Raw genomic sequence first — 56,809 nt, 5'->3', positions numbered from 1 at the left:
GGCCGAAAATGTCGTAGCGCTTTCCGGTGTCGGGAGCGACGAAATAGCTCATGTTCTCGACGATTCCGAGCACCGGCACCTCGACCTTGCGGAACATGGTGATCCCCTTGCGCGCATCGGCGAGCGCCAGATCCTGAGGCGTCGAGACGATGACCGCGCCGGCGAGCGGCACTTGTTGGGCCATCGTCAACTGCGCATCGCCGGTGCCGGGCGGCATATCGACGACGAGCACGTCGAGTTCGCCCCAGGCCACCTCACGCAGCATCTGCAGGAGAGCGGATTGGATCATCGGTCCGCGCCAGATCATCGCGACCTCCTCGTCGACGAGGAATCCCATCGACATCACCGGCAGTCCGTAATTCTCCATCGGCCGAATGAGCCGCCCCTCGATCTGCTGCGGCCGGCCGGAAATCTTCAGCAGGCGCGGCATCGACGGACCATAGATATCGGCGTCGAGCAGCCCGACTTTGAAACCGTTCGCCTTAAGCGCCAGGGCCAGATTTACCGAGGTCGTAGACTTGCCAACGCCGCCTTTGCCGGAGGCAACCGCAATGATGGCGCCGACGCCCGGAATACCTGCCTTCGCCGGCGGGCCGCCGTGCGGCCGCGGAGCATGCGCGTGCCCGGAGGGCGGTGCCGGCCGCTGTACCGGGGCGGCCTGAGCCGCCGCCTTGCGGTCGGCAGTCAGCGCGACCATGGCTGCCTTCACGCCCGGCATCTCCCGGACGACCCGTTCTGCAGCGGCGCGCATCGGCTCGAGCTCCTTCGCTCGGTCCGCCGGCACGGTGATCGAAAAATAGGCCTTGCCGTCGGAGATGAACACATCGGAGACCAGACCCAGGTCGACGATGTTGCCCTCCATGTCCGGGCCGCGCACGCTCCGCAGCCTTTCAAGCACCATTTCCCTGGTTACGTCCGGCATCTCGCCCTCTTCTCTCTGCCGCGTCGGCCATTCCCCGCCTCTTGGACGGGACACTGCTGCCAACGCTTTGAATGCGATTTCCCTCAAATCGAGTCCGATCCGAGGATCCTGTGCAGTAGATAATCGAGCCTGGGCACTTCGCCAATGTTGGAATTGAGAAAATGAAGGCCGCCAGCCGACCGACCGTGTCCGTATATCCGGGATCACGGGCGGTTGGCGGCGGCCCTTTTCGCGACCTTCTTGGGCGCTGTTCTTTTTTAGTCCCCTCTGTGGACTGGCAATGAACAAGCAGAAAACGTGCCAATTCAAACGGCGAGGTATGATACTGATGATTTCACGGGAAAGAGGCCAAGCGGCGCGAGACGCAGGCCGAAGCTCCGCTTAATTCCTGAGCATGTGTGCATTTTGGGCACAACACGTGACTGCAATCGAGCAACTGCAACGGCAGGACGGGGCTAGCTGATATAGCCCTTCTTCATCGCCTTCACGACCGCCTGCGTGCGGTTGACGGCATCGAGCTTCTTCGTCACGTGATTGAGGTAGTGATTGACGGTGTGCTCGGAGAGGCCGAGGATCCCGGCGATTTCAGCACTGGTCTTACCGGCTGCGGTCCAGCTCAAACACTGGATTTCCCGCTCCGACAGGGTCGTGCCGCTGTTCTTCCAGACCGAACCGATCTCGGCGAGGCGGTTATAGACGTGGATCGCGATCATCTGCAGTTCCATCGCGGCCGTCATCGGCAGATCTGCCGCCGGGCCCATGAGAATGACCGCGCCGCGGCCGCCCTCGGCATCATGGACCGGGAAATAGTTGGCCTGAAAGATACCGTTCTCGCGCAGCATCCCGATGTAGTCCCCGGCAGACGCCGGCTTGCCGCCCTCGCTCTCCCAGTCTTCAAGGGTGATTTGGAACGGCGTCGTCGTCTCCCGCAACCGACGAACGCCCGTGCTGAAACGCAGCATCGACAGGCTGTCATACTTGTTGAGAAGCTCAGCCGGCATGTTGGAAATGACGGTGGCGGCGGAAAGCCGCTCCATGTCGACCGGCGGGATCGAGCAGATGAGGAACGTCTTGAAGCCGAAAATATGCGTAATCCGCCGCATGTAGCGGATGATATCGAACTGAGTCTCCAGCCTTGCGATCTCAGACGCGAAATCACCGCCCCGGGGTAGATCGACGTCAGTCATCCCGGTCGTCATCGTATCTTGCATTCGCGCGTTCCATGACATTCATCAAGTATCAAATAGCCTGAGCCGCGCATGATTGCCAACAGGTGATCGGCAATGGTCTCCCTTCGCCGCCAAAAGGCTGTGTATTACGTTTCGCGCGGCGGGACGCACAAGGGGCCCGAGCGAGGCTTGTTCTGCTAATTGATGAGGCCGGCCCGCATCGCCTTGGCGACCGTCTGCACACGATTGACCGAATCGAGCTTGCGGGTCGCGCGGTTCAGATAGTGGTTCACCGTGTATTCGGAAAGCGCCATGATTCGGGCCATCTCGACGGTCGTCTTTCCGGCCGCAGCCCAGCGCAGACATTCGATCTCGCGTCGGGAGAGGCTGCCCGGCCGGCGCCGGTCGCGCGTTCTGATCTCGGAAAGCCGGCTATAGAGCAGCCCTGCCCAGAAATTGAGTGCCTGCATTTCGTCGCTCGATACCACCTCCCGGTCTCCGCCAAAGGCAATGGCAGCGCGACCTCCCTTCGCGTCGTGGACGGGAAGATACAGACCGCGCGGCATGCCGGCCTGCTCGAAGACACTGACGGCGGCTTCGCCCTTCCCGTCCATGCGTCTGCGCGCCAGGAGATGCGCATCATAGGTGAAGGGGATGGTGCTCCGGCGCAACCGCTGGATCACCGGACTTCCCTCGATCAGGCCGGCACTGTCATAGCGTCGCAGGAATTCTGCCGGCCACGACGTCAGCAGCGCCTGGGCAGCAAGGCTGTGACAACCAGAGTCCGGAATGGCCAACACGATGAAGCCGCGGAATCCGAAAGCGTCCGAAATCTGGTCCAGAGCGCGCTTGACATCGTCTTCATTGCCGAGCGCGGCATCGATCGAGCGGCCATCCGGAAGGACCAGTGAATTAATGTCCGCGTTGAAATCCATCATTGTTCCGCTGGCCTCCCACAGCCTACACGCTCGTTGGCGAGTCCGGCCGGTTCACCGTCACAAACCGCTCTTAGCGCTTCCGCTAAGGACCACATCCCGCGCGAGACTGCAACCAGTCGTGGAGGCGAGACTAGAAAGTTGAAGCTAGCGATCTACAGTCGCCTCGTCCAGTCGAAACTTCTAATTTACCGTAAAGCAATGCTTAGCGGCCGCCTCGGCCGGGTCCCAGCCGGATTCGGGCCTCCTCCTCGACCTTCGCGGCGGCGTTGCGCACATCCGCGGCCCAGGCCGCCAATTGCGTCATGGTGACGCGATAGGAAGGGCCGGTTACCGAAATTCCGGCTACCAGTTCGTGCTCCGGAACGACGATCGGCGCCGCCACGCAACAGATTTCGGCTTCATGCTCCTCGCGGTCGAAGGCATGGCCTTCGCGGCGAATCTCTTCAATTTCCGCAAGCAACGAAGCGGCCGAGCAATGCGTGCGCTGGGTGAACGGGACAAACTGCATCCTTGCCGTGACGCGCTCCAACTCGCCGTCTGGAAGCGATGACAGGGCCGCCTTGCCGATTCCTGTGCAATAGGCCGGCGAGGCCTTGCCGATCTGCGAGCTCATGCGGACCGTCTGGCGGCTTTCGACCTTGTCGACATAGATGATCTCGGTCTCGCGCAAAATGCCGAGATGAACCGTTTCGCCAGTGAGCTCGTGCAGCCGCAACAGGTGCGGCTCGGCGATGTCGCGAAACTGATTGCCGGACCAGGAGCGATAGGCAAGCTTCAAGAGGCGCAGACCAGGCTCGTAGGAAAGATCACTTCGCTGCACTAGCAGGCCTTCATCGACAAGGTGTCCGAGCAGCCGATGCAGCGTGCCGCGCGGCTGGCGGACCGATCGCAGGATGTCAGTAAATCGCTGGGGCCGGTCGGCCGCCGCGACGGCTTCGAGAACCGCCATTGCCTTCCCCAGCGTGCCGGTCCCCGGCCTTTCGCTTCCCTGATCGGTCACGATGTTAGGTTCCATGTCCTCGGCTTTCGCCCACTTGCCACCTTGACAGGATAAGAACCCCGGCGCGATAATTCCAGAAAATAAATGCCTGTTCCGCATATTGGAACAAATTTGCTGAGAAAGAGGGAGAGAATCATCGATGACGCTGCCGAGCAGTCAGTTTCCCGACTTGCGCGATCGCGGCGTCCTGGTGACCGGCGGAGCCTCCGGCATTGGAGCGGCGCTGGTGGAGGCCTTTCTCCGGCAGGGTGCGCGAGTCGCATTCATCGATATTGTGGAGCACGCAAGCCGGACGCTTGCGGACAGGCTTGCCGCCGAAATTGGGCGGAGACCCGAATTCATCCACGCCGATCTCAGGGACGTCGAGCAGGCAAGAAGCGCCGCCGATGCAGCCATCGCGGCGCTCGGCCCGATTCGGGTGCTGATCAACAACGCCGCCCGGGACGACCGGCAGCCGCTCGAGGCGGTGACGAGGGAAAGCTGGGACGAAAGCCTCGCCGTCAATCTCAGGCACTTCTTCTTTCTCGCCCAGGCGATTGCGCCGCACATGCGGCAAGCGGGCGGCGGATCGATCATCAATTTCTCGTCGATCGCCTTCATGCTGAACATGCCCGAAATACCAGCCTACGCGACGGCGAAGGCCGGCATCATCGGGCTCACCAAGTCGCTCGCCGGGAAACTCGGGCCGGACAATATCCGCGTCAATGCCATCCTGCCTGGCATGATCGTCACCGAACGGCAGAAGCGGCTCTGGCTCACGGAGGACTCGATCTCCCGGATGCAGGAGAGGCAGTGCTTGAAACGCGTTCTGGTGGCCGAGGATCTCGTCGGTCCTTGCCTGTTTTTGGCGTCGGACTGCTCCGCGGCGATGACGGCACAGACCATGATTATCGATGGAGGCGTGTTTTGATGACGGCAGGCTACTATGCCGCGGTGGACTGGGGGACCTCGAGCTTCCGCTTGTGGATCATCGGAGAGGACGGATCGGTGCTCGCCGAACGCCGCAGTGCGGAGGGCATGACGACCGCAGCGAAAACCGGGTTCCACGCCGTCCTCGACAGCCATCTTGCCGCCGTTTCGGCATCTGCCCATCTGCCAATCATCATCTGCGGCATGGCCGGCGCCCGACAGGGCTGGAAAGAAGCGGGCTATCTTGAAACGCCGGCGACGCTTGGCGCCATCGCAGGAAATGCGATCGCCATTCCGGACGTGGATCGCGACATCCGTATCCTGCCGGGCCTGGCGCAGCGCGACGACCGGCATCCGGATGTCATGCGCGGCGAGGAGACGCAGTTGCTCGGGGCAGCCGGTATGCTCGACACCGGCCGGCACCTCGTGTGCATGCCAGGGACCCACAGCAAGTGGGTGCGGCTGTCGGGTCAGACGGTCGACGGTTTCTCCACCTACATGACCGGCGAATTGTTCGACGCCATCTCCAAGCATACGATCTTGAGTCATGCCGTGGCCGGGGTGGATGCCATCGCGGCCGACAGCGCTGCCTTTGCCGAAGCCGTCACCCAGGCACGGGAAAGGCCGGCGCTGGCGACGAACCTCCTCTTTTCCGTTCGGGCCGGACAATTGCTCCATGGCTTGAGCGCGTCCGACGCCATGGCGCGCCTGTCCGGCACGCTGATCGGCCTGGAGATCGCCGGTGCGCTCGCTACGGCGGGCCCAGTGGACGGCATTTGCCTGGTCGGCTCGGGAAAGCTCGGCGCGCTCTATCGCGCGGCGCTTGAAAGCCAAGGGCTCGCAGTCCGGCTCGTCGACGCCGATGAGGCGGTGCGGGTCGGCCTTTCAGCCGCTGCCCAGGCCATTTGGCCCCTTTGACGGAAGAAACGAAGATGAACCGCATTCCCCTGCCCCCAATGAAATATCCGCTGATTGCGATCTTGCGCGGCTTGAAGCCGGAAGAGACCGAGAGCGTCGTCGGCGCGTTGATCGAAACGGGCTTTACGGCGATCGAGATCCCTCTGAATTCGCCCGATCCGCTCCGATCCATCGAAACGGCGGTGAAGATGGCGCCGGAAGGCTGCCTCATCGGCGCCGGCACGGTGCTGACGACGGCCGATGTCGAGCAACTCGACGGCGTCGGCGGCCGCCTGATGGTCAGCCCCAATGTCGAGCCGTCGGTCATCCGGCTTGCCACGGCCAAGGGCATGGTGACGATGCCGGGCGTCTTTACCCCGACGGAGGCACTCGCGGCAGCGGCTGCGGGCGCCAGCGGCCTGAAATTCTTCCCCGCCAGCGTTCTTGGGCCTGCCGGCATCGCAGCGATCCGCGCGGTGCTTCCGCGCGACCTCGAGATCGCCGCAGTCGGGGGTGTCTCGGAGGCCAATTTTGCCGACTATGCCAAGATCGGCGTGCGTAGCTTCGGGCTCGGCTCGAGCCTTTACAAGCCGGGAATGAGCGCTGCGGATGTCAGGCAGCGGGCGGTGGCCACGCTCAAAGCCTATGACGCCGTCCATGGAGGCCAAGAATGACCGACCTCGTCGCCTTTTCCGGCCGCATCCTCTGCGACTTCGCGTCCGAGCTCGGTGAGGGCCCGACCTACGACCCCCGCACCGACACCGCCTGGTGGTTCAACATCAAGGGCCAGGAGTTGCACGAGCTCCATCTCGGAAGCGGACACAAGACTATTCATCCCCTGCCCTTTCTCGGCAGCGTGCTGGCCACCATCGATCCCTTCCGGCAATTGATCGCGTCGGACCAGGGGCTTTTTATCCGCGACACGGCGAGCTTCTCGCTCAGCCCATTCGCCGCGATAGAGGACAAGCCGGGCAACCGCTCCAATGACGGGCGCGTTCATCGCTCCGGTGCTCTGTGGATCGGCACCATGGGACGAAAGGCCGAGAAGCATGCCGGTGCGATCTACCACGTCGCCGGCAACCGGATTACGAAGCTCTACGGCAATATCACCATCCCGAACGGTATCTGCTTTTCGCCGGATGGCGCCACCGCCTATTTCACCGACACGGACGTCAATCACCTGATGCGCGTCGCCATCGATCCGGAAACGGCGATGCCCACCGACGATCCCGTCATTCTTTTCGACCAAAGCCCGGCACCGGGCGGGATCGACGGCTCCGTCTGCGATGCCGACGGGCTGATCTGGAACGCCCGCTGGGGCGCCGGCGCCGTGGAAGTGTACAATCCCGACGGACAGAAGGTCGCCCGCTACGCGGTGCCGGCGACGCAGCCGAGTTGCCCCGCTTTCATCGGTGCGCGGGCGGACAGGCTGCTGGTCACTTCCGCCTGGCAGGACCTCGACGACGCGACACGCTCCGCCGATCCCAACGCCGGCAAAACGTTCGAGCTCGGGATCGACGTCAAGGGCCGCTTCGAGCCGGCGTTCCGACTTAGCTGAAGGATGCTTCATTCGGCGCCCGATCGCGAACAAAAGCTGGCGGCGCCGAGAAAAAGTCATACAATTAATCCATGCGGTGAATCGCGCATGGAAAGGGAGTGCTCGGATGAGCGATAAGAAAAAAGAACTGAGGAGCCGGCACTGGTACGGCGGCACGCACAAGGATGGTTTCATTCACCGGTCCTGGATGAAGAACCAGGGCTTTCCGGATCATGTCTTCGACGGCCGGCCGATCATCGGCATCTGCAACACCTGGTCCGAGCTGACGCCCTGCAACAGCCACCTGCGCATCCTTGCAGAGGGCGTCAAGCGCGGCGTGTGGGAGGCCGGCGGTTTCCCGGTCGAATTTCCGGTCTCGTCGCTCGGCGAAACGCAGATGCGGCCGACGGCCATGCTGTTCCGCAATCTGCTGGCGATGGACGTGGAAGAGGCGATCCGCGCCTACGGCATCGACGGCGTGGTGCTGCTCGGCGGCTGCGACAAGACGACACCCGGCCAGTTGATGGGGGCGGCCTCCGTCGACCTGCCGACGATCGTCGTTTCCTCCGGGCCGATGCTCAACGGCAAATGGAAGGGCAAAGATATCGGTTCGGGCACCGATGTGTGGAAATTCTCCGAGGCGGTGCGTGCCGGCGAAATGAGCCTGCAGGAATTCATGGCGGCCGAAAGCGGCATGTCGCGCTCGCCGGGCGTCTGCATGACCATGGGCACGGCGACCACCATGGCTTCGGTTGTTGAGGCGATGGGCCTGTCGCTGCCGACCAACGCGGCTCTGCCGGCCGTCGACGCGCGACGAATGGCGCTGGCGCACATGACCGGCAAGCGGATCGTCGACATGGTGCACGAGGATCTCAGGCTGTCGAAGCTCCTGACGCGCAAGAACTTCGAGAACGGCATCATCGCCAATGCCGCCGTCGGCGGCTCCACCAATGCCGTCGTTCACCTGCTGGCGATCGCCGGACGCGCCGGTGTCGATCTCTGTCTGGAAGACTTCGACCGCGTCGGCGGTCAGGTGCCATGCATCGTCAACTGCATGCCGTCCGGCAAGTACCTGATCGAGGACCTTGCCTATGCGGGCGGCCTGCCGGCAGTGATGAACCGCATCCAACATCTGCTGCACGCCGATGCGCCGACGGTGTTCGGGGTGCCGATCAGCAAATATTGGGAAGGTGCCGAGGTCTACAACGACGACGTCATCCGGCCTCTCGACAATCCGCTCCGCGCTGCCGCGGGCATCCGGGTGCTGAAGGGCAACTTGGCGCCGAACGGCGCGGTGATCAAGCCGTCGGCGGCAAGCGAACACCTGCTTGCGCATGAGGGGCCGGCCTATGTCTTCGAGACGATCGAGGACCTCAAGACGAAGATCGACGATCCGGACCTGCCGGTCACCGAGGACACGATCCTCGTGCTCAAGGGTTGCGGTCCCAAAGGCTATCCCGGCATGGCCGAGGTCGGCAATATGCCGATCCCGCGCCGGCTCGTCGAAAAGGGCGTTCGCGACATGGTGCGCATCTCCGATGCCCGCATGTCCGGCACGGCCTTCGGTACCGTCGTGCTGCATGTCAGCCCTGAAGCCAATGCCGGCGGGCCGCTGGCGATCGTCAGGACCGGCGACCGCATCCGGCTTGACGCCATGAATGGCGAATTGAACCTGCTGATCAGCGAGGAGGAATTCGCAAGCCGCATGGCAGCTTGGCAGCCGCCGGAGCAGAAATGGCAGCGCGGCTACTACAAGCTCTATCACGACACCGTGCTGCAGGCCGACAAGGGTGCCGACCTCGACTTCCTCGTCGGCAACAGCGGCAGCGAGGTGCATCGCGAGAGCCACTGAATCTTCTGTGGCCACGGATACATGGGCGCCGCATGCCGACCCCGGCATGCGGCGCCTTCGCTTCTGACCGACGTTGGTTTTGGTTGCCGCGGCCCGTCCCCGTTCACATAAAAGGGGCATTATACCACTGGATGAACAGGCTCGATCATAAGACAACCAGCGGCTTTATATTTTCATTTTTTCCGGAACAGTTTTCGCCGCCGGACGTTGCTTGAGTACCACCGGCGCAGCGCAAAACACCGGAGAATCGGGGCTGCGCTTACCCGACAACGTCAACGAAAGGCAGACTGATATGATCGACAAATTTATATCTTCCGTTGCCGCCGGCGCGCTTCTCGTGGGCGTTGCCGTCGCTCCGATGAGCTTCGCGCAGGAAACCACCACACCGCCGGCCCCGGCGCCCGAGACGCAGGTGCAGCCCGCCCCGGCTGCTCCCGCCACTCCCGCACCGGCTGATCAGGCACAGACACCGGCTCCTGCGGACAAAGCGACCGACATGGCAGAGGCTGGCTCCTATCTGACCGAACAGGCCGAGGACCAGATTTCCGCCAACACTTATATCGGTCAGTCGGTCTATAACGCCAATGATGAAAGCATCGGCGAGATCAACGACCTGATCATCAAGAAGGAAGGCGGCGTCGCTGCAGCAATCGTCGGCGTTGGCGGCTTCCTCGGAATCGGTGAAAAGAACGTCGCGGTTCCGTTCGAAAGCATCGAAGTCACCGAACAGCCTGACTCGGATGCCCTGAAGCTGACGACGACCGAAACGGCGGAGTCCCTGAAGGGTGCGCCGGAATTCAAGACGAAGTCGCAGCTGATGGCTGAGCGTAACGCGGCGCAGCCGGTCGACACGTCGACCACGTCGGCGACGGGCACCACCCCGGCTCCGGCACCAGCACCGGCCGAACCGGCCCCGCAGCAGTAAGCACGCTGCCGATTAAGCAACCGATATGGAAAGCGGCGCTCACGGCGCCGCTTTTGTCTTGAGGACTTCTGCATCAATACCAGGCGTCGGACATACCGGCCTTGCGCCTCGCCACGTAATCGACCAGCGCTTCGTCGATCGCCGTATCCAAGGGTGGCGCTTCGTATTCTGTAAGTGTCTTCTTCCAGAAACGATTGGCGCGCAGCGCCATGTCGGTTTCGCCCTGCTCGACCCATTTCTCGAATGGTTCGTTGTCGGAGAGCGCGCTGTCCCAGAAGGCAGACTGGTAGTTGCGCATCGTATGCTCGCAGCCCAGGAAATGATTTCCCGGGCCCACTTCCCTAAACGCATCCATGGCAAGCGAATTGTCATCGACAGCGACACCTGCGAGGTAGGAATGCAGCGCGCCGCAGAAGTCGGTATCCATCACGAATTTCTCGTAGGACATGGCCAGCAGGCCGTCGACGAAGCCGGCCGAATGCAGGATGAAATTGGCGCCGCAATGGACAGCCGAGAGCATCGACATGACGCCTTCCTGCATCGCCTGGGCGTCCGGCCGCTTCGAATTGGAGAAATTGCCGGCGCAGCGCAGCGGCAGACCCAGCCGGCGGGCAAGTTGTCCGACCACCATGCTGCCGATCGCCGGCTCCGGCGTGCCAAAGGTCGGCGAGCCGGAGCGAAGCGACATCGACGACAGGAAGTTTCCGAAGATCACCGGCGCGCCCTTGCGTTCGAGCTGCGTCAGCGCGCAGCCGGCAAGCGTTTCGGCATAGGATTGGGCGATGGCGCCGGCATTGGTGACAGGGCCCATAGCACCACCGAGAATGAAGGGCACGATGACCGCCGCCTGATTGGCGCGGGCATAGGCACGCAGGGACCTAGTCATCGTCCCGTCCCAGACGAGCGGCGAGTTGACGTTGACGTTGCCGAGGATGACGCAGTTCCGGTCGACGAATTCGGCGCCGAAGAGAATCCGGGCCATCTCGATCGAATCCTCGGCACGCTCCTCGGCGGTAACCGAGCCCATGAAGGCGCGGTCGGAATATCTGATATGGCTGTAGACCATGTCGAGATGGCGCTTGTTGACCGGCACGTCGACCGGTTCGCAGATCGTTCCGCCGGAATGGTGCAGCCAGGGGCTCGACTGGGCGAGTTTGACGAGATTGCGGAAGTCCTCGATCGTGCCGTAGCGCCGGCCCTTGTCGAGATCCGTGACGAAGGGGGAGCCGTAAGCCGGCGAGAAGACGACGTTCCGGCCCCCTATCTCGACGCTGCGGGCGGCATTGCGGGCGTGCTGGGTGAATTGCGACGGCGCCGAGCGGACGACCTCCTTCAGCATGCCGGGTTCGAAGGTGACGCGGACGCCGTCGAGCTTCGCACCTGCGCGCCCCCAGTGCTCGAGCGCCACCGGGTCGTCGCGAAATTCGATACCGACCTCGGCGAGAATGCGATCGGCGGTCGCCTCGATCCGCTGCAGGCTTTCCTCCCCGAGGATGTCATAGGTCGGTATGTTGCGGACGATGTAGGGAACCCCAAGATCTCTGCCGCTGCCTTGCCGCCGCTGCAGCCGTCCGCTTCGTGTTCGCTTCGGTGCCTCGCCAGTCGCACTCGCCAACGCCATCGCCGTTCTCCCATGATTTGGGATGATGGTATTTGCGACAAACACCGTTGTAACGCTGGAAAAAATCTACGCATGATATAAGTAGCGCTTATGGAAAATCTGCGCCGCCTGCTGCCGTCGGCTGCCAGCCTCATCATCTTCGAGGCCGCCGGCCGCCATCAGAACTTCACCCGCGCCGCTACCGAGCTTGGCATGACGCAGGCGGCGGTCTCCTATGCCGTACGGGGCCTTGAGGACCAGCTCGGCGTTTCGCTCTTCCATCGGGTGCACAGGGCCGTCGAGCTCACCGAGGCCGGTGAAAGGTTCCATGCCGACGTGTCGGTTGGCCTGGCGCGCATCCAGAAATCGGCCGAAGACATTCGCGCCAAGGGGCGCGAGACGAATGTCACGCTGGCCGCCTCGACGGCCTTCGCCTCCATGTGGATGTTGCCGCGCCTCAATCGGCTGCGGGAGGATCTGCCGGAGATCGACCTTCGTATCCAGACGGGCGTTCGCGATCTGGACCTCGACGAGGAGCCGATACCGCTGGGCATTCGCGGCGGCGACGCAGCCCAATGGCCGCGCTATCACGCGGCGTTGCTCGCCGAAGAGGTGATCACCGCGGTGGCGACGCCGGCCTATGTCGAGGCGCATGGCATGCCCGAAACGCCGGCGGATCTCCTGCGGCACAGCCTCATCCATCTCGAAGAGCCGGTCAGGCGCGCCTGCGACTGGACCGAGTGGTTCGGGAGCGCCGGTCTTACCTATCCGGCGCAGGGCAAACGGCTGGCTATCAACGACTATGTTCTGGTGATCCAGGCCGTGCTCGCCGGCGAAGGCGTCGCGCTTGGCTGGGACCATCTGATCGCCGGACAGGTGCGCTCGGGCGCCCTCGTTCCGGTTGCAGGCCACGTGCTGCGGACCGGCCAGGCCTTCTACGTCGTCTGGCCGCGGTCGCGCGAACTCAACAGCCAGGCCGGACGCATTCGCGACTGGTTGCTGAAGGAAGGCGCAAGCGACCGTTCTGGTGACGTGGCGGGCCGCGACGACGGTCAGCGCGCCGCAGCGGCGTCTCGATGACGACCGGAGAGATAGCGCATGGTGGCGACCGCATCGGCCGGCTTGCCGTAGAAATAGCCCTGTCCCATGCCGCAGCCGAGCGCTTTCAGCTTGAGCACTTCGGAGATGTCCTCGATTCCTTCGGCGACGACCTCGAGTTCCAGGCCCTCGCACATCGAGACGATCGCCCTGACGATATGTTCCGACGCCCGATCGGCTGAAATCCGCGAGACGAAGGCGCGATCGATCTTCACCTTGTCGAAGGAGAAATCACGCAAGCGGCAGAGGCTCGACTGACCGGTGCCAAAATCGTCGAGCGACACGCGCACCCCGGCGGCCCGCAGTTCGGAGACGATCTTCTGTGCCACATCGGCATCCGCCATCACGGCTGTTTCGGTGATTTCAAGTTCCAGACGGCGCGGATCGAGACCGACCTGGTTGACGATCGCCAGAAGCCGGCCGCTCGTCGCCGGGTCCATCAATTGGGCCGATGACAGGTTGAAGGAGAGAAACAATTCCTTCGGCCACGCCAAGGCCGTCTGTGCCGCCTTGCGCAGCAGCATTTCGGCGAGCGCCTCGATGAAGCCACGCTCCTCCGCCAGCGGTACGAACACGGAAGGCGAGACATAGCCGAAATCCGGGTCGCACCATCTGGCCAGCGCTTCGAAACCAACCACGCCATCGTTGCGAAGGTCGACGATCGGCTGGAAATGGACATCGATCTCTTCGGCGATGATGGCGTTGCGCAACGCCTGCTCAAGCTGCGTCGCCCGCTTCATCTCCTGGGCGATCTCCTGCGAGTAGACCGTGATCTGGCCGCGGCCGCGCCGTTTGGATCGGTAGAGCGCCGTGTCGGCACTTTTCAACAGTTCCTCGAACACCGCACCGGCAAACGGATAGACGGCAAAGCCGAAGGAGGCAGACAGCCGCACGGTGCGGTCGCCGAGATCGAAGGGCGCCGAGAGGATTTCCTTCAGCATCTGGCCGAGCTTCTCGGCACCCTTGCGCTCGAAGACGAGCGGCAGCACGAGAGCGAACTCGTCGTCGGCGGTGCGTATCACCGTTGCCCCTTCCGGCACGCAGGCCGACAATCTTTGCGCGACCTGGCGCAGGATCCGATCGCCTGCCTCCGGCCCGAAGAGATCGTTGATCGGCTTGAAGCCGTCGAGATTGGCGAGTCCGATGGTGAACGGAGCCGGATCGCTGGCCCGTTCGGCGGCAAGTTCGCAGACCTTGTGTCGCAACTGCTCTGCATTGCCCAGCCCCGTCAGCGGGTCGACGAAGGGCAGCCTGTCGGGACGGTGGCCGTTGTTGATGGCCAGTTCGGCGATCATCATCGCGCTGCGCCCCCGACCGGAGCGCGCGTCCGTGCCACATGGGCCACGTCCCGTCGGTCGCGACGGAAGTCCGACCGGGGAAATGACTGTTTGGGCGACGTGCTCATGTCTTCAATGCTCAACTCTTGCAGCCTCGGGGCGTCAGCATCGCGCGGTGAAAGCGCGAGGATTGCTGCTATGCCAGCGACTGGGCAGTTTCTCCCGGGTGGCGGTGCCAATGAAGGGAACCCTGGAGCAAACGATGACAATCGGCGGTTAACAATCCTATATCGACTGATCGTCAAATCTGGGGTCGAGGCGCGCCGCGTGCCATCAGGCCGTCAGCCGCGCATGGACGGCACGCAGATATTTGCGCAGCAACGCTTCGATCATATCCGGACTGATCGGCTTCATGATGTGATCGTCCATCCCCGACGCTTCGCATTGCCTAAGGTCGACGCCGAGGGCTTGCGCAGTGACGGCAACGATCGGCGTGCGGCGTCCAGTCTGGCTTTCCGCATCGCGAATGGCAGCTGCGGCTTCGAAGCCGTTCATTACCGGCATGGATATGTCCATGAGGACGAGAGACGGCTGCAGCTCGTGCCAGAGATCGACCGCCTCCCTGCCATTTCCCGCAATCCGATAGGACACGCCGAGACCGTCCAGTATCTGGGAGAAGACGAACTGGTTGATCTGGTTATCCTCGGCGACCAGCACATCCACTTCGGACGCGCCTGTCCGGGCCGCCGCATCGCCATCGAAAGAGACTTCCCAATCGGCTTGCGGAAATTGCGAACGCGGCGGCGGCCGGTCGGTGCTGGCCCTGAAGATTTCACCGAGCAGGGCGGTTGCGTCCGCGTCCGGCGTGACGTCGAGCACCGGGCAGGTCTTCCATCCGGCGTAAACGGCCTCCCTTGCCGGAAAGGCCGTGTCCAGCACCAAAATATCGAGCTTCACGCCGTGATGCTCGGCGGCGGCCGCAAAGGCTTCGAGCTCTTCGTGGTTACGTACGGCGCAGGCATCGAGGCCCGAACCGCGCAAGCGTGCGACGACACGCGCCTCCATTCCGCTGTCCGCCGTCGCCAGGAGCACGCGCAGGCCGCGCGCCGGCAGCGTTTCGATCATCGAGCCGGTTTCGACGAGCTGCTGGACGTTCAAGGCCCGGAACGGATCGTAGAAATTCTGCGCGGGCGTGAAGATACTGTAGTCGCGGATCTGCAGCCCCGAATTGCTGCCGCCATCCTCCGCGCCATGATACCAGGCGGCTATGTCGGTCACGTCGTTCATGCAGGTTACGACGAAGTGGCGCCCGGGCACGCCGACGCGATACTTGCGCGTCACCACCCACAAGTCGCTGCCATCGGCGCGGACGATATGCTCCGCCTCGGAATGCGGCCTGCCGGTCGCCAGCACGTGCCGATCCGATTGGTCGAAGCGGTCCGCAAGCTCCGCGTCGACGACATCCCAGGCCGAACGTCCTAGGATCGCCTCCGGCGCCACGTCGTGAATGGCGCAGAACGCCCTGTTCGCGGCGATATAGTTCAGATTGCGGTCCTTGACGCAGATGGGATTGGGTTGGGCATCAAGGATTTGCTCTGTGAGTTCGACCCGTTCCAGGTCGGTCTGCAGCTGCTCCTCGCGCTTCTTCTGATCGGAGACATCGCTGATCGACACAATACCTATGCCGCTCGACAGGCGGCGCTTGCGCAGGCAGATCCAGCGCGTCCGGCCCGCCCGTTCGACGCTCTCGTAGCGCTCGCGCCAATGGAGACCCATCTGTTCGGCGATCCAGTCCTCCCGGTTCGCACGCCGCCGGCTGTTCTCGGGCAGCGTGCTCGGGCGCAGGCCGGTATCGTAGACCCCGCCGAGAAAATCGCGAAGCCGCGTCCCGGGCTTCAGCAGGTGAGGCTGGACAGGGAAGAACTGCAGCATCGAGGCGCTGGCATAGAGGATCGTGTCGTCCCGCCCGCAGACGAGCAAGGCCAGGCCAAGCGCATCGCAACTCGACTCCAGAACGATCCTGCTGATGTCCGCGCCGCCCGACGCCACATCGTTCATTACTCTGCCCTCGTCTCGCCGACTGCATGGGTTGCTTTGCAAAGCCATGGCAGCCATCTGAAGTGTTGCAGCACCCGCGGCTTTGCGCGGCGCCGCAGCGGCGGTTTCATTTCGGGACATGCTGGCTGGCCGTTTGCGGCACTCTTCGAGCGGGAATCGAGCGGCGTCCAGCAACGCCGCGATGCTCCAAAGAACAAAACCCGTGATCATTCAGGTTGTTGTGGAAAATCGCAGCAGAACGTTAAGGCGGAATTAAATCGGCATCCGATTTCTGCCGATCTGCCTGGGGACGAGCGCCGATTCCGGCTTTCCTCCGGTTGAAGACGCGTGAGAAGCCCTTTCCCTCTGTCGTCGAATCCTGGAAAATGGGCCATGGCCATCAAGCAACTCTCGGAAACGCTCATCAACCAGATCGCCGCCGGTGAAGTCATCGAGCGGCCGGCCAGCGCCGCCAAGGAGCTGATCGAAAATGCCCTCGACGCGGGCGCCACCAGGGTCGAGATCGCGACGGCGGGGGGCGGCAAGACGCTGCTCCGGGTGACCGACAACGGCAGCGGCATGTCGCCCGCCGATCTCGAACTGGCGATCCGCCGGCATTGCACCTCCAAGATCGCGGACACGCTCACGGATATCCGCACGCTCGGTTTTCGCGGCGAGGCGCTCCCCTCGATCGGATCCGTGGCGCGGCTGTCGATCACCACGCGAACGGCAGGCGCGAACGAGGGGGCGGCGATTTTGGTGACCGGCGGCAGGACCGAGCCGCTCCGCCCCTCGCCTGCCAATGTCGGGACCGTCGTCGAGGTGCGCGACCTCTTCTTCGCCACGCCGGCGCGGCTCAAGTTCATGAAATCGGAAAAGGCCGAAGCCGCGGCGATTTCCGAGGTCGTCCGCCGCATGGCTATCGCCTTCCCGAAAGTGCGGTTCGTGCTGTCCGGTGCGGATCGATCGACCCTTGAGTTTCCGGCGACGGGCGATGACCGGCTGGCGCGCATGGCGCAGGTGCTCGGCAAGGACTTCCGCGACAACGCCATCGAGATCGATGCGGAGCGCGAAGAGGCGAGGCTGATGGGATTTGCCGGGGTGCCGACCTTCAACCGCGGCAACTCGCTGCAGCAATATGCCTTCGTCAACGGCCGGCCGGTGCAGGATAAGCTGATCCTCTCGGCCATCCGTGCGGCCTATGCCGAAACCATTCCGAAGGGGCGCTATCCGGTCGCCGTTCTGTCGATAGCGCTCGACCCGGCCTTGGTCGACGTGAACGTCCATCCCGCCAAATCGGACGTGCGCTTCCGCGACCCCGGGCTGATCCGCGGGCTTATTATCGGCGCGATCCGCGAGGCCCTGACGCGGGGTGGCGACCGGGCGGCGACGACCGGCGCCCAGGGGATGATGCGCGCCTTCCGCTCCGAATCCTACCGAGCCGAACCGCAGCGAGCGCAGGCGCCTTGGACGGCCGAGGCCTCGCCCTACCGGCCGATGCGGTTCGACGAGCCCGCCCCCGGCTTTGCCGAGGCACCGCAAGCGGCGTTTGCGGAGTTTTCGCAGCCATCGGCGCGTGCCGCCGCGCCGATGGCCGAGACGACGGCCCCGAACGGCACGGGAGACCCGGCCTTTCCGCTCGGTGCAGCACGCGCGCAGCTCCACGAGAACTATATCGTCGCTCAGACCGAAGACGGCCTCGTCATCGTCGACCAGCATGCCGCGCATGAGCGTCTCGTCTTCGAGGCGATGCGGACGGCGTTGCATTCGCGGCCGGTGCCGGCGCAGGCGCTGCTCATTCCGGAGATCGTCGATCTTGCCGAGGACGATTGCGATCGACTGATGGCGCATGCGGAGGAGTTCCTGCGGCTCGGGCTTGCGATCGAGCGTTTCGGGCCAGGCGCGATCGCAGTGCGCGAAACGCCGGCGATGCTCGGCGAGATGGACGCTTCGGGGCTGGTGCGGCAGCTCGCCGACGAACTAGCCGAATGGGACACGGCCAACGGGCTTGCCGGGCGCCTCGAATTGCTCGCCGCGACCATGGCCTGCCACGGTTCCGTCCGGTCGGGTCGCCGGATGCGGCCGGAGGAGATGAACGCGCTGCTCCGCCGGATGGAGGCGACGCCCGGATCGGGGCAGTGCAACCATGGCCGGCCGACCTATATCGAGCTCAAGCTCGCCGATATCGAAAGGCTTTTTGGCCGGAGTTGACATTGCGGTGTCGCGGCCATGTTAGCGCGGTTTCGAATTTGACTGGTCTTTTCGCGAACGGCGGGATAGATCAGGGAACGGGCATTGACGAGGCAAGCACGCAAATGATGAACCGCTTTGACGGAAATTCCTCTCGCGAAGCGAAAATCCGTTATCTCGATGGCGACTTTCAGATCGTGCTGGCCGGCTCGCATGTTATCTGTGCCACGACCGGCAAGGCCATTCCGGTGGATGAGCTTCGCTATTGGAGCGTGGTGCGGCAGGAGCCCTACATCGACGCCGCCGCCTCGCTCGAAGCCGAACGGCGTGCCGGGGCGCTGTCCGGCCGGCAGCCCTGAGGCATCTATTTCAGAGCCTTCCCGTCGCATGCAGTTTGCGCGCCCGCGCCGCGACAAGCGTCGCCTCGATGATCTTGGCGGGCGCTAACGGATCGTCGAAACGCACCTCGATCTCGATGACCCGGCTTTTGGCGGCGAGTTCCGCCGCTCGCCCGTGGCCGAGCTCGAGACGGACCATGTCCTTGGCCGTGGTCACCAGCGTGTAGCCCCGGCTCTCGGCATGATCGATAAGATCGGCGATCTCATCCTCTGAAAAATGGTGATGATCCGGGAAGCTCCGCGTCTCCTCGACGATCGCGCCGGTATCGCGGACCGTTCGGTAGAACTTCTCCGGATCGGCAATGCCCGCCCAGGCCAGTACCTTGACGCCGGAGAGCGATTGATCGTCGAGCCGCACCGTGTCGCCGACAAAGACGGCCTTTCCGGCGCGCGCCGCACGGCGGATCAGGCGATCGGCGGCCGGACCGTGGCCAATCTTCAGGAGCGCCGTAGCGTGGCGAAGCTGGTCGGCGATCGGCGCCCTGACCGGCCCGGAGGGCACCAGATGGCCGTTGCCGATGCCGCGAATGGAATCGATCACCAGCAGCGCGAAATCGAAGGTAAGACGAGCGCTCTGGAAGCCATCGTCCATGATGATGATGTCGGCGCCTTCGGCAGCGAGCCTGCGAGCACCGTCGACGCGGCGGCGGCACACTACGGTCAGGGCCTCGCGCGCAAGCAGCAGCGGCTCGTCGCCGACGTCCCTCGCCCGGTGATGGGCGGGATCGACGATCGTCGTCACGTCCAGAGAGCCGCCATAGCCGCGGCTTAGGAATCCTGGTTTCAGCCCCCGCGCCTTGGCCGCCTGCGCCAGCGCGATCGCCGTGGGTGTCTTGCCGGCGCCGCCGACGGTGAAGTTGCCGACGCAGATCAGCGGCACGGGCGGCATGGCGCGGCGCGCCCGGTCCATGCGGATGGCGGCGACGCGGCCGTAGACCCAGGAGAAAGGCCAGAGCACATAGGCCCGCCAATCGGCCTTTGTCCACCAGAACGGAGGCGCTTCGGAAACCATTTGACTGTGCTGCCTCCGCGGCTCTTGCTGCTTCATGCGCCGGGAGGCGCTCCTGACCCGTCTCTGCCGGCCATGGGCCGACGACGCCACAAGAGACTTCAGAATGCGAAAAAAGGCAAGCCGGTCAACGGAGTCAGAGCACTGCTTCAAGCTCGGTGATATCGGCCAAGCAATGGTCGGAAGCCCCGGCCAGCGACTGACGCGAGCCGGTGCCGGTCAGAACCGCAATGGTCAGGCCGGCCCCGGCAGCGCGGCCCATATGCATATCGTGATTGTTGTCTCCGACCACCGCCACCTGCTGAGGCGTCAGCCCGGTCGCGGCGCAGAAGCCGAGCACCATGCCCGGCTGCGGCTTGACGCCATAACCGCTGTCGTAGCCGGCGATGTAGTGCAGATAGGTGTCGAAGCCGAAGCGCTTCGCCGTCTCGCGGATGGAGCGTTCATTGTCGCTCGAGGCGACGCCGAGGCGGTAGCCCTTCGCATGCAGGGCGGCGAAAAAGGCGCCGAGATCGGTCACCGGCACCGCATAGTCGGCGGAGTTCGCAAAGAGGCCGTCAAACAGCGCCGTCAGTTCCTCCACCGTATACGGCGCGCCGGCCTCGACCATGCCGGTCGCAATCTCGACCGTGTTACCGGCGGCGAGCAGGCTGTCGGGTGCGACGTGGCCCGTATCCGGGTCCATGCCGCCGGCCCGAAGCAGAACTCTTGCGAGCGCATCGTCATCCTTGGCGGCAATTCGCGCTAGTTCGTAGTTCACGGGAACCCAGCTCTTCGCGTAGTCGAGAAGCGTACCGTCCTTATCGAACAATATGCCGACGATGCCGTTGCCCGCAGTCATGGTCCCGTCCGTTTTCAGCTTTCGACGCGCGGCTCCAGCCGCGCCTTTACCACGAGCGGATTGATATAGGGTTCGAGCCCCTTCATCGTCGCCGTCAATGCGCCGCGCATCTGTTGCACGGTTTCAAGCCCCGCGTCGATCATCGAGCGACGCATGTCGTCGTTGCCGAGAAGGTAGTTGACGCCCTTCGCCAGCATTTCGACGTCGCGGACGATCTTGGCGCTGCCGTTTTTGGCAAGCATCTGGTAGGTCTCGCGGAAGTTCTGGACGCTGCCACCCGAAAGCACCGCGCAGCCGAGCATGGCCGGCTCCAGCGGATTCTGCCCGCCCTCGGCAAAGAGCGAACGGCCGACGAAGGCCACCTCGGTCAGCCGCAGATAGAGCCCCATCTCGCCGATCGTGTCGCCGAGAAAAATGTCGACGTCCGGCGTCAGGCGATCGCCCCGCGTACGGCGGGCGACCTTGAGCCCCTTGGCGGTCAACGCCGCTTCGACGGCATCGCCGCGCTCGGGATGACGCGGTACGACGATGGTCAAGAGACCGTTGCGCGGCTTCAGAGCTTGATGGACGACACCGGCCGCCTCCTCCTCGCCGTCGAAGGTGGAGATTGCCGCCCAGGTCTTGCGCGAACCGATCTGCTGCGCATAGTCGCGCAATGCCTGCGGGTCGTGCGGCGGCGCGTCGGTATCGACCTTGAGATTGCCCGAGACCATCACCGGCAGCGCGCCGAGCGTGCGGAAGCGCTCCGCATCGACGTCCGACTGGGCGATGACGAGCGCGAGGTTCTCGAAGAGCGCATCGGCGAGCGATGGCCGTTTCTTCCAACGGGCGAAGGTTCGGTCGGACAGACGCGCATTGACCAGAACCTGGGGAATGTGGCGCCGGCCCAGTTCGACGATCGTCATCGGCCAGATTTCGGATTCGGCGATGATCGCCAGGTCCGGCTGCCAATATTCGAGGAAACGGCTGACGGCCGGTTTGAAATCGAGCGGCACATATTGATGGATGACCGCCTTGCCGAGGCGCTCGGCTGCCACCCGCGCCGAGGTGGTCGTCCCGGTGGTCAGGACCACGGCAATGCCGCTGCGGCGGATTTCCTTTATCAACGGGGTTACCGCGACCGTCTCGCCGACGCTCGCGGCATGAAACCAGACGAGCGGCCCGGGCGGGCGCGGCGCGCTCGCGTGGCCGTAGCGCTCGCGGCGGCGGGCCGGATCCTCCTTGCCCTTTGCAGCGCGCAGGGCCAGGTAGGGCCCGACGAACGGGTAGATCGCCGTGCCGATCCAGCGATAGGTGGAAAGCGCAAGCCGTGCGCGCAGGCTGCTCATCAACGCTCGCCCTTACCCGCGCTCACCAAGACATCAATCATTTTCCGGGTCGAGCAGCCGGTGCATGTGGACGATGAAATAGCGCATATGGGCGTTGTCGACTGTCATCTGCGCCTTGGCCTTCCAGGCGACATGAGCGCTTTCGTAGTCGGGGAAGATACCGACGATATCGAGGTCGTTGAGATCGCGGAACTGCACGTCGGTGAGCGTCGTCAACTCGCCGCCGAAGACAAGGTGCAAGAGCTGCTTCTTCTCGGTATTCTGAGCCATTGTGTTCCCATTGTTCTTTGAAACGTCGGCGTTGGTTTGCGGCATTCGCACCCAAAGGTCAATGGGCGTCGAACGGCTTGGAGGCGGCGAGCAATGCCGGCAGCGCCGGCCCGGAGCCGGCCCCGAGAACTCCATGACTGACAATGGGGCGATTGTAGGACAGGGGTGTGCCGTCCAGGCCGCGGAGCGCCCCGCCGGCGCGCGCCAAAATGAGATCGGCGGCCGCCAAATCCCAATCATGGGCGTTCTTCTTGACGATCGTACCGTCGATGCGGCCGTCGGCGATCATCGCCAAGCGGTAGGCGAGCGACGGCACGTGCGGCACGCGCGCCAGCCTGTCGCGATAGGGGGCGGCAAGCTTGCCCGCGATGTCCTCGGCCATGGCCACCTGCAGCCGCTCATTCGGCAAGGGGTCACGCACCCTAATCGCCGCATCGTTCTTACGGGCCTCCCCGTCGAGCGTCGCCTGGTAGATTTCCCCGAGCGCCGGCGCATAGAGCACGCCCGCCGTCGGCTGGCCCTGGTGAACGACGGCAACGCTGACGCACCAGAGGTCCTTGCCGGAGATGAAGGCACGCGTGCCGTCGATCGGATCGACGACGAAGACGGTGTCGCGGGAAAGGCGCGTCGCATCGTCGTCGGTTTCCTCCGAAAGCCAGCCGTAATCGGCTCGCGCGGCAAGCAGCCTTGTCTTCAGGATATCGTTTGCTGCAAGATCGGCCTCGCTCACGGGGGAGCGGCCCTCATTTTTCCAGCGGACGTCCACGGTCTTTCGGAAATAGCCGAGCGCCGTATCGCCTGCTGCCACCGCTGCGGCAAGGATAAGCTTGAGATCCTCGTCCCAACTGGGCGCGGTCTGGAGGGCTGCTTCTGACATTCGTCTCCTTCAGGCGCCGGGACGATCCCACGCGCCTCCAACTGGCGGAACGTACGGTCCGGACTCAAGTTCCGGCAAGTGTCATGCCTTCGATCGCGAGAGTCGGTGCGGCGGTACCGAACTTCCTGTCGATGTCGTCGGCAGGCGTCAAGGCCATGAACATGTGCTTGAGGTTGGAAGCGATCGTCACCTCCGATACGGGGAAGGTGATCTCGCCGTTTTCGATCCAGAAGCCGGAGGCGCCGCGGCTGTACTCGCCGGTCACCATGTTGACGCCCTGGCCGATGAGCTCGGTGACGTAGAACCCCGTGCCGACGCCGCGGATCAGGTCGTCGCGGGAAATCGTCCCCGGTTCGAGGGCGAGGTTGGTTGAGGCCGGATTGACCGCCGGGCCGCCACGGACGCCGCGCCCGTTGGTCTCCAGCCCTAGTTCACGCGCCGCGGACGTCGAGAGGAACCAGTGCTTCAGCACGCCGTCCTCGACCATGGACAGCTTCGAGCCGGCGACCCCCTCGCCGTCGAAGGGGCGCGACGAGGAGCCGCGCACGATCTGCGGATCGTCCGTCACCGCAATCCCCGCCTTCATGATCTGCTTGCCCATCATGTCCCTGAGGAAGCTCGTCTTGCGGGCGACCGAGGCGCCATTGATGGCACCTGCCAGATGTCCGACGAAGCCTCGCGCCATGCGCGGATCGAAGACGACGGTCACGTTCTTGGCGGTCGCGACCTGCCGCGGGTTGAGGCGCGCCACGGCCCGCTCGCCGGCCACGCGTCCGATATCGTCGGCGCTGCGAAGTTCATCGAAATAGAGTCGGCTGTCATAGTCGTAGTCGCGCTCCATTTTGGTGCCTTGGCCGGCGATGGCGCTGACGGAGCGGCCGAACCGGGTCGCCATATAGGAGCCTGAGAACCCGTGCGACGTCACCAGCACGAGCCCGCCCATGCCGGCGGAAGCGCTGGCGCCGCTCGAATTGGTGACGCCGGACACCGAAAGCGCCGCCGCCTCGGCTGCAAGCGCCGCTTCGGTGAGCGCCTCGCTCGAAACCTCGCGCGTGTCGAAAAGATCCAGGTCCGGATAGGATCTCGCCAAACGCTCGGGATCGGCGAGCGACGCGTAAGGATCCTCTGGCGAGGCCTTGGCCATCGCCACGGCACGCTCCGCCAGGACCTTCAGATCAAAGCCCGGATTGGCCGAGACGCTGGCGACACGCCGCCCTACGAAGACGCGCAGCGAAAAATCGTCGCTTTCGGAGGCCTCCGTCGCCTCGACCTTGCCGAGCCGCACCGAAACCGAGCGGGAGCGGCCGCGCACGACGACCGCATCGGCGGCCTCCGCACCGGCCTGCCGCGCACGGTCCACCAGTTCGGCGGCGCGGTTCTCGAGGATGGCGGAATCGATCGTCTCGGACATGATTAGGCCTTTCATTCCTGCCCCATTTATTGTGCACTGGAGCAAGCATCAAGGGCATCACGATGATTCCCCTCTCCGCATAGTACGACATTCCGCCTCGCCTCGCCCGCCAAGGGCAGGTCAGAGAGCCTCCATGATGAAAGCCACGCGCAATGCAGACACCGATCCTCTACACCCAGGCGCTGATGTTGCTCGGCGGCGCCGTCGTTGCTGCGCCGCTGTTCAAACGTCTCGGGCTCGGAACGATTCTCGGCTATCTCGCCGCAGGCATCGTCATCGGTCCGGTCGCCCAGTCGATTACCGAGGGCGAAGAGATTCTTCACGTATCGGAGCTCGGCGTCGTCTTCCTGCTGTTCATCATCGGCCTCGAGTTGAAGCCGTCGCGACTTTGGCAGATGCGGCGCGACATTTTCGGCCTGGGCACGGCGCAAGTGGTGGCGACAGGCCTCGTTCTGTCTTTCCTCATCGAGTTCTTCGACCTGCTCCCTTGGACCGGCAGCGTTATTGCCGGCTTTGGCCTGGCGCTTTCGTCGACGGCCTTCGCCATGCAGATCCTCGAAGAGAACAACGATACCAACACGCGCTACGGTCAGCGCGCCTTTTCCATCCTCCTGCTCCAGGACCTGGCGATCGTTCCGCTACTCGCCTTGATCCCGTTGATGGCGACGCGCGCGCCAGAGGCGACAACCACGCCGTTCGAAGACTTCGCGCTTGCGATCGCCGCGATTGCCGCCCTTTATGCGGCGGGCCGCTACCTGCTCAATCCGCTGTTCCAGGTGATCGCCCGCACCGGGGCGCGGGACGTGATGATCGCCGCCGCGCTGCTTGTCGTCATGGGAGCGGCGACGATGATGCAATTGGCCGGCCTTTCGATGGCGATGGGCGCCTTCCTCGCGGGCGTGCTGCTCGCGGAATCCTCCTACCGCCATGAACTCGAGGCCGATATAGAGCCGTTTCGCGGCATCCTTCAGGCATTGTTCTTCATGGCGGTCGGGCTGTCGCTGCAACTCGGCGTCGTCGCCGAGAACTATCTCTTGATCCTCATCGCCGTGCCGCTGCTAATGGCGGTGAAAAGTCTGGTTCTCTACGGCCTTTGCCGCGCGACCGGTTCCCACCACAATGATGCGGTGCGGATCGGCCTGCTGCTGCCGCAGGGCGGCGAATTCGGCTTCGTGCTCTTCACGGCCGCCGCCGTTGCAGGGGTCTTCACGCAAGGCGTCGCCTCCTTGCTCGTCGCGATCGTCACGCTTTCGATGGCCTTGACGCCGGTTGCGGCGCTCATTTCGCGGCGGTTGCTGCGCGAACAGGATGATATGGAAGACGAGATCGAGGAGGATTTCGAAGGCGCCGGCGCCGACGTCCTGATGATCGGCTTTTCACGCTTCGGGCAAATTGCCGCGCAAATCCTTCTGGCCGGCGGCCGCGACGTGACGATCATCGACCATTCCGCCGCGCGCGTCCGCCAGGCTGCGACCTTCGGCTTCCGCATCTATTTCGGCGACGGCACGCGGCTCGACGTCCTGCGGGCGGCCGGCATCGAGAAGGCGAAGATTGTCGCGGTCTGTACACAGAAGAAGGAGATCACCGACAGGATCATCAACCTCGTCCAGGCGGAATACCCGAACGCCCGGATCTTTGCGCGTTCCTACGATCGCCTGCATACGCTGGAACTGCGCGCCCAGGGCGTCGAATACGAGTTGCGCGAGACTTTCGAGTCCGGCCTGCTGTTCGGCCGCAAGACGATCGAGGCGCTCGGCGTCAACGGCGAGGAAGCGATCGCCATCATGGACGACATCCGCCGCCGCGACGAGGCGCGTCTGGTGCTGCAGGAGGCCGAGGGCATCACGGCCGGACGCCACATGCTGCATTCAGAGCCGGTGCGGCCGGAACCGCTGGTCAAGCCGAAACGTGACGTCAACCACACGGCGGAGACCGAGGAGCGCATCCTGCCCCAGCTTCCGACAGGGGACAATGAACGAGCCGGCGAAACGCTGGCCCGTGCCGACTGAGCCGGAACGCGGTGCGGCGGGCGGAAATCAGCGATTCGCCTGCCATTGCTCGATTCGTTCGGAGAGCGCCCGCTTCAATTGTTCCTTCGTGGCAGCCGTCGCCGCGAGCACTTCACGGGCACGCAGGAAATCCAGGGCGCGGAAGCGGCCGACATCCGGGCGAAGCAGGATATCCGGGGCGCCTGCCTTCATCTTCATGGCGATGATCGACTGCATCATCAACTGGCTCGCGCCGAACAGGCTGTCGATGCGGCTCGGAATCGTCTTGCCGTCACCATCGGGACCGCCGACGACGTCGACGGCAATGACGATGTCGGCGAGGTCGCGCAAGTGGTCGAAAGGCACCGGATTGTACATGCCGCCATCGATCATCACGCGCCCCTCGATCTTCACCGGCGTGAAGATCGCCGGCAGGGCGCAAGAGGCGGCGATCGCCTTATGCAGGTCGCCCTGTTCGCAGACGCGCTCGCTTTGCCCGTAATAATCGGTCGCGGTGACTTTCAGCGGTATCAGCAGGTCGGAAAAGCGCGCCGGGATCGCCTGCGGCAGAAAGGCTTTCAGCACCCGTTCGATGTTGAACTGCCCGAAGCGGAAGCCGCTCGACACGGCCTCAGACAGACTGCTCGGCCGAAGCTGCCACAGGCGGTTCAGCACTTCGCCGCGGTTGCCGACGGTCGCAAAGGTGTAGTCCCGGATCTCCTTGCCGGTCATGCCGGCCGCCATGCCCGCGCCCATGATCGCGCCGATCGACGAGCCGGCGATCGCCACAGGTCGGATGCTCATCTCGTCCAGCGCTGCAATGACATGGATATGAGCGAAGCCGCGGGCACCGCCACCACCAAGCGCGACCGCGATCGTCGGCTCGGCCCCGCCGTCTGGACTGCTGCGCTGCGCAGATACGTGCTGCTCCATCGATGCTCTCCGTTCCGTCCGCGCCGCTACAGCGGTGCTAAAGGGCAGGACCAGGCGGTCCCACCGCCCGCTCCGCCCAACTTAGATCAGGCGCCTAGAAATCGATAGAAATGCATTCGCGTGTCGCCGAAGGCGCGATCGTCGAGCGGTTCGAAGACCGCGGGCAATTGCGGACGCACGTCGGCCCGCTCCTCCAGCACCACGAGCGCGCCGGGGACGAGCCATCCGCCAGCCGCCCCCGACTCGAGTGCGCGTTCTCCGAGCCCCTTTCCATAGGGCGGATCGGCGAAAACCAGATGAAAGGGTTCCATCGTGCCGACCGAACCGAGATCGACCGCATCGCGGCGAAAGATCTTGGCGCGGCCTTGCAGGCCCAGCGCTTCGATATTGATGCGGATCAGCCCGCGGCCCTCGACCCCCTGTTCGACGAAGAGCGCCTGGCGGCAGCCTCGCGACAGGGCCTCGAGTCCGACTGCACCGGTGCCGGCAAAAAGGTCGAGGACGCGGGTGCCGTCCAGCGCCTCGGGATAGCTGTGGCCCAGGATGTTGAACAGGCTCTCGCGCGTCCGGTCGGTGGTCGGCCGGATATCGTTGGACTTGGGGGTCGCAAGCGTGCGGCCCCGAAACTCTCCGCCGACGATGCGCACGGCCGGTTACTTCCCCTTGCCGCGCGGCTTGCCGCCGCCCGTGCGACCGCCGGGCTTGCTGCCGGCAGGCTTGCCTCCGCCCGGTCGGCCGCCGCCGGGCTTGCCGCCACGCGGACCACCGGAACGCTGACCGAAGGACTTCCCTCCCGCCGGCTTGCCGCTGGCAGGCTTTCCACGAGGATTGTCGCCGAAGGGGCGATCTCCGCCTTCGCGGCCCTCGCGGACATCGTCCTTGCGGCGGCTTGTCCGCGGCTTCTCCGAAAATGCGCGATTGTCGCCGGCGGTCCGTGCCGGACGATCGCCACGGGGGCGCTCGCTGCTCTCGCGACGCGGCGGGCGATCGCCGTGATCCCGCGATTTCCGCTCGTTGGGATCGAAGGGCCGGCGCCGCTCGAAACCGCCGTCGCGGGCATCGTCTTTGCGGCGGACCGGTTCGCTGGCGCTGATCCAGTCGCCATCCTCATCGGCGCGTTTGACCGGCGGACGCGGGGCGCGGTCCGGCCGAGCAGCTCCCTTGCCGGCACTTGCCTTGCGGTCGGGATCGAACTTTGCCGAAGTTTTCGTGGCCGCGCCATCCTTCGTGCGGCCGTAACGCTTGGTCTTCGGCGCACCCTCCGGGCGCTCGCGACGAGCCGGCTTCGGCGAAGCATCGTCCTCGGCCGCCTTCGGCTTCTTTTCGGCGACTGGGCGCGCACCAGGGGCCATCCAGACATTCGCCGTCCGGCTGCGTTTCGCCGGCGCCCGGGCCGGGCGATCCTCGAATTTTTCGCGGGGACGATCGCGGCGATCGCGGGAGCGGCCGTCGTCACGCTGGGTATCAAGGCGAGCAAGCGCCCGTTCGCGCTTGTCCTCTGGCTTTTCACGCCAGGCGCCGCGTTCCGGCTTGCCCTTTTCAGGAATGTCCTCGCTGTGGACCTCCCTCTCCGCCGCGGCGGGCTGATCATTGTAGAGCGGCGCGTCGAAATTCGCCTTCGCTTCCGCGATCAGGCGCGGACCGAGCTGATCCCTGAGCGTGCGGCCGCGGATTTCCTGGACGTGCCCCTCGGGCAGTTCGCCGAGTTGGAACGGGCCATAGGAAATGCGGATCAGGCGGTTCACGTCGAGGCCGAGCGCCCCAAGCACGTTCTTGATCTCGCGATTCTTGCCTTCGCGCAGGCCCATGGTGATCCAGACGTTGGAACCCTGGACCCGGTCGAGCGTCGCCTCGATCGCACCATAGAGGACGCCGTCGACGGCGATGCCATCCTTCAGACGATCGAGTGCCTGCTGATCAATGTCGCCATGGGCGCGGACGCGGTACCGCCGCAGCCAGCCGGTGGCCGGCAATTCGAGCGCGCGCGCCAGCCCGCCGTCGTTGGTGAGGAGCAGCAGGCCCTCTGTATTGATGTCGAGGCGGCCGATCGACAGCACCCGCGGCAACTCGTCCGGCAAGTTGTCGAAGACGGTGGGACGGCCTTCAGGGTCGGCGTTGGTCGTTACCAGGCCGGCCGGCTTGTGATAGAGCCACAGGCGCGTCCGCTCGATGCCGCGGATCGGATGGCCGTCGACCTCGATCCTGTCGGCAAGCGTCGCATTGACAACCGGGGTTTCGAGCACGACACCGTTAAGCTTGACGCGCCCTTCCATGATCATCCGCTCGACGTCGCGGCGCGAGGCGACGCCGGCGCGCGACAGGATCTTCGAGATGCGTTGCGGCTCGTCGGCGCCGACGTCGGCTCCCGGCGCCGCGCCCTTGCCGGGCCGTGCCGCGTTGGCCTTCTTCTCGCAGGAAGGAAAATTGCCTTTCCGACCTTTTCCCTTGCCGGGCCCGGTGGACTTGTCTTTGGATGTCATTTCTGTTGCCTGCCTTTTGCGGCTGTCCTATCAGGTCGAAGGCCACGGGTTAAGAGAAATTATGAGCAAGTGATGGCGGAAACGACGCGCTACATGGATGCGGCGCTAGACGAGGCGCGGAAGGCGGCGGTGCGCGGCGAAGTGCCGATCGGCGCCGTCGTCGTGCTCGACGGCGAAGTCGTCGCTGCGGCCGGGAACCGCACGCGCGAATTGCGGGACATTACGGCCCATGCCGAGATCGAGGCGATCCGCCAGGCGGCGGCCGCCGTCGGCGACGAGCGGCTCTCCGGCGCCGATCTCTATGTGACGCTCGAACCCTGCACCATGTGCGCGGCGGCAATCTCGTTTGCCCGCATACGCCGCCTCTACTACGGCGCCGAGGACCCGAAGGGCGGCGCCGTCGAAAGTGGCGTCAGGTTCTATGGCTCGCCGACCTGCCATCATGTGCCGGACGTCTATTCCGGCCTCGGCGAACGCGAGGCGGCCGAGCTGCTTCGCGGTTTTTTCGCCGCCCGGCGATGATAGCAACAGTCAGCTGGAGGCGAGCGCCTCAAGCTCCTTGCCCGTCAGCCGGTAGCGCGTCCACTCCGAGAGCGGCTCGGCGCCGATCGCCTCGTAGACACGGATCGCGGGCTCGTTCCAATCGAGAACGCTCCACTCGAAGCGGCCGCAGCCCTCGGCAAGCGCGATACGGGCCAGGTGCTTGAGCAGCATCTTGCCCGCTCCCGAGCCGCGGTGCTCGGGCGTAACATACAGATCTTCGAGATAGAGACCCTTGCGCGCCTGCCAGGTCGAATAGTTGTAGAACCAGACGGCGAAGCCGGCCGGCGCGCCATCGACCTCGCAGATGATCGCCCGGCTGACCGAGCCGGTCCCGAAGAGCGAATCCGTCAGAAGTTCGACAGTCGCCTCGACCTCGTCCTCAGCCTTCTCATAGATGGCGAGGTCGGTGATGAAGCGCAGGATCGTTGCCGCATCGGCCGGGACCGCATCGCGAATGCTGATGGCCATGGCTTAGAACGGCCAGTACCACTTGCTGCCACTGTTGGCGACTTGCGCCGCCTTCTTGCGCCGGCGCTCCTTGTCCTTCTCCGGCTCGCCGAGATCCGTTTCCGAGGCCTCGGGCAGCCGGCGATACTCGAGCGGCGGGTCGCTCAGGAAACGGCGCTTGTCGGAATAGGCGCCCATCTCGATCTTGCGGGCCTCGCGATAGGCCGCCTGCTGCTCCTTGGCAGAAAGACGGCGGCCGTTGGCGCTTGCCTTGGCAAGCGGCGAGACGTAGTTCGGATTGTTCTTGTTGGCGTCGGCCTCTTCGCGCAGGCGCTCGCGCACCTCCTCGGGCGACTCGACCCACTCGGGATTGGTTTCGCGACTTGCGAGCGACTGTTGCGGCTGGATGAGCGAAGCCTGCTCTCCTTGCGGCGGCAACACCAGGCCGGCGCGTGGCTGGTATTTGACCGGGTCCTTTTTCGGCGGCGCCAGGCTGATGGCGCTGCCCAGGTCGTCGACCAGCTGTTCGCCTGCCGTCTTGTCCGTGCCGTATGTCGGGCCGCCGATGCAGCCGGAAAGCGCCAGGCTCCCCGCCACGACAGCAGCAATGCTCGCAAACACCCGCAACGCTCGCGTCATTTCCATGAAGTTCCCTTAAGCCCCCGCCGCACCGCGCCCGCCGCGGCCATTAAATGCCCCCATGGCGGAAAAATCCGCCAAATTTCGGGCAGGTTGTACCGGATGAATGCGCCAAGCGCAATTCACCCGGTACGGCCCGTCACGCTTTGAAGCCAAGTTCCCTGAGTGCGGCGGCGTCGCGTGCCGATACATCCGGATAGAGCGAATCGGAGCCGACATCCGTGGTAATCCGCCAGGAGCGGGCGCATTTGCGGCCTTCGGCGAGCCTCGGCACGACGCTGACCGTCGCCACCTCCGGCAACGTGAAGGCGCCTTCCGGCCCGTTCGCGCCGTCGATTTCGATCGCTGAGGTGATGCAGATCTCGGCAAAATCCTGCCCGTCGAGTGCAGCCCTCAAATCCGGGTCGGCGATGTGGACGACCGGCGCTGCTTCCAGCGAGGAGCCGATGCGCTTGTCCTTGCGCTCAATCTCGAGAGCCCCGGTCACGACCTTGCGCACTTCACGGATCTTCCGCCACTTCTCGGCCAGCGCATCGTTGCGCCACTCCGCGGGTACGGCCGGGAACTGCTCGAGATGCACCGAGACGGCTTCCGGGTTGCGGGAAAGCCAGGCTTCCTCGGCCGTGAAGGGCAGCATCGGCGCAAGCCAGGCCACCAGGCAATCGAACAGCGTGCGGATGACGTGCAGCGCGGCGCGCCGGCGCAGCGACGAAGGCGCGTCGCAGTAGAGCGCGTCCTTGCGGATATCGAAATAGAAGGCCGAAAGTTCGACGTTCGAGAAATCGATCAGCGCGCGTGCGATCCGCTTGAAGTCGAAGGCGTCGTAGCCTTCGCGCACCAGCCGGTCGAGCTCGGCGAGGCGATGCAGCATCAGCTGCTCGAGCTCCGGCATGTCGCTGATCGCAATCACCTCGCCCTTGTCGTGGGCGAGCGTTCCGAGCATCCAGCGGATGGTGTTCCTGAGCTTGCGGTAGGCGTCGATATTGGTCTGGATGATCGTCTTGCCGAGGCGCTGGTCTTCCCAATAGTCGGTCGTCATCACCCAGAGGCGCAGGATGTCGGCGCCGGCATCCTTCATCACCTCCTGCGGCGTGACGGTGTTGCCCTTCGACTTCGACATCTTCTCGCCCTTCTCGTCCATGGTGAAGCCATGGGTGACAACGGCGTTGTAAGGCGCACGGCCGCGGGTCGCGCAGCTTTCCAGCAGCGAAGAATGGAACCAGCCGCGATGCTGGTCGGAGCCCTCGAGATAGACATCGGCCGGCCATTTCAGGTCGGGACGGTCTTCGAGCGTGAAGGTATGGGTCGAACCGGAATCGAACCAGACATCGAGGATGTCCATGACCTGGTTCCAGCGGGCCTGGTCGTGGTCGTTTCCGAGGAAGCGTTCCTTCGCTCCCTCGGCAAACCAGGCATCGGCCCCTTCCTTCTCGAAAGCCTCGAGGATCCGGGCATTGACGGCGTCGTCCACGAGGATCTCGCCGTTATCATCTGCGAAGATCGCGATCGGCACGCCCCAGGCGCGCTGGCGCGACAGAACCCAGTCCGGGCGCTGCTCGATCATCGCCCGCAGGCGGTTCTGGCCGGCGCCCGGTACGAAGCGGGTTTCGTCGATAGCGTTCAACGCCCGCGAGCGCAGCGTCGAGCCGTCGCCGAAGTCCTTGTCCATGTAGACGAACCATTGCGGCGTGTTGCGGAAGATGACCGGCTTCTTCGACCGCCAGGAATGCGGATAGGAATGCTTCAGGCGGCCGCGGGCAAAGAGCGCGTGGCGGGCGATCAGCGCCTTGATGACGCGATCGTTGGCGTCGCCCTTCTTGCCCTTGTCGTCGATGACCCGGGCCGCGCCGCCTTCGGCATCCGGACCGAAGCCGGGCGCGTCGGCGGTGAAATAGCCGGCATCGTCGACTGTGAACGGGATCGCAGAGGAGATGCCGCGCGCTTCGAGCGCCCGGGCGCTGTCCATCCAGGCGTCAAAGTCTTCGCGGCCGTGGCCCGGCGCGGTGTGAACGAAGCCGGTACCCGCATCGTCGGTGACGTGTTCGCCGTCGAGCAGCGGCACCTTGAAGGCGTAACCGCCGCCGAGGCCGTGCAGTGGATGGGCGCAGGTGATCGCCGCAAGTTCGGCGGCCTCTATGTCACGGACGAAGTTGAACGTGACCTTGGCCTTGGCGGCCGATTCTTCGGCGAGGCGCTTGGCGAAGATCATCTTTTCGCCGGGCTGCGGGCCATAGTCGTTCTCGGCCGTCGCGACCTCATAGAGGCCGTAGGCATAGCGCGACGAATAGGCGATCGCCCGGTTGCCTGGGATCGTCCAGGGCGTCGTCGTCCAGATGACGACGAAGGCGCCGGCAAGCGCATCCGGTCCCTCGGTCACCGGGAACTTCACCCAGATCATGTCGCTCTCGACGTCGGCATATTCGACTTCGGCCTCGGCGAGCGCGGTGCGCTCGACAACCGACCACATGACCGGCTTCGAGCCACGATAGAGCTGGCCGGCCCTTGCGATCTTCATCAATTCACCGGCGATGCGGGCTTCTGCATGGAAGTTCATCGTCGTGTAGGGATTTTCGAAGTCGCCTTCGATGCCGAGACGCTTGAACTCCTCGGTCTGGACCTGGATCCAGCCGCCGGCGAAATCACGGCATTCCTTGCGGAACTCATTGACTGGGACGTCGTCCTTGTTGCGACCCTTCTCGCGATATTTCTCCTCGATCTTCCATTCGATCGGCAGGCCGTGGCAGTCCCAGCCCGGCACGTAATTGGCGTCGAAGCCGCGCATCTGGAACGAGCGGTTGATAACGTCCTTAAGGATCTTGTTCAGCGCATGACCGATATGGATGTTGCCGTTCGCATAGGGCGGGCCGTCGTGCAGCACGAACTTGTCGCGGCCGGCAGCTGAGGCGCGAAGCTTCTTGTAGAGCTCCATCTTCTGCCAGCGGGCCACCGTTTCCGGTTCCTTCTGCGGCAGGCCGGCGCGCATCGGAAACTCCGTCTGCGGCAGGTAGAGCGTCGAGGAATAGTCGATCTTTTCAGCGGTCTCTGTCATGGTCTTTTGCATTCGTCTTTTCCGCGCGGATTGTCACGCAGGCGGAAGGGTTCGGTATCTCGAAGATGACTGGAAGGGCGCAAAACGCCGAAATCCCGGACCTTCCGGCACGCTCTAGCGCGCGCGGAAAGCCGGGCCGATAATTCGCTGATCGATGGTCAATCGACAATGCCGGGTCATAGTGGCCGGTTGTTTAAGGCGTTTTCAGCCTTTTGAAAAGGTCCGCGGGCGCAGCATGGCGCGATTCTTTGGACAAGCGTCGCCGTCCGCCTCAGGCGAAATTGATCTGGCGGTCGATGTCGCTCAAGGGCCGCACGCCGGAAAGAAGGGCGCGCGCTTCCTTCTCGTCCTCTTTCATCTGCACCATCAGGGGCTCTAGCCCGTCGAATTTCACTTCGTCGCGAAGGTGGCCGAAAAAGGAGACGGCGCAGATCTCGCCATAGAGATCGCCGGAGAAGTCGAAGACGAAGGTCTCCAGGAGCGCTTCGCCGTCGCTGTCGACGGTCGGGCGGCGGCCGAAGCTTGCGACACCGTCGTAAAGGGAGCCGTCCGCACGACGGAAACGCACCGCATAGATGCCGTTCCTGAGTTCGACTTCGGCTGGCAGGCGCATGTTGGCCGTCGGATAGCCGAGCGTGCGCCCGAGCTTCTTGCCGCCGATCACCTCCGCTTCGACCGTGTAGCGGTAACCAAGCTGGCCGGCCGCATGCGCGACGTCGCCTTCGGCAAGCAAGGAACGGATGAAGCTCGAGGAAATGACCGAGGCGTTCTCGTCGCGGAAGGCATCCACCAGCGTCACGCCGAAGCCTTCCTGGGCGCCTGCCGCCATCAGGAAGGCCGGGCCGCCCTCCCGTCCCTTGCCGAAGTGGAAATCGAAACCGGTTACGACATGGGAGGCGTGCAGCCACTCGCGCAGGATGCGATGGATGAAGTCGGAAGCCGAAAGCTCGGAGAAGGTCCGGTCGAAGGGATATTCGATCACGGCGCCGAAACCCATCCCTTCGAGGATGCGGGCCTTCAGCGGCGCAGGCGTCAGCCGGAAGACGGGCTGATCGGGCCGGAAGACGGTGCGCGGGTGCGGTTCGAAGGTCAGCACGAGTGCCGGAACGCCCCTGCCCTTTGCCTCGTCGAGCGCGCGGTTCAGCACCGACTGATGGCCCCGGTGGACGCCGTCGAAATTGCCGATCGCAATCACGCCGCCATGGAGGCGTTCGGGAAGCGGATCACGGGTCTCGTTGCGATGGAAAACCGTCATGGCCGTCGTCCTGTCAGGCGAGCCGGGGCATCCAGCACTTCGGCGTCGCCCCTTCCTTCTTCAGGAAAGCGGCAAGCTTCGCCTCATCGGTGCGGCTTTCATGCATGTATTCCTGCGCGTGGATGCCGGCGCTGATATAGAGCAGATCAAAACCGGCGTCCTGCGCCCCCTTCACGTCGGTCGGCATGCCATCGCCCACGGCGATAACCCGCGCGAGATCGAAGGCACCTCTCACCGCCTTCGCTTCGGACAGCGCGGCGCGGTAGATCGCCTTGTAGGGCTTGCCGGCAATGCGCGCCTCGCCGCCAAGCTCCTCGTAAAGCTTGGCGATTGCGCCCGCGCAGGGGATCAGCCGATGACCGCGTTCCACGACGAGATCGGGATTGGCACAGATGAACGGGATTTTCCGTTTGGCAAGCCCCGTCAGCGTGGCGCGGTAGTGTTCGGGGGTTTCGGTCTCGTCGTCGTAGAAGCCGGCACAGACGATCGTCTCGGCCTCTTCCGCCGAAACGATCTCGGTGCCCAATCCTTCCAGCAAGGGCAGATCGCGATCGGCGCCGATAAAGAAAATCCGCTTCTCCGCCGAGGCGATCAAGGCCCGCGTGACGTCGCCAGAGGTAACGATCCGGTCATAGGCTTCATCGGGAACGCCGAGGCCGCGGATCTGCACCTTGACGCTCGGATGCGGCCGCGGCGAATTGGTGATGAGGACGACCGTCACCCCTTGAGCGCGTGCCTCGGCGAGCGCCTCGCAGGCGGAGGCGAAAGCCTGAACGCCATTGTGAAGCACGCCCCAGACATCGCAAAGCACCACGTCATATCGGCTGGCGATTTCCCGAAAACTGTTGATCCTGACGGCCATCCTGGTTTCCTGCAAACTCGGCTTCCCGGCTGACATCGCAAGGAAGGGCCAAGAATACAAGCCTCGCCTATGGAAAAACGCGGCACTTCCCAAGATTCGTCCCGAACGCTGCGTTATCGGACAAGCATGAGCAGCCAGCCAGCCACAGCACAGATTGCGAGCGTCTGGAAAATGCCGCGCTTCCACCAGAGAAGCGATGCAGCCGCCATAATCGTCAGGAAAAGTGCGGCCGGGTGGAGCGTCGTCGGGTCCGGATAGGGAAGCGAAAGCGGCCCGACCTCCAATCGCTCGACGCGGCCGAAGAGGACGTGGAGGCCGAACCAGACCGCAAGGTTGAGGATGACGCCGGCGACCGCCGCCGAGATGGCCGACAATGCGCCCGAGAGCGCGGCGTTGGCGCGCAGTCGCTCGACATAGGGTGCGCCGAGGAATATCCACAGAAAGCACGGAACGAAGGTGACCCAGGTCGCAAGCGTCGCGCCGAGCACGCCCGACGTCAGCGCGTCGACACCGATCGGCGCCCGGTACGCGCCCATGAAACCGACGAAGGCGAGCACGAGCACCAGCGGCCCCGGCGTCGTCTCCGCCAGCGCCAGACCGTCGACCATCTCGCCCGGCCGCAGCCAATGGTAGGTCTCGACCGCCTGCTGTGCCACATAAGCGAGAACGGCGTAGGCGCCGCCGAAGGTGACGACCGCCATCTGTGAGAAGAAGACACCGATGTCGGTGTAGACATTGGATCGGCCGATCGTGGCGAAAATCACCACGAAGGGTGCCAGCCAAAGTGATCCCCAAACGCCAACGACCGCCGCCGCCCTCCCCCAGGACGGCTTGCCGTCGGGGTAGTCCGCGTCGATGACGGAGGGAAGATCAGGAGTCTTCGCGGCATGGGCGGCCTCGCGGCTTGCCGGCGCATGGCGGGCGGCGATGTAGCCAATGAGACCTGCGCCGATGACCACCAGCGGGAAAGGCAGGGCAAAGGCGAAGAGCGCAAGGAAAGCGACGATCGCGAGCACGCGGTCGAAGCCGGTTTTCAGCGCCCGGCGGGAAAGCCGGACCAGCGCATCGATGACGATTGCCAGCACCGCGGCCTTCAGGCCGAAGAAGAGACTCGCGAGCCAGTTCGTCTCCTGGAACACGGCGTAGGCGGACGACAAAGCGAGGATGACGAAAAAGCCGGGGATCACGAAGAGCGTGCCGGCCACCACCCCGCCGCGCGTACCGTGCAGCAGCCAGCCGATATAGGTGGCGAGTTGCTGGGCCTCCGGGCCCGGCAGCAGCATGCAATAGTTGAGCGCGTGCAGGAAACGGCTTTCCGAAATCCAGCGGCGCTCTTCGACCAGCTCGCGATGCATCAGCGCAATCTGCCCGGCCGGCCCGCCGAAGCTTAACAGGCCGATCTTCGCCCAGACCTTCGTCGCTTCGGCAAAGGAAGGATGGGCGGGCGCGAGGCCCGCCGATCGCCGTTCATTCACGTCCGCTTCCCCTTGCCGCCGTGGGATACCCAATCGTGCTTTTCCTCTCTCGCATCACGCGCCCAACGATAGAGCGCGTCATAGAGCGTCATCCCTGCCTCGAGCTGGTCAAGGTCGTCGGTATACATGCGGGAGAGACCAAGCGAAACGGCAAGAAGGCCGGCCGCTTGCGGTTCCAACTCGTGCCTGTCCGTGTCGGCACCGCGGACGATGCGGGCGACATGCTCAAGCGCGGGAAAGGAAAGGCGGAATTCCTTGAGCATCGTGTCAAAGGTGCACTCATCGCCGCGGTGGCTCCAGAACACCCCTTCGATATCAAACGGCGTTGCGCCGAACCGTTCGCCGACTGCCTCGACCTCGGCCGGCGAGACGTAGAGGAACCTGGCGCGCGGATCGACGAAGCGGCGGATCAGCCATGGGCAGGCGATGCGGTCGATCTTCGGCCGGGATCGTGTCACCCACACCGTGCCGCCCGAAGGATCGGCATTCGGCAGGCTCGCCACCGGAACGAGAGGCAGACCCGCCTCGCGCCACGCTTCGTGACCGCCTTCCAGTATTTCCGCAGACGCGCCGGCGTGCCGAAGCCATGCGGCAACGCCTTCGCTGAGTTTGCCGCCGCGCTTACAGAGCGCGACGACCAACTGGCCTTTGTATTCGTCCGCCCATTTGGGCGCATCGGCGTGCGTCCGATGGAACGACGACGGTACGAGATTGGGATCGGCGGTGAAATCGTCCTCATCGCGAACATCGATGAGGACGGGAGCCTTCGGGGTGCCGACGAGCCGGGCAAGCTTTTCGAGAGAGATGGAGTTGAACGAGGCCATGATACGACGTCCTTGATAGCTGTTGGACGCGAAATTCCAGCATGACGCCTCGTGGGGCATTCGCCTACCCCATAGATGCATCAAACAAAAAACGGCATTTCATGTCAACGTTCGCGGCCGGCAAAAAAATCTCGAAGCCGATCCTTGACTCGTTCGGTAGCCAGCCTTATCTCGGCGGCGCTAGCACTCTTTAAACAGGAGTGCTAACACCCATCCACCGGGTCGATGAACGACCCGCAATGTCATTTGATCGAGGGATTAGACAATGGCAAGCACCAACTTCCGTCCGCTGCACGACCGCGTTGTCGTCCGCCGCGTCGAGTCTGAAGAAAAGACCAAGGGCGGCATCATCATTCCGGACACCGCGAAGGAAAAGCCGCAAGAAGGCGAAATCGTGGCTGTCGGTTCAGGTGCCCGTGACGAAAGCGGCAAGGTTGTTCCGCTCGATGTCAAGGCTGGTGACCGCGTCCTGTTCGGCAAGTGGTCCGGCACCGAAGTCAAGATCAACGGCGAAGACCTTCTGATCATGAAGGAAGCCGACATCATGGGCATCATCGGCTGATCGGCCGGCAACCCTACCTTCCGTAATTTGAAACCGGGCCTGTCCCGGAACTTCGAAACCAGGAGCTTTCAAAAATGGCAGCTAAAGAAGTCAAGTTCGGCCGTACCGCGCGCGAAAAGATGCTGCGCGGCGTCGACATCCTCGCCGATGCGGTCAAGGTAACGCTCGGCCCGAAGGGCCGTAACGTCGTTATCGACAAGTCCTTCGGCGCTCCGCGCATCACCAAGGACGGCGTTTCGGTCGCCAAGGAAATCGAACTCGAAGACAAGTTCGAGAACATGGGCGCCCAGATGGTCCGCGAAGTCGCTTCGAAGACCAACGACATCGCCGGCGACGGCACCACGACCGCAACCGTTCTTGCCCAGGCGATCGTTCGCGAAGGCGCCAAGGCCGTTGCTGCCGGCATGAACCCGATGGACCTGAAGCGCGGCATCGACCTCGCCGTCACCGAAGTCGTCAAGGACCTGCTCGCCAAGGCCAAGAAGATCAACACCTCGGCAGAAGTCGCCCAGGTCGGCACGATTTCGGCAAACGGTGAAAAGCAGATCGGCCTCGACATCGCCGAAGCGATGCAGAAGGTCGGCAACGAAGGCGTCATCACGGTTGAAGAAGCCAAGACCGCCGAGACCGAACTCGAAGTCGTCGAAGGCATGCAGTTCGACCGCGGCTACCTGTCGCCCTACTTCGTCACCAACCCGGAAAAGATGGTCGCCGACCTCGAAGACGCGTTCATTCTCCTGCACGAGAAGAAGCTCTCGAACCTCCAGGCGATGCTCCCGGTTCTCGAAGCCGTCGTTCAGAGCGGCAAGCCGCTCCTCATCATCGCTGAAGACGTCGAAGGCGAAGCGCTTGCAACGCTCGTCGTCAACAAGCTGCGCGGCGGCCTGAAGATCGCTGCCGTCAAGGCCCCGGGCTTCGGCGACCGCCGCAAGGCCATGCTCGAAGACATCGCCATCCTGACGGGCGGCACGGTGATCTCCGAGGACCTCGGCATCAAGCTCGAAAACGTCACGCTCGACATGCTCGGCCGTGCGAAGAAGGTCTCGATCTCCAAGGAAAACACGACGATCGTCGACGGCGCCGGCCAGAAGGCCGACATCGAAGGCCGCGTCGCCCAGATCAAGGCCCAGATTGAAGAAACCACTTCTGACTACGACCGTGAGAAGCTGCAGGAGCGCCTTGCAAAGCTCGCGGGCGGCGTTGCCGTCATCCGCGTCGGCGGTGCGACGGAGGTCGAAGTGAAGGAAAAGAAGGACCGCATCGACGACGCCCTCAACGCGACGCGCGCTGCCGTCCAGGAAGGCATCGTACCGGGCGGCGGCGTCGCCCTGCTGCGCTCTTCCGTCAAGATCACCGTCAAGGGTGAAAACGACGATCAGGACGCCGGCATCAACATCGTTCGCCGCGCTCTGCAGGCTCCGGCTCGCCAGATCGCAGAGAACGCTGGCGATGAAGCCTCGATCGTTGTCGGCAAGATCCTTGAGAAGAACACCGACGACTTCGGCTACAACGCTCAGACCGGTGAATATGGCGACATGATCGCCATGGGCATCATCGACCCGGTCAAGGTCGTTCGCACCGCTCTGCAGGACGCAGCCTCGGTTGCCGGCCTGCTCGTCACCACCGAAGCCATGATCGCCGAGCTGCCGAAGAAGGACGCTCCGGCAATGCCGGGCGGCATGGGCGGCATGGGCGGCATGGACATGATGTGATAAGGCGCAAGCCTTAGCACAGGTGGTCCATCCGGATCGGAAGGGCGGCTCTCGAGCCGCCCTTTTTGCTATTCACGATTCCTACCGGCGACGACCTGAAGCGAGCATGCGCCTTCGCGCACGGGTCGGGCGATCTCCCACCGGGCCTTCACACCCGGCGGCAATCCGACGCCTCATGCCCAGCGCCGAGCGGCTCGCATTAGAGCAATAGCCGATCTGCTTGAATCGTTGCTGCGATCGAGGCATCCCCTCTGCCCTTCCGGGCATCTCCCCCACAAGGGGGAGATTAGCTGGAAACGCGGTTCTGCCCCACGCCCAGCGTGCGTGTGCCGAAGTCAAGGCACCTGCAAAGTCCGTGCATCGATATTTGGATGGTGGACATTCCTCCTGCCGATCTCCACCCTGTGGGGGAGATGCCCGGCAGGGCAGAGGGGGTATCACACCCGTCCTTCCCGAGTTCGCCGTTTCCGAGGCGCGTCAGGCGGCTTCGGTCCTGACGCCGACCACCGAAACGATCGGCGCCGGCCGCCCGAGGAGATAGCCCTGCGCCTCGTCGCAGCCTTCCGCATGGAGAATGTCGAGCTGCTTCTGGGTTTCCACCCCTTCGGCAAGCACAGGAACTTGCAGGCTGTGGCCGAGGGCGAGGATGGCGCGGATAATCGCCTTTGCCTGCGGGCTGCCTTCGACTTCGGACATGAAGCTCTTGTCGAGCTTGATCTTGTCGAAGGGGAACGACCGCAGCGTCTCAAGCGAGGAATATCCCGTGCCGAAATCGTCTATGGCGATCGTCACGCCAAGCGCCTTGATGTCGCGAAGCGTCAACAGGGCGCGCTGCTTGTCGTCGATGATCGTCGATTCGGTAATCTCGAGTTCGAGCCGTTTCGGGTCGAGCCCGGTTTCGACGAGGATCGCGTGGACGAGGCTTACGACGTCGCCATTTGCCAGTTGCACCGGCGAAAGGTTCACGGCGATTTTGTGCTGGCTGTCCCAGCCGGCCGCTTCACGGCAGGCTTCGCGCAACACCCATTCGCCGATCGGGAGAATGGCGCCGCATTCTTCGGCGAGCGGGATGAATTCGTTCGGCGGTACCATGCCGCGTTCCGGATGGTTCCAGCGCAGCAGGACTTCGTAGCCGATCACCTCTCCGGTCGTCACCGATTTCTGCACCTGGTAATGCAGTGCAAGTTGGTTCTTCTCCACCGCCTCCCAGAGGTCGTTGGCGAGCGCCCGGCGGCCGCGCGCGGCCTCGTCCATTGACACCTCGTAGAAGCAGATCGTCTGGTTGAGCGTAGCCTTTGCGCGATACATTGCGAGATCGGCGTTGTTGATCAGCGTGTCGGCGGTTTCCGCGTCCTGCGGGTAGATGGCCACACCCATGCTGCCGCCGGACTTCAGCTCGAAATCGCCGAAGCGCATCTCCTCGTGCAGGCACCGCTCGATCCGCCGCAGGAAGTCGTGGAGTTCAGACAGGTCCTCGAAGCGCTTGACTGCAGCGAACTCGTCTCCGCCGAAGCGGGCGACGAATTCACCCTCTAGTAGATGCTCCTTCATCCGCTGGGCAATCGTGACCAGCACGAAATCGCCAGCCGCATGCCCATGCAAGTCGTTGACTTCCTTGAACTTGTCGAGATCGATGCCGACGACCGCCACCTTGCGCGAGAACCAGATGGCCGCATCGAGCTCCTCGTCGAGGTGGCTGTTGAACTGCAACCGGTTGGGCAGCCCGGTCAGGCTGTCATGACGGGCGAGGAAGGAAATCTGCTCCTCGGAGTCGAGCCGCTCGGTGATATCCTCGTAGGTGGAGACCCAACCGCCATCGGGAAGCGTGCGATGCTTGGAGAGGATGGAGCGACCATTCGACAATTTATCGACCAGGTCGCCGCCGCCCTTCGCCAAGATGTCCAGCCTGTGCCTCTGATAGGCCTCGTTCGCCTTCGCCACCGCGACGGCGGGGTCCGCATGGCTGCGGGCAAATGCATGGTTGAGGACTTCACGGAAGGTCATGCCCTTGCCGGCCATTGATTCAGGAAGATCGAAGATCTCGAGGCAGCGCCGGTTCGAAAGCAGCAGGCGGTCGGCATGATCGAAGAGACAAATGCCCTGGCTCATGTTCTCGAGGGCGATATCCAGATTCTTGCTCACCTCGGCTATCCGATCGGCATCCTCCTTCTGCTTGGTGATGTCCTTGGCGATCTTGATGAAGCCGGCGTGCCCGCCGTCCTCGCCAATGATCGGATCGATCACCACATGCGCCCAGAAGCGGGTGCCATCCTTCCGGTAGCGCCAGCCCTCGGTTTCATATTTCCCGGCGTCAAGGGCGATGCGCAAGGCGCGCCCCGGCAGGTTCGCCGCCTGATCCTCGGGCGAATAGAAGCAGGCGAAGTTCTTGCCGATGATCTCCCCAGCCGGGTATCCTTTGTTGGCCTCGGCCCCGGCATTCCAGCTTGCCACGCGGCCGTCGACATCGAGCATGTAAATGGCATAGTCCTTGACACTGCGCACGAAGCGGGAAAACTCCTTCTCCGAAGCGGTGGCGAGGATTTCGGCCTGGCGTGCGAAGCCGGCTGCGATCAGCACGGCGGATAGAAGAAAGAAGGCGGTTCCGGCAAGGACGAAGGCCAAGAGATGCGGCTGGATCATGCCTTCCCGGCTCTCCGTCGTCGCGAACTCGATTTCGATCGTAACCGCGCCCATCGCGGTGAAGTGGAGCACGACGATACCGAGCGTCATCGCCAATGTCGCGACCATCTGGGCCTTCAGCGCCTGGTCGGCCCGATTGATCGCAAGGAGAGCACCCATGCCGAAGAGCGCCCCGGCCAGGATCGAGGCGACGATGAGCATCGAATCCCAACGAATGGACCCGGGCACCTCAAGCGCCGCCATGCCGAGGAAATGCATGCAGCCTACGCCGGCGCCCAGCACCAGACCCCCCAGCAGCCAAGCGGGATGGCCCTTGCAATAGGTGGCGATCGCCAGAGCCGACGTCGTCAGCAGGATCGCGGCGACCAGCGACAATGCCGTGAGGCTCGCCTGATAGCCAAGCACGACCCCAGGGTCGTAGGCGAGCATGGCAATGAAATGGGTCGCCCAAATACCGAAGCCGCTGGCAATGCCTGCGGCCGCCACCCAGATCGCCTGCGGCCTGCCCTCGGAAATACGAGCCCGCTGAAGCAGCGTCACGGCGCCAAAGCTGGACAGGAAACAAATCACGGCCGCCAGTGCAACCAACCGCAAGTCATGTTCCACGACGAGGCACGAAAGGATCTTAAACATTGCAGGTCGCCCAAATTCACGCACTGGCCCGCTCGGCGCTTGTTTCCACGCCGGGTTGCTATGTGTTCGCTTTGACCCCTTTAAGGAAGGATGAAAATTGCCGGACCGGCGCGCGTCTCATTGGTAGTTGCGTTAATGAATCGCCAAGCTACTGCAAGTTTACTGAAGGCAGCATCCGCCATGCGAGGGGCGGCGAAGACACTTGGCGTCGTTCCGCGAACGGCAAGTTCACGGCAAGGGAGATCACCCCTGGCGTCGCTATGCGAGCAAGGATTTGAGATCGACTTGCGGATCGGCCAGGAGGGCCCGATTGGGCGTCACGCCCGCTTCGAGCAGTTTCTTGCCCGTCACATAGGCCTTCGCGTCGTTGATGGCATCAACGGCGATCAACTTGCCCTGGCGGAAATACCAGACGGAGACGCTGCCCTCGCGCTGGCCCGGGCGGACCAGGGTTTCGTCGTGGCCAAGCCCGAAGCCGGCGATCTGTAGCTTGACGTCGTACTGGTCCGACCAGAACCAGGGCTTCGGATCATAGGGTTCGGAACCGCCGGCGAGAACGGCTGCGATCGCTTCCGCCTGGTCGACGGCGTTCTGGACAGACTCGAGGCGGATGCGCATGCCTTGCCAGGGCAAGACGGCGCAGTCGCCGATCGCGAAGACCGCCGCGTCGGATGTCCGACCGTGGCTGTCGACAAGGATGCCGTTCGCGGTTTCGAGGCCCGCATCATGGGCCAGGGCATCATTCGCCGCCACGCCGATGCCGACGATCACCAGGTCGGCTGGAATGACCGAACCGTCGGCGAGCTCCGCCGCGGACACGCGCCCGTCTTCGCCGATCAGCCGGTGAAGGCCCATGCGCTCGCGGATATCGACCCCATGCGAGCGATGGATCTCGCGGACGATCGCAGAGGTCGCGGCAGAAGCGACGCGCTGCAGGATGCGGTCCGCCATTTCTATGACTGTGACCTCCAACCCGCATGTGCGGGCGACCGCCGCCGCCTCCAGCCCGATATAGCCCCCGCCGATCACCAAAACCCGCCGCCCCGGCTGCATCTCCCCGGCGAGCCGGTCGGCGTCCTGGAAATCGCGCACCACATGCACGCCTTCGAGGTTGCCGCCGATCGAAGCCGGCAGGCGGCGCGGCGTGGCACCGGTTGCAAAGGCCAGCGTTTCATAGGCGAGCCTTGAGCCGTCGCTGAGGGTGACTTCCTTTGTCTTGCGGTCGACCCGCGTCACCATCGTCGACAGGCGAATGTCGATTTCGTGCTCCGCATACCAGGCCTCTGGCCGGTAGAGCAGCCGGTCGAGAGTCATTTCGCGCAGCAGGTATTTCTTGGAAAGCGGCGGCCGCTGATAGGGTAGGCTCGGCTCGGCGGCGACGACAGTGACCGGACGCATGTCCTGCAGGGCGCGAAGCTTGGCAATCAACGCGAAAGCGGCCTGACCGCCACCCACAACAACAAGTCTTCCCGACACCATCTCCACCCGTCTCAACGATCAACTCTTGAGCCGCGGAAGCCGCACAGGCTTCCGCATTGCTCGCTAACCGGTAACCCTCCGGCCCAAGTCCAGTCAACTCGAGCCGAAAAGGCGACGCTATTCTTTGCGCGGAATTTCCATGCCCTTCTGCGCAGCCGGACGCGCAAGGCCACGGTCGACCCAGGCCAAAACGTTCGGGAAGCTCTTGTAGTCGAGCACCTCGGCGCCGCCATAGAACTTGCGGGCGCCTTCGACCCAGGGGAAAGTGGCGATGTCGGCGATCGTGTATTCGTCGCCCATCAGCCACTCACGGCCTTCGAGCCGCGTTTCGAGAACGCCAAGCAGGCGCTTCGCCTCGTCGCGATAACGCTCGACCGGATAGGAATTGTTGGCGACCTTTTCGGCGGCGAATTTGAAGAAATGGCCGAACTGGCCGAGCATCGGTCCGACGCCGCCCATCTGGAACATCACCCAGCAGAGCGTCTCGTAACGGCCGGCCGCATCGGCCGGAATGAGCTTGCCGGTCTTTTCCGCGAGATAGATCAGGATCGCGCCGGATTCGAAGAGGCCGATCGGTTTGCCGTCCGGCCCATTCGGATCGATGATCGCCGGAATACGGCCGTTCGGGTTGAGCGACAGGAACTCGGGCGACTTCTGCTCGTTCGTGTCGAAAGCAATGCGGTGCGCCTCATAGGACAGCCCGAGTTCTTCCAGAGCAATCGAGATCTTCACGCCATTCGGCGTCGGCAGCGAATAGAGCTGGATGATGTCGGGATTCTTCGCCGGCCAGCGGCTCGTGATCGGGAAGGAGGAAAGATCAACCATAAGGTGCCTCGAAGTGGGATTGGACAAGATGAAGTGGTCTGCCGGTCCTAGATAGGTCGCCCCGGTTGCATTTGTCAGACCAGGGACGGAAATTCCAGTCAACCGGCAATCTCAGAGGACCGAACGCACGGAGGAAATGATCCGATCGATGGCGGGATTGCCTTCATGGGAAGGTTTGCGCGCCCGGACGAGACAGGCTTCGGAGCGCAGGATTACCCCATCCGAAAGGATCTTCAGATGGTTCGCCTTCAAGGTGGAGCCAGTCGAGGTGATATCGACGATGATGTCAGCCGAGCCGGAGGCCGGCGCACCCTCGGTTGCGCCCAGGCTTTCGACGATACGATAGAGTTGGATGCCGTGGCTGCCGGAGAAGAACTGCTGCGTCAGCCGCCAGTATTTGGTAGCGATCGCGAGCCGGCGGCCATGGCGGGCGCGGAAGTCGGCAGCCACATCGCCGAGATCGGCCATTGTATCGACGTCGTACCAGACTTCCGGCACCGCGACGACGACATCCGCATGGCCGAAGCCGAGCCGGGCCGCGAATTCGACGCGCGCATCGGCATCGGCGATGCCTTCGCGCACCAGGTCCTCGCCGGTAACGCCGAAGTCGACGGCGCCGCTGCCGACCTCGCGGGAGATCTCGGACGCGGACAGGAAGGCGACCTCGACGTCATCCGCACCCTCGACGCGTCCGCGATAGGAGCGGTCGTTGCCGACGGCGACGATCCTCATGCCGGCGCGCTCGAAGATTGCGGAGGCGTCATCCTTCATCCGGCCCTTGGACGGCAGCGCAATGGTGATCGTCATTTCGCGCCCCCTGCGGCGGCGATGGCCCGTTCGATCCGGTCGAGCCAGAGAGAGAAGCCGACCGCCGGAATGTGCTCGCGGGCGCCGAGCAGCGTCAGCAGGCGATCGAAACGCCCCCCACCGGCGAGGACCGCCGGTGCTCCCTCGGCCTCGATCTCGAAGACAAGGCCGGTATAGTAGTCGAGCGGGCGGCCGAAGGCGGCACGATAGCGGATCAGACCGGGATCGGCGCCAGCCTTCGCGACGGCGGCGACGCGGGCGTCGAACAGCGACAGCGCGCCGTCGATCTTCAGTTTCGATTTCCTGGCGAAAGCGTGGAGCGCCGCCGGGGCTTGGGCAAGCGGCAGGTCGAAGGCGAGGAACTCGCGCATGACGGCGAGTGCTGCCTTGTCGAGCCGCGTCGTCGCAAGCTCCATCTTCTCCTTCAGGCGGCGGGCGATGTCGCGCGGCGAACGGCTGGCATTGGTGGAATAGCCGGTCGCCTCCATCGTCTCGGCCAGATGGCCGACGAGGCTTTCCTCGTCGCCGAGAATGCCCATGATGGCGAGCCGCTCGACTTCGGGGCCGAAGACGCCCGGGGATTTCGGATCGGCAAGCTCCCCCAGAAGTTTCTGCAATAGCTTCTGATCGCCGAAGGCATGGATCAACCGCTTCTGCCAGCCGGCCGGCAGTCCGCAGGCGGCAATCACCGCCTCGAAGACCGACTGGTCGCCGAGTGTCACTTTCAGCCGCCGATCCGGCAGCCGGTTGGCAAGCACCAGCATCGCGTCGCCGATCACCCGCGCGTCGGCGCCCGCCGTGTCGGCGTCGCCGAGATCCTCGATTCCCGCCTGGTAGAATTCGCTCGAGCCTTCGCGGCGCTGCCGGAACACCTCGCCGAGATAGGCGTAGCGCTGCGGCGTGCCGGTCGCCGTCTCGATATGGCGGAGGCAGACGGGTATGGTGAATTCCGGGCGCAGGCAGAGGCTTTCGCCGGTCTCGCTTTCGGTCATGAAGATGCGCCGGCGCAGGTCCTCTCCGGCCATGTCGAGAAAGGGCTCGGCCGGCTGGATGACCGGCGTGTCGACGCGCAACGTCTTCAGCCGCTCGAAATCGGCAAGCAGCTCGCCGGCAAAGGCGGGAAGGTTGATCAGCGGCATCAGCCTGCCCTTTTCCGGTCCTCGGCTTGCTCTGCCAGAATCCCTCGGACTTTTGCGACGAGCTCGCTCTCCGGAACGGAGACCTGGGCGACGCGGGCCTCGCGCCAGGCGACGTTGTCCTCGATCTCGCCCGAAAGCCGCTTGCCCTCGATCAGGTCCTTGATCTGAACGATGCCGGAAGCGCGCTCGTCGCCGCCCTGAATGATGGCGATCGGCGAGCCGCGCCGGTCGGCATATTTGAGCTGGTCGCCGAAGTTCTTCTTGTTGCCCTGATACATCTCGGCGCGGATGCCCGCATGGCGCAGCTGCTGCACGAAGCGCTGGTAGCGGCCCATGCTGTCGAGATCGCGGTCCATGACGCAGACGACGACCGGCGCGACCACCTCTTCAACCCCGAGCTTGCCGAGGTTCTTCAGCGCCGTCATCAGCCGCGACACGCCGATCGAGAAGCCGGTTGCCGGCACCGGCTGGCCCATGAAGCGCGAGACGAGACCGTCATAGCGGCCGCCGCCGCCGACCGAACCGAAGACGACCTTCTCGCCCTTCTCGTTGGTGACGGCAAACTGCAGCTCGGCCTCGAAGACCGGGCCGGTATAATATTCGAGGCCGCGCACGACCGACGGGTCGATCTTGATCCGATCCGCGTCATAGCCGGCGCTGAGCACGAGGCTGCGGATCGTATTCAGCTCCTGGACGCCCTCCGCTCCACGCGCCGTGCCGGCGACGAGCTCGGCGAGCGCATCGGCGCTCTTGGCATAGTCGGTGATCCCGACGAAGAAGAGGATCTTGCGGATCTGCTCCTCGTCCAGCCCGGCGCCCTTGGTGAAGTCGCCGCTCTCATCCTTGCGCCCCTCGCCCAAAAGCAGGCGCACGCCTTCGGGGCCGAACTTGTCGAGCTTGTCGATGGCACGCAAAACCGTCAGCCGCGCATTCGCCTGGGCGTCGCCGCCGAGCCCAATCGCCTCGAGCACGCCGTCCAGAACCTTGCGGTTGTTGACCCGGATCACGTAATCGCCGCGCGCAATTCCGAGCGCCTCCATCGTGTCGGCCATCATCATGCACATCTCGGCATCGGCCTGGACGCCAGCGGCGCCGACCGTGTCGGCATCAAACTGCATGAATTGACGAAAGCGGCCCGGCCCCGGCTTCTCGTTGCGGAACACGTAGCCGGCGCGATAGGTGCGGTAGGGAAGCTGGATCTCGTTGAAGTGCTCCGCCACGTGGCGGGCAAGCGGCGCCGTCAGGTCATAGCGCAGGCTCATCCATTGCTCGTCGTCGTCCGTCAGCGAGAACACGCCTTCGTTCGGGCGGTCGCTGTCGGGAAGGAACTTGCCGAGCGCATCGGTATATTCGAACAGCGGCGTTTCGACCGGATCGAAACCGTAGCGCTCGTAGACTTCGCGGATCTTCGCGATCATCTCGTCGACGGCGCGGATATCCGCCGCCGAACGGTCGGCGAAGCCGCGCGGCAGGCGCGCCTTGAGCTTCTGCGGTTTCTTCGTTTTGTCGTTCATGGAAGGCATTCCGGGCTGTAAAGCTTGGTCGGTGCCTTCCCTACCGGATCACGTCAAGGGCGGCAAGGGTAGCGACCGACAAAGGGGCGACAGCCCGGCAGCCGGGAGGGCCGCGGAACAAGGCCGCGCGCAAAAGCGTTCCGGTCGAGTTACGATCACTGCGTCGTGATTGTAAAATGCTCTCTGTACCCTTATAAGTTAAGCCGATCGAGCAAGGGCTTCAAACGGAGACTTTCGCAAAATGCTGACTGTCATGACGCCCGGCGCGGCAGCGATAAGGCCGCTCAATCCGGAAACCCATGGAGCCTGGACCCGCGTGCTCGCGAAGGCAGGCTGTATGATCGACCCGTGGCGTTGTGATGTGGACAGCGGCGCCTTTGTGGTCGGCCTGCAGACCCTTTCGCTTCTTGGCCTGAGGCAGAACCCCTGCGGCATCATCGATCTGGTGCGAGCCTACGACCAGAAAGACCGAGCGACGATCCTGAGCATCCTTGAGCAGGCGACCGCAACGTCCTCGTCCTTCTGCTTTTCTGCGATGGTCCGCCGGCAGGGCGGAAGCTCACGCCAGCTTTGCTGCATCGGAAACTCGACGATCAGCGATGGGGCCGGAGGTTCCCTGCAAGGCGTCTTTGCGGTTCCGCGCAATGGCACGGCGTTGTCGGTCTGACGCGAGGCAGTCACTGCCCGGCGATTTCCTCGTGCTGCCCCTTCTTATTCGAGGTCGAGTAACCTATCTTGCCGGCATGCTGCGTCGGCTCGCCCTCATTCTCCTGCTTCTGTCCGCTCCGCTCGGCGGAGCCCTTCCCGCGATCGCCCAGGCGCGCGACCTCGGCGCGATAGCAGTCAGCGCTCATCATCACCCTACGCCCGACATGGCGAACCACGCCTCCTCTGGGCGTGACGGTCATTGCGTCCAACGGAGCCATTGTCCCAGCCCGACGAAGGCGGACCACCCAGCGCTCTGCTCGGCTTGCGTCGCCATCCAGGCGGCGCCGCTCGGGCTCACGCGATCCGCAGCGTCTTCGACGCGGCTTTCGCCGCAGCGTCACGCGCCGCTGCTCGACCAAGCGGTCAAGCCCCTGTCCCCACCGCCCAAGCGCAGCCTTTCCATCTAGCACCGGCGCTTTCGAGGGACGCGAAGACGTTCCCTCGCACAGCCCCCAAGACCTCATGAATCCTATAGAATGGAAAGGTACATACCATGTTCCTGAAAAGGACCCTCGCCGCGTTGACGGTCGCCCTATTGGTCGGCATGCCGGCATACGCCCAGGAAAGCCATCAAGGCATGCACCAGGACGCAACGGCTGCCGACATGGCACCGTCGAGCAAGGCCTTCGCCGAAGCGAATGTCAGGATGCACAAGGATATGGACATCGCCTTCACCGGTAATGCCGACGTCGATTTCGTGCGCAGCATGATCGCTCACCACCAGGGCGCGATCGATATGGCAAGAGTCGAGCTCGAGCACGGCAAGGACGAGGCGATCCGCAAACTGGCGGAAGACATCATCAAGGCCCAGGAGTCCGAGATCACAATGATGAAGGAATGGCTCGCCGGGCACGGCGGCTAGCGAAGCCGGCCCTCCCCGCTTTTACTGATAGCACGGGGAGGGCCACTCGATTGGGTCACGCAGCCGGCCTGGCGAATTGCCGCCGCATCTCGTCCACTTGCGCGCGGCAGAAGCAGCCTTCCAGGTGGTCGTTGACGAGCCCCATGGCCTGCATGAAGGCATAGACGGTCGTCGGGCCGACGAAGGTCCAGCCGCGCTTCTTCAGATCCTTCGATATCCGGACGGAGGTCGGTGTGGTCGGATTGGCGATCAGCGTTTCGTAGTCGACGACCCTAGGGCGCTCGCTTCCGTCCGGCTCATGTGCCCAGAAATAGGCTGCGAGCGAGCCGAATTCCGACCGCAATTCCTTTGCGCGGCGCGCATTGTTGATGGTCGAGACGATCTTGCCGCGGTGGCGGACGATGCCGGGGTCGGCGAGGCAACGCTCGATGTCGGCCTCACCGAACTCGGCAACCATGTCAAAGTCGAAGCCGGCGAATGCCGCGCGGAAGGCCTCGCGCTTCCTGAGGATCGTCAGCCAGGAGAGGCCCGACTGGAAACCCTCCAGGCAAATCTTCTCGAACAGCCGGCGATCGTCGGTCACCGGGCGGCCCCATTCCTCATCGTGATAGCGGCGGTAGTCGTCGAGGTTGCCGTGCCAGGCGCAACGCTGCAGCCCGTCATCACCGATTATCAGGCCCTTTGCCGACATCACTGCCCTCCGCCTTGTTTCTCTTTTGTTCCATTTACCATTTGCAAACCAGATTTATAAAGCGGCGAATAACCCTACCCAAAGCTTTATCCACATCGCGGCATTTTATCGAACCGGCGTTTACCGTTCGGTGGCGGAGGAGTGCGAGCATTGCGTCATTGCAAGGTGCAGCCGCCGCGCTGCCCAAGACTTTCTCGGCGTTATGTAGCGAGTCCGTCCGATGATGAAGAAATTCCTTTTGCTTGCCACGTGCCTTGTCTGCACCCTCCCCGCCGGTGCCGGCGCTTGGGACCGATACCAGAACCGGCCCCCGGTGGTCGTCAGCCCGGACCTGACTGCCCCCTGGGTGATGCAACTGACCGGCGAAGGGGTGCGCCCGGCCGTCTATCGGCCGCAGGCCCCGGCCGCCACCCGAAAACAGGTGGAGCCTCGCCAGATGAAGCGCCGGCTGGAAACGGCGGCCGTGCAGCCTGCCGCGGTACGCCCGCAAAGGCCTGCCAGGTCGCAGTTTGACCCGCAATTCCTGCCGCAGATGGTGGCCTATGAGACAGGCGAGAGGCCGGGCACGATCGTCATCGACACGAACAACCGTTTCCTCTATCTCGTTACCGGCGACGGACAGGCGCGGCGCTACGGCGTCGGCGTCGGCAAGCCCGGCTTTGAATGGGCCGGCGAACACAGGATCACGCGGAAGGCCGAATGGCCGAACTGGACGCCGCCTCAAGAGATGATCGCGCGCGAAGCGGCCAAGGGTCATTATCTTCCGGACCGCATGGACGGCGGACCCCAGAACCCGCTCGGCGCCCGCGCCATGTATCTCGGCTCGACGCTCTATCGCATCCATGGCACCAATGCCCCGTGGACGATCGGCTACGGCGTCTCCTCCGGCTGCATCCGCATGCGCAACGAAGATGTCGTTGACCTTTACGAGCGCGTCAAAGTCGGCACCAAGGTTATCGTCATCTAGCGGCACTCCGCCAAGTAGAATACATTCCCTTTAAAACTGGCTTTTTTCTTGCCGGATCGTGTTCAAAGAGCAACAGCCGTTCCCTTCGATACAAGTTCCGGCCCGCGCCTTGTTCTACAGGATGTATCACGGGCTTGCACTTGGGGTTATTTTGCATAGCTTGCCCGCAACGAGGGTTCAGAGGGAATCATAAATGAGACTTCATGCCACCCGGCTGGCCGCGCTCACCGTCGCGGCCGCTGCTTTTCTCATTGCCACAAATGCGTCCGCGTTCACTCCCGCCGACATTGCCGGTGCAAAGGTGAAGCGCTCCGATGTCGTGCTGGCAGCCCAGCCGAAGAAGCCGCCGCAGAGATATTGGCGCACCAAGGTCCGGTTCCGCACCAACGAGGCGCCCGGCACGGTGATCGTCGACACCAACAACAAGTATCTCTACTACATCGACGGCCCGAACCGCGCGACGCGCTACGGCATCGGCGTCGGCCGTGAGGGCTTCGGCTGGTCCGGCATCGTCAAGGTGGGCCGCAAGGCCGAGTGGCCGGCCTGGACGCCGCCGGCTGAAATGCGCGTGCGCGAAGCGGCCAAGGGGCGCATCCTGCCGATGACGCAGGAAGGCGGCATCGACAATCCGCTCGGCGCCCGCGCGCTCTACCTCTACAAGGGCGGCCGCGACACGATCTTCCGCATCCACGGCACGAACCAGCCCTGGACCATCGGCCAGAACATGTCGTCCGGCTGCATCCGGATGATGAACGAGGACGTCGAGCACCTCTACGATCGCGCCCCGATCGGCACCAAGGTCATCGTCATCGGCCCGGGCAACAAGGCGGGCGATGTCAGCTTCGACGACCGCGGCGTCGACATTTTCCGCCAGATTTTTGGCGGTTGATACGTCGGGAAATTTGCACCTCTCTTCGCGTTTAACCCGAGGAGAGGGGCAACCGCCACCGCTCACAGCCCTGACGGCTTCGGCCCCCCGTAGGCCCAGTCGAGCAGCTCGACCGTATGCAGGATCGGGATATTCGTTCCGCTGGCGATCTGGGTGATGCAGCCGATATTGCCGGTGGCGATGACGTTCGGCTTGGTCGCCTCGATGTTTTTCACCTTCCGCGCCTTGAGTCTTGCCGATATTTCCGGCTGCAGGATGTTGTAGGTCCCGGCCGAGCCGCAACAGAGGTGACCTTCCGCCGGGTCGCGAACCGCAAATCCCGCCCGTTTCAGGAGCTGCTTCGGCGCCGTGGTGATTTTCTGGCCGTGCTGCATCGAGCAGGCGGAGTGATAGGCGACGGTCAGGCCGCGCGTGCCCTGTTCCGGCAGGTCCAGCTCCGCCAGATATTCGGTTATGTCCTTTGCAAGGGCAGACACCTTGGCCGCCTTGTCGGCATAGGCGGCGTCCAGCCGCAGCATGTGGCCGTAGTCCTTGATCGTCGTGCCGCAGCCGGATGCGGTGATGACGATCGCATCGAGACCGTCCTCCTCGGCAGCCTTCAGCCAGATGTCGACGTTGCGCCGGGCGGCGGCGAGCGCCTGCTCCTCGCGCCCCATGTGGTGGACCAGCGCGCCGCAACAGCCCTCGCCAGCGGCGACGACGACCTCCACCCCCTGGCCGGTGAGCAGCCGGATCGTCGCCTCGTTGATCTCCGGCCGCAGCACCGGCTGGGCACAGCCGGTGAGCAGGGTAACGCGGCCGCGCGGCGTGCCCTTGGCCGCGTAAACGGCGGGCCTCACCCCATCTACAGCCGGCCTCGCCCGCGGTGCGAGGTCGAGCATGACGCCAAAGGTCTTGAGCCAGGGGATCCGCTTCAACAGCCCCGCGAAGGGCCGTGCGAGCCCCGCCGCCCTTAGCGCCAGCCGGAAGCGCGAAGAATAGGGCAAGGTCGCGGCGATGACGGCACGAGCGAAACGATCCTTGAAGGGGCGCCTGTAGGTCTTCTCGATGTGGACCCGGGCATGATCGACGAGATGCATGTAGTCGACGCCCGAAGGACAGGTGGTCATGCAGGAAAGGCAGGAGAGACAGCGGTCGATATGGGTGACGGTTTCGGGATCGGCCGCACGCCCGTTTTCCAGCATGTCCTTGATGAGATAGATCCGTCCGCGCGGACTGTCGAGTTCGTCGCCGAGCAGCACATAGGTCGGACAGGTAGCGGTGCAGAAGCCGCAATGGACGCATTTGCGCAGGATCTTTTCCGATTCGGCGACATGCGGGTCAGCGAGTTGCTCTGGCGAAAAATTTGTCTGCACCCGGATACTCCACTCTCAATTCTCAAGGCCGGCACTTCTTGCCCGAACGGCGCCGCTACGCCCTAGCCTAAACCAGCCAGCTCTCTGGATCGGTGATCGGCTCCTCGCGGGCGGCTTTCTGAAGCCCTATGACACAGCGCACGACGATCCAGACCGCCGTCGCGACGAAGCCGAGCACGCCGATGAGCAATACGGACAGAAGTGCCGAAACGACGGCGAACAGCAGGGCGATCCAGAAGGTGCGGATCGCCCAGATGTAGTGCGTTCTCGCCCAGTCTTCGGCCTTGTCCCGATTAAGGTAGGCGAGCACGATGCCGACGAGCGGAGTGATGCCGATGGCGAAGCCGACCAGATAAAGCAGGTAGATGATCTGGATGTTGACCTTGCCCGGCTCCAACCAGCGGTCGGTGTCGCGGGAAAGCGGCGTCTGCGGACCCGGATCACTCATCGAATTCTCCTCTCGCCTGCAGCGAATTGCAACAGCCCGCCTGCGATCAGGCGACAGCCGCCAGCCGTCCCGGATTGAAGATCCGCGCCGGATCGAACGATGCGCGCACGCGTTCTGCAAGTTGGGCCACCGCGGGAGCCTGCGGCTCGAAGGCGGGTATCCGGGCGCGAGCTTCGCCGTCGGCTCGGACGAGCGTCGCATGGCCCCCGCCTAGCGCGCGCACGTAGCGGCGCACGAGTTCGGCCTCGGCTTCCGCCTCCATGCGCAGCCAGACTAGGCCGCCCTGCCAATCGTAGAATGCATCGACGCCTGTTTGGAGACGCAGCGCGGCAACGAGCTGCTGGCCCGCCGACGGGGGGACAGAGAGACGCCACAGCGGTCTGGCCGTGCCGTCGGCATAGGGCTTCACGTCGCGGATCTCTGCCCAAAGTGCCTTCGTCTGCCCGGCGTCGAGCTTCGAGGCCGAGCCGAAGCGCGACAGCGCCGCGGCGAGCTTCTCGGCACGCATCTCCACAGACGCCGCCAGACCTTCGAGCCTTAGGACGGTAGCCGCTCCCTCCGGCAGTGCACCATCGATAAAGCGGCCCCGCACGCTTTC

General features: G+C 64.0%; 51 protein-coding genes (2 of these 51 running past the window's edge). 17 read left to right on the top strand and 34 right to left on the bottom strand.

Annotated features, from left to right (window positions below):
* From ATC00_RS04645 to ATC00_RS04630, 4 genes are all read right to left on the bottom strand, one after another.
* Positions 1-922 carry the 5' portion of an Mrp/NBP35 family ATP-binding protein gene (locus tag ATC00_RS04645; protein WP_037379138.1) on the bottom strand. The gene continues 230 nt to the left of window position 1, outside the view, so the window shows 922 of its 1,152 coding nt (coding positions 1-922); its start codon is at positions 920-922; its stop codon lies beyond the left edge, outside the window.
* 455 nt (positions 923-1,377) lie between these two features.
* The gene (locus ATC00_RS04640) at positions 1,378-2,151 is read right to left on the bottom strand and encodes a LuxR family transcriptional regulator (protein WP_052035357.1); all 774 of its coding nucleotides are present in this window, start codon (positions 2,149-2,151) and stop codon (positions 1,378-1,380) included.
* Positions 2,152-2,288: 137 nt separating this feature from the next.
* Positions 2,289-3,029 carry a LuxR family transcriptional regulator gene (locus tag ATC00_RS04635; RefSeq protein ID WP_037379132.1) on the bottom strand — a complete coding sequence of 247 codons (741 nt, stop codon included), beginning with the start codon at positions 3,027-3,029 and terminating at the stop codon, positions 2,289-2,291.
* A gap of 202 nt (positions 3,030-3,231) precedes the next feature.
* The gene (locus tag ATC00_RS04630) at positions 3,232-4,044 is read right to left on the bottom strand and encodes an IclR family transcriptional regulator (RefSeq protein WP_064252118.1); all 813 of its coding nucleotides are present in this window, start codon (positions 4,042-4,044) and stop codon (positions 3,232-3,234) included.
* A 124-nt stretch (positions 4,045-4,168) separates the two neighbouring features.
* Here ATC00_RS04630 and ATC00_RS04625 point away from each other — a divergent pair, with 124 nt between their 5' ends.
* From ATC00_RS04625 to ATC00_RS04600, 6 genes are all read left to right on the top strand, one after another.
* Positions 4,169-4,939: an SDR family NAD(P)-dependent oxidoreductase gene (locus tag ATC00_RS04625; protein ID WP_064252117.1), complete on the top strand. Its 771-nt coding sequence runs from the start codon at positions 4,169-4,171 to the stop codon at positions 4,937-4,939.
* Positions 4,939-5,856 (top strand): 2-dehydro-3-deoxygalactonokinase, encoded by a 918-nt coding sequence (locus ATC00_RS04620; protein WP_037379127.1) that lies wholly within the window; start codon positions 4,939-4,941, stop codon positions 5,854-5,856. Before ATC00_RS04625 ends, ATC00_RS04620 begins: the two co-directional genes overlap by 1 nt.
* Before the next feature lie 14 nt (positions 5,857-5,870).
* Entirely contained in the window at positions 5,871-6,509 is a 639-nt protein-coding gene (locus ATC00_RS04615) for a 2-dehydro-3-deoxy-6-phosphogalactonate aldolase (protein WP_037379124.1), read from the top strand.
* A complete protein-coding gene (locus ATC00_RS04610) occupies positions 6,506-7,393 on the top strand; it encodes an SMP-30/gluconolactonase/LRE family protein (protein WP_064252116.1) in 888 nt (295 codons plus the stop codon). Before ATC00_RS04615 ends, ATC00_RS04610 begins: the two co-directional genes overlap by 4 nt.
* A gap of 106 nt (positions 7,394-7,499) precedes the next feature.
* On the top strand, positions 7,500-9,224 hold the full coding sequence (locus tag ATC00_RS04605) for an IlvD/Edd family dehydratase (protein ID WP_064252115.1): 1,725 nt from the start codon (positions 7,500-7,502) through the stop codon (positions 9,222-9,224).
* Between the two features lie 292 nt (positions 9,225-9,516).
* On the top strand, positions 9,517-10,149 hold the full coding sequence (locus tag ATC00_RS04600; RefSeq protein WP_037379113.1) for a PRC-barrel domain-containing protein: 633 nt from the start codon (positions 9,517-9,519) through the stop codon (positions 10,147-10,149).
* A 73-nt stretch (positions 10,150-10,222) separates the two neighbouring features.
* Here the strand turns inward: ATC00_RS04600 and ATC00_RS04595 are convergent, their stop codons facing one another.
* Entirely contained in the window at positions 10,223-11,770 is a 1,548-nt protein-coding gene (locus ATC00_RS04595; RefSeq protein WP_064252114.1) for a trimethylamine methyltransferase family protein, read from the bottom strand.
* Between the two features lie 90 nt (positions 11,771-11,860).
* Here ATC00_RS04595 and ATC00_RS04590 point away from each other — a divergent pair, with 90 nt between their 5' ends.
* A complete protein-coding gene (locus tag ATC00_RS04590; RefSeq protein WP_037379108.1) occupies positions 11,861-12,829 on the top strand; it encodes a LysR substrate-binding domain-containing protein in 969 nt (322 codons plus the stop codon).
* Here the strand turns inward: ATC00_RS04590 and ATC00_RS04585 are convergent.
* Positions 12,802-14,145, bottom strand: a complete 1,344-nt coding sequence (locus ATC00_RS04585) for a putative bifunctional diguanylate cyclase/phosphodiesterase (RefSeq protein ID WP_064252113.1) — start codon at positions 14,143-14,145, stop codon at positions 12,802-12,804. The genes ATC00_RS04590 and ATC00_RS04585 overlap by 28 nt on opposite strands.
* A gap of 312 nt (positions 14,146-14,457) precedes the next feature.
* Entirely contained in the window at positions 14,458-16,182 is a 1,725-nt protein-coding gene (locus tag ATC00_RS04580) for a response regulator (RefSeq protein WP_064252112.1), read from the bottom strand.
* Between the two features lie 372 nt (positions 16,183-16,554).
* On the opposite strand from ATC00_RS04580, the gene mutL reads away from it, so the two are divergent.
* Both mutL and ATC00_RS04570 read left to right on the top strand, forming a co-directional pair.
* Complete coding sequence (gene mutL / locus ATC00_RS04575) at positions 16,555-18,372, top strand: DNA mismatch repair endonuclease MutL (RefSeq protein ID WP_064252111.1); 1,818 nt, start codon at positions 16,555-16,557, stop codon at positions 18,370-18,372.
* A gap of 104 nt (positions 18,373-18,476) precedes the next feature.
* The gene (locus ATC00_RS04570; RefSeq protein WP_037379098.1) at positions 18,477-18,710 is read left to right on the top strand and encodes a DUF2093 domain-containing protein; all 234 of its coding nucleotides are present in this window, start codon (positions 18,477-18,479) and stop codon (positions 18,708-18,710) included.
* A 10-nt stretch (positions 18,711-18,720) separates the two neighbouring features.
* Here the strand turns inward: ATC00_RS04570 and lpxK are convergent, their stop codons facing one another.
* The 6 genes from lpxK to ATC00_RS04540 all read right to left on the bottom strand — a co-directional run bounded on the left by lpxK (position 18,721) and on the right by ATC00_RS04540 (position 24,485).
* Entirely contained in the window at positions 18,721-19,761 is a 1,041-nt protein-coding gene (gene lpxK / locus ATC00_RS04565; protein ID WP_064252110.1) for a tetraacyldisaccharide 4'-kinase, read from the bottom strand.
* Positions 19,762-19,894: 133 nt separating this feature from the next.
* Entirely contained in the window at positions 19,895-20,599 is a 705-nt protein-coding gene (locus tag ATC00_RS04560) for an HAD family hydrolase (protein WP_064252109.1), read from the bottom strand.
* Between the two features lie 14 nt (positions 20,600-20,613).
* Complete coding sequence (gene waaA, locus ATC00_RS04555) at positions 20,614-21,927, bottom strand: lipid IV(A) 3-deoxy-D-manno-octulosonic acid transferase (RefSeq protein WP_064252108.1); 1,314 nt, start codon at positions 21,925-21,927, stop codon at positions 20,614-20,616.
* A 33-nt stretch (positions 21,928-21,960) separates the two neighbouring features.
* Entirely contained in the window at positions 21,961-22,197 is a 237-nt protein-coding gene (locus tag ATC00_RS04550; RefSeq protein ID WP_037379087.1) for a DUF4170 domain-containing protein, read from the bottom strand.
* A 58-nt stretch (positions 22,198-22,255) separates the two neighbouring features.
* The gene (locus ATC00_RS04545) at positions 22,256-23,074 is read right to left on the bottom strand and encodes a 3'(2'),5'-bisphosphate nucleotidase CysQ (protein ID WP_064252107.1); all 819 of its coding nucleotides are present in this window, start codon (positions 23,072-23,074) and stop codon (positions 22,256-22,258) included.
* A 64-nt stretch (positions 23,075-23,138) separates the two neighbouring features.
* Complete coding sequence (locus ATC00_RS04540) at positions 23,139-24,485, bottom strand: TldD/PmbA family protein (RefSeq protein WP_064252106.1); 1,347 nt, start codon at positions 24,483-24,485, stop codon at positions 23,139-23,141.
* Between the two features lie 152 nt (positions 24,486-24,637).
* Between ATC00_RS04540 and ATC00_RS04535 the strand changes: the two genes are divergently transcribed.
* Positions 24,638-26,494: a monovalent cation:proton antiporter-2 (CPA2) family protein gene (locus ATC00_RS04535; protein ID WP_064252105.1), complete on the top strand. Its 1,857-nt coding sequence runs from the start codon at positions 24,638-24,640 to the stop codon at positions 26,492-26,494.
* 27 nt (positions 26,495-26,521) lie between these two features.
* On the opposite strand, the gene ATC00_RS04530 is transcribed toward ATC00_RS04535, so the two are convergent.
* The 3 genes from ATC00_RS04530 to ATC00_RS04520 all read right to left on the bottom strand — a co-directional run bounded on the left by ATC00_RS04530 (position 26,522) and on the right by ATC00_RS04520 (position 29,886).
* Positions 26,522-27,406 carry a patatin-like phospholipase family protein gene (locus tag ATC00_RS04530; protein ID WP_037379078.1) on the bottom strand — a complete coding sequence of 295 codons (885 nt, stop codon included), beginning with the start codon at positions 27,404-27,406 and terminating at the stop codon, positions 26,522-26,524.
* 86 nt (positions 27,407-27,492) lie between these two features.
* The gene (gene rsmD, locus ATC00_RS04525) at positions 27,493-28,053 is read right to left on the bottom strand and encodes a 16S rRNA (guanine(966)-N(2))-methyltransferase RsmD (RefSeq protein ID WP_037379075.1); all 561 of its coding nucleotides are present in this window, start codon (positions 28,051-28,053) and stop codon (positions 27,493-27,495) included.
* A 6-nt stretch (positions 28,054-28,059) separates the two neighbouring features.
* Positions 28,060-29,886, bottom strand: a complete 1,827-nt coding sequence (locus ATC00_RS04520; protein WP_064252104.1) for a pseudouridine synthase — start codon at positions 29,884-29,886, stop codon at positions 28,060-28,062.
* A gap of 72 nt (positions 29,887-29,958) precedes the next feature.
* On the opposite strand from ATC00_RS04520, the gene ATC00_RS04515 reads away from it, so the two are divergent.
* Positions 29,959-30,408, top strand: a complete 450-nt coding sequence (locus tag ATC00_RS04515; protein WP_037379069.1) for a nucleoside deaminase — start codon at positions 29,959-29,961, stop codon at positions 30,406-30,408.
* A 9-nt stretch (positions 30,409-30,417) separates the two neighbouring features.
* On the opposite strand, the gene ATC00_RS04510 is transcribed toward ATC00_RS04515, so the two are convergent.
* The 7 genes from ATC00_RS04510 to ATC00_RS04480 form a co-directional block, all read right to left on the bottom strand.
* Positions 30,418-30,897, bottom strand: a complete 480-nt coding sequence (locus ATC00_RS04510) for a GNAT family N-acetyltransferase (protein WP_064252103.1) — start codon at positions 30,895-30,897, stop codon at positions 30,418-30,420.
* A gap of 3 nt (positions 30,898-30,900) precedes the next feature.
* Positions 30,901-31,521, bottom strand: coding sequence for a hypothetical protein (locus ATC00_RS04505; RefSeq protein ID WP_037379052.1), 621 nt, complete (start codon positions 31,519-31,521; stop codon positions 30,901-30,903).
* A 133-nt stretch (positions 31,522-31,654) separates the two neighbouring features.
* Positions 31,655-34,564, bottom strand: a complete 2,910-nt coding sequence (ileS, locus tag ATC00_RS04500) for an isoleucine--tRNA ligase (protein ID WP_037379168.1) — start codon at positions 34,562-34,564, stop codon at positions 31,655-31,657.
* Positions 34,565-34,835: 271 nt separating this feature from the next.
* Positions 34,836-35,819 (bottom strand): bifunctional riboflavin kinase/FAD synthetase, encoded by a 984-nt coding sequence (locus ATC00_RS04495; protein WP_064252102.1) that lies wholly within the window; start codon positions 35,817-35,819, stop codon positions 34,836-34,838.
* 13 nt (positions 35,820-35,832) lie between these two features.
* Positions 35,833-36,681: a TIGR01459 family HAD-type hydrolase gene (locus ATC00_RS04490; protein WP_037379047.1), complete on the bottom strand. Its 849-nt coding sequence runs from the start codon at positions 36,679-36,681 to the stop codon at positions 35,833-35,835.
* A 113-nt stretch (positions 36,682-36,794) separates the two neighbouring features.
* Entirely contained in the window at positions 36,795-38,156 is a 1,362-nt protein-coding gene (gene chrA, locus ATC00_RS04485; RefSeq protein ID WP_037379044.1) for a chromate efflux transporter, read from the bottom strand.
* Positions 38,153-38,980 carry a chromate resistance protein ChrB domain-containing protein gene (locus tag ATC00_RS04480; RefSeq protein WP_064252101.1) on the bottom strand — a complete coding sequence of 276 codons (828 nt, stop codon included), beginning with the start codon at positions 38,978-38,980 and terminating at the stop codon, positions 38,153-38,155. Before ATC00_RS04480 ends, chrA begins: the two co-directional genes overlap by 4 nt.
* A 265-nt stretch (positions 38,981-39,245) precedes the next feature.
* On the opposite strand from ATC00_RS04480, the gene groES reads away from it, so the two are divergent.
* Positions 39,246-39,542: a co-chaperone GroES gene (gene groES, locus ATC00_RS04475; RefSeq protein ID WP_012706990.1), complete on the top strand. Its 297-nt coding sequence runs from the start codon at positions 39,246-39,248 to the stop codon at positions 39,540-39,542.
* A gap of 74 nt (positions 39,543-39,616) precedes the next feature.
* Positions 39,617-41,254 carry a chaperonin GroEL gene (gene groL / locus ATC00_RS04470; protein WP_037379039.1) on the top strand — a complete coding sequence of 546 codons (1,638 nt, stop codon included), beginning with the start codon at positions 39,617-39,619 and terminating at the stop codon, positions 41,252-41,254.
* A gap of 477 nt (positions 41,255-41,731) precedes the next feature.
* Here the strand turns inward: groL and ATC00_RS04465 are convergent, their stop codons facing one another.
* The 6 genes from ATC00_RS04465 to hisS all read right to left on the bottom strand — a co-directional run bounded on the left by ATC00_RS04465 (position 41,732) and on the right by hisS (position 50,291).
* Positions 41,732-44,527: a bifunctional diguanylate cyclase/phosphodiesterase gene (locus ATC00_RS04465; protein WP_037379038.1), complete on the bottom strand. Its 2,796-nt coding sequence runs from the start codon at positions 44,525-44,527 to the stop codon at positions 41,732-41,734.
* A gap of 258 nt (positions 44,528-44,785) precedes the next feature.
* The gene (locus ATC00_RS04460) at positions 44,786-46,003 is read right to left on the bottom strand and encodes an NAD(P)/FAD-dependent oxidoreductase (protein WP_037379165.1); all 1,218 of its coding nucleotides are present in this window, start codon (positions 46,001-46,003) and stop codon (positions 44,786-44,788) included.
* A 120-nt stretch (positions 46,004-46,123) separates the two neighbouring features.
* Entirely contained in the window at positions 46,124-46,831 is a 708-nt protein-coding gene (locus ATC00_RS04455; RefSeq protein WP_037379035.1) for a glutathione binding-like protein, read from the bottom strand.
* Positions 46,832-46,942: 111 nt separating this feature from the next.
* Positions 46,943-47,638 (bottom strand): ATP phosphoribosyltransferase, encoded by a 696-nt coding sequence (gene hisG / locus ATC00_RS04450; RefSeq protein ID WP_037379028.1) that lies wholly within the window; start codon positions 47,636-47,638, stop codon positions 46,943-46,945.
* Entirely contained in the window at positions 47,635-48,777 is a 1,143-nt protein-coding gene (locus tag ATC00_RS04445; RefSeq protein WP_064252100.1) for an ATP phosphoribosyltransferase regulatory subunit, read from the bottom strand. The genes hisG and ATC00_RS04445 overlap by 4 nt, the downstream gene beginning before the upstream one ends.
* Complete coding sequence (gene hisS / locus ATC00_RS04440; protein ID WP_037379025.1) at positions 48,777-50,291, bottom strand: histidine--tRNA ligase; 1,515 nt, start codon at positions 50,289-50,291, stop codon at positions 48,777-48,779. The genes ATC00_RS04445 and hisS overlap by 1 nt, the downstream gene beginning before the upstream one ends.
* 241 nt (positions 50,292-50,532) lie before the next feature.
* Between hisS and ATC00_RS04435 the strand changes: the two genes are divergently transcribed.
* Positions 50,533-50,958 (top strand): hypothetical protein, encoded by a 426-nt coding sequence (locus ATC00_RS04435; RefSeq protein ID WP_037379024.1) that lies wholly within the window; start codon positions 50,533-50,535, stop codon positions 50,956-50,958.
* 10 nt (positions 50,959-50,968) lie between these two features.
* Here the strand turns inward: ATC00_RS04435 and ATC00_RS04430 are convergent, their stop codons facing one another.
* The gene (locus tag ATC00_RS04430) at positions 50,969-51,217 is read right to left on the bottom strand and encodes a hypothetical protein (RefSeq protein WP_132078701.1); all 249 of its coding nucleotides are present in this window, start codon (positions 51,215-51,217) and stop codon (positions 50,969-50,971) included.
* A 275-nt stretch (positions 51,218-51,492) separates the two neighbouring features.
* Between ATC00_RS04430 and copM the strand changes: the two genes are divergently transcribed.
* Entirely contained in the window at positions 51,493-51,861 is a 369-nt protein-coding gene (copM, locus tag ATC00_RS04425) for a CopM family metallochaperone (protein WP_037379021.1), read from the top strand.
* Between the two features lie 55 nt (positions 51,862-51,916).
* Here the strand turns inward: copM and ATC00_RS04420 are convergent, their stop codons facing one another.
* Positions 51,917-52,552 (bottom strand): DNA-3-methyladenine glycosylase I, encoded by a 636-nt coding sequence (locus ATC00_RS04420; RefSeq protein WP_037379018.1) that lies wholly within the window; start codon positions 52,550-52,552, stop codon positions 51,917-51,919.
* 220 nt (positions 52,553-52,772) lie between these two features.
* On the opposite strand from ATC00_RS04420, the gene ATC00_RS04415 reads away from it, so the two are divergent.
* Together ATC00_RS04415 and ATC00_RS04410 are read left to right on the top strand one after the other, a co-directional pair.
* The gene (locus tag ATC00_RS04415; RefSeq protein ID WP_064252099.1) at positions 52,773-53,519 is read left to right on the top strand and encodes a L,D-transpeptidase; all 747 of its coding nucleotides are present in this window, start codon (positions 52,773-52,775) and stop codon (positions 53,517-53,519) included.
* Positions 53,520-53,712: 193 nt separating this feature from the next.
* On the top strand, positions 53,713-54,408 hold the full coding sequence (locus tag ATC00_RS04410; RefSeq protein ID WP_064252098.1) for a L,D-transpeptidase: 696 nt from the start codon (positions 53,713-53,715) through the stop codon (positions 54,406-54,408).
* 62 nt (positions 54,409-54,470) lie between these two features.
* Here the strand turns inward: ATC00_RS04410 and glcF are convergent, their stop codons facing one another.
* The 3 genes from glcF to glcE all read right to left on the bottom strand — a co-directional run.
* Entirely contained in the window at positions 54,471-55,763 is a 1,293-nt protein-coding gene (glcF, locus tag ATC00_RS04405) for a glycolate oxidase subunit GlcF (protein ID WP_064252097.1), read from the bottom strand.
* A gap of 67 nt (positions 55,764-55,830) precedes the next feature.
* A complete protein-coding gene (locus ATC00_RS04400; protein WP_037379006.1) occupies positions 55,831-56,211 on the bottom strand; it encodes a DUF4870 family protein in 381 nt (126 codons plus the stop codon).
* A 46-nt stretch (positions 56,212-56,257) separates the two neighbouring features.
* Positions 56,258-56,809: the 3' portion of a glycolate oxidase subunit GlcE gene (gene glcE / locus ATC00_RS04395; RefSeq protein ID WP_064252096.1), read on the bottom strand. It continues 660 nt past the right edge of the window; the window shows 552 of its 1,212 coding nt (coding positions 661-1,212); the start codon falls outside the window, past its right edge — the gene reads right to left on this strand; it ends in the stop codon at positions 56,258-56,260.

This window comes from Sinorhizobium americanum (assembly GCF_001651855.1).
Taxonomy (GTDB): Bacteria; Pseudomonadota; Alphaproteobacteria; order Rhizobiales; family Rhizobiaceae; genus Sinorhizobium; species Sinorhizobium americanum.
Note: the sequence above shows the minus strand (reverse complement) of the source record. Positions and strands in the feature narration are given on the sequence as shown.

Excerpts from the sequence above, each read along its gene's own strand:
- ATC00_RS04600 (WP_037379113.1), top strand. The coding sequence starts at position 9,517 with ATGATCGACAAATTTATATCTTCCGTTGCCGCCGGCGCGCTTCTCGTG.
- hisS (WP_037379025.1), bottom strand. The coding sequence starts at position 50,291 with ATGAACGACAAAACGAAGAAACCGCAGAAGCTCAAGGCGCGCCTGCCG.
- ATC00_RS04560 (WP_064252109.1), bottom strand. The coding sequence starts at position 20,599 with ATGACTGCGGGCAACGGCATCGTCGGCATATTGTTCGATAAGGACGGT.
- groES (WP_012706990.1), top strand. The coding sequence starts at position 39,246 with ATGGCAAGCACCAACTTCCGTCCGCTGCACGACCGCGTTGTCGTCCGC.
- ATC00_RS04590 (WP_037379108.1), top strand. The coding sequence starts at position 11,861 with ATGGAAAATCTGCGCCGCCTGCTGCCGTCGGCTGCCAGCCTCATCATC.
- ATC00_RS04480 (WP_064252101.1), bottom strand. The coding sequence starts at position 38,980 with ATGGCCTCGTTCAACTCCATCTCTCTCGAAAAGCTTGCCCGGCTCGTC.
- waaA (WP_064252108.1), bottom strand. The coding sequence starts at position 21,927 with ATGAGCAGCCTGCGCGCACGGCTTGCGCTTTCCACCTATCGCTGGATC.
- ATC00_RS04430 (WP_132078701.1), bottom strand. The coding sequence starts at position 51,217 with ATGGCTCCGTTGGACGCAATGACCGTCACGCCCAGAGGAGGCGTGGTT.
- ATC00_RS04610 (WP_064252116.1), top strand. The coding sequence starts at position 6,506 with ATGACCGACCTCGTCGCCTTTTCCGGCCGCATCCTCTGCGACTTCGCG.
- mutL (WP_064252111.1), top strand. The coding sequence starts at position 16,555 with ATGGCCATCAAGCAACTCTCGGAAACGCTCATCAACCAGATCGCCGCC.
- ATC00_RS04495 (WP_064252102.1), bottom strand. The coding sequence starts at position 35,819 with ATGACGGTTTTCCATCGCAACGAGACCCGTGATCCGCTTCCCGAACGC.
- lpxK (WP_064252110.1), bottom strand. The coding sequence starts at position 19,761 with ATGGTTTCCGAAGCGCCTCCGTTCTGGTGGACAAAGGCCGATTGGCGG.
- ATC00_RS04545 (WP_064252107.1), bottom strand. The coding sequence starts at position 23,074 with ATGTCAGAAGCAGCCCTCCAGACCGCGCCCAGTTGGGACGAGGATCTC.
- ATC00_RS04635 (WP_037379132.1), bottom strand. The coding sequence starts at position 3,029 with ATGATGGATTTCAACGCGGACATTAATTCACTGGTCCTTCCGGATGGC.
- ATC00_RS04585 (WP_064252113.1), bottom strand. The coding sequence starts at position 14,145 with ATGATGATCGCCGAACTGGCCATCAACAACGGCCACCGTCCCGACAGG.
- ATC00_RS04515 (WP_037379069.1), top strand. The coding sequence starts at position 29,959 with ATGGCGGAAACGACGCGCTACATGGATGCGGCGCTAGACGAGGCGCGG.
- ATC00_RS04530 (WP_037379078.1), bottom strand. The coding sequence starts at position 27,406 with ATGGAGCAGCACGTATCTGCGCAGCGCAGCAGTCCAGACGGCGGGGCC.
- ATC00_RS04570 (WP_037379098.1), top strand. The coding sequence starts at position 18,477 with ATGATGAACCGCTTTGACGGAAATTCCTCTCGCGAAGCGAAAATCCGT.
- ATC00_RS04410 (WP_064252098.1), top strand. The coding sequence starts at position 53,713 with ATGAGACTTCATGCCACCCGGCTGGCCGCGCTCACCGTCGCGGCCGCT.
- ATC00_RS04550 (WP_037379087.1), bottom strand. The coding sequence starts at position 22,197 with ATGGCTCAGAATACCGAGAAGAAGCAGCTCTTGCACCTTGTCTTCGGC.
- groL (WP_037379039.1), top strand. The coding sequence starts at position 39,617 with ATGGCAGCTAAAGAAGTCAAGTTCGGCCGTACCGCGCGCGAAAAGATG.
- ATC00_RS04465 (WP_037379038.1), bottom strand. The coding sequence starts at position 44,527 with ATGTTTAAGATCCTTTCGTGCCTCGTCGTGGAACATGACTTGCGGTTG.
- ATC00_RS04615 (WP_037379124.1), top strand. The coding sequence starts at position 5,871 with ATGAACCGCATTCCCCTGCCCCCAATGAAATATCCGCTGATTGCGATC.
- ATC00_RS04540 (WP_064252106.1), bottom strand. The coding sequence starts at position 24,485 with ATGTCCGAGACGATCGATTCCGCCATCCTCGAGAACCGCGCCGCCGAA.
- ATC00_RS04400 (WP_037379006.1), bottom strand. The coding sequence starts at position 56,211 with ATGAGTGATCCGGGTCCGCAGACGCCGCTTTCCCGCGACACCGACCGC.
- ATC00_RS04420 (WP_037379018.1), bottom strand. The coding sequence starts at position 52,552 with ATGTCGGCAAAGGGCCTGATAATCGGTGATGACGGGCTGCAGCGTTGC.
- ATC00_RS04595 (WP_064252114.1), bottom strand. The coding sequence starts at position 11,770 with ATGGCGTTGGCGAGTGCGACTGGCGAGGCACCGAAGCGAACACGAAGC.
- ATC00_RS04640 (WP_052035357.1), bottom strand. The coding sequence starts at position 2,151 with ATGTCATGGAACGCGCGAATGCAAGATACGATGACGACCGGGATGACT.
- ATC00_RS04520 (WP_064252104.1), bottom strand. The coding sequence starts at position 29,886 with ATGACATCCAAAGACAAGTCCACCGGGCCCGGCAAGGGAAAAGGTCGG.
- ATC00_RS04455 (WP_037379035.1), bottom strand. The coding sequence starts at position 46,831 with ATGGTTGATCTTTCCTCCTTCCCGATCACGAGCCGCTGGCCGGCGAAG.
- ATC00_RS04415 (WP_064252099.1), top strand. The coding sequence starts at position 52,773 with ATGATGAAGAAATTCCTTTTGCTTGCCACGTGCCTTGTCTGCACCCTC.
- hisG (WP_037379028.1), bottom strand. The coding sequence starts at position 47,638 with ATGACGATCACCATTGCGCTGCCGTCCAAGGGCCGGATGAAGGATGAC.
- ATC00_RS04535 (WP_064252105.1), top strand. The coding sequence starts at position 24,638 with ATGCAGACACCGATCCTCTACACCCAGGCGCTGATGTTGCTCGGCGGC.
- ATC00_RS04490 (WP_037379047.1), bottom strand. The coding sequence starts at position 36,681 with ATGGCCGTCAGGATCAACAGTTTTCGGGAAATCGCCAGCCGATATGAC.
- ATC00_RS04510 (WP_064252103.1), bottom strand. The coding sequence starts at position 30,897 with ATGGCCATCAGCATTCGCGATGCGGTCCCGGCCGATGCGGCAACGATC.
- ATC00_RS04620 (WP_037379127.1), top strand. The coding sequence starts at position 4,939 with ATGACGGCAGGCTACTATGCCGCGGTGGACTGGGGGACCTCGAGCTTC.
- ATC00_RS04505 (WP_037379052.1), bottom strand. The coding sequence starts at position 31,521 with ATGGAAATGACGCGAGCGTTGCGGGTGTTTGCGAGCATTGCTGCTGTC.
- ATC00_RS04580 (WP_064252112.1), bottom strand. The coding sequence starts at position 16,182 with ATGAACGATGTGGCGTCGGGCGGCGCGGACATCAGCAGGATCGTTCTG.
- ATC00_RS04435 (WP_037379024.1), top strand. The coding sequence starts at position 50,533 with ATGCTGACTGTCATGACGCCCGGCGCGGCAGCGATAAGGCCGCTCAAT.
- ileS (WP_037379168.1), bottom strand. The coding sequence starts at position 34,564 with ATGACAGAGACCGCTGAAAAGATCGACTATTCCTCGACGCTCTACCTG.
- ATC00_RS04625 (WP_064252117.1), top strand. The coding sequence starts at position 4,169 with ATGACGCTGCCGAGCAGTCAGTTTCCCGACTTGCGCGATCGCGGCGTC.
- copM (WP_037379021.1), top strand. The coding sequence starts at position 51,493 with ATGTTCCTGAAAAGGACCCTCGCCGCGTTGACGGTCGCCCTATTGGTC.
- ATC00_RS04630 (WP_064252118.1), bottom strand. The coding sequence starts at position 4,044 with ATGGAACCTAACATCGTGACCGATCAGGGAAGCGAAAGGCCGGGGACC.
- ATC00_RS04605 (WP_064252115.1), top strand. The coding sequence starts at position 7,500 with ATGAGCGATAAGAAAAAAGAACTGAGGAGCCGGCACTGGTACGGCGGC.
- ATC00_RS04445 (WP_064252100.1), bottom strand. The coding sequence starts at position 48,777 with ATGCCGCTGATCAACCTTCCCGCCTTTGCCGGCGAGCTGCTTGCCGAT.